This is a genomic window from Sphingomonas sp. BAUL-RG-20F-R05-02, from assembly GCF_022662305.1.
In the GTDB taxonomy this organism is placed as follows: domain Bacteria; phylum Pseudomonadota; class Alphaproteobacteria; order Sphingomonadales; family Sphingomonadaceae; genus Sphingomonas.
Map to the genome: position 1 here is coordinate 517413 of NZ_JAKNQH010000001.1, position 57671 is coordinate 575083.

Annotated in this window: 51 protein-coding genes (2 of these 51 cut by a window edge); 21 read left to right on the plus strand and 30 right to left on the minus strand. The window is 65.2% G+C overall.

Annotation, left to right across the window (positions count from 1 at the left end; genetic code table 11):
• Positions 1–1476: the 3' portion of a hypothetical protein gene (locus L8F97_RS02420; protein WP_242146397.1), read on the plus strand. 606 nt of this gene lie to the left of the window's left edge; 1476 of the gene's 2082 nt are visible here — the last part of the coding sequence; the start codon falls outside the window, past its left edge; the stop codon is at positions 1474–1476.
• Positions 1477–1627: 151 nt separating this feature from the next.
• Positions 1628–2140: a YdcF family protein gene (locus L8F97_RS02425; RefSeq protein ID WP_242146398.1), complete on the plus strand. Its 513-nt coding sequence runs from the start codon at positions 1628–1630 to the stop codon at positions 2138–2140.
• 64 nt (positions 2141–2204) lie between these two features.
• Here the strand turns inward: L8F97_RS02425 and L8F97_RS02430 are convergent, their stop codons facing one another.
• The 3 genes from L8F97_RS02430 to L8F97_RS02440 form a co-directional block, all read right to left on the minus strand.
• Positions 2205–2474 (minus strand): DUF3253 domain-containing protein, encoded by a 270-nt coding sequence (locus tag L8F97_RS02430; RefSeq protein ID WP_313931884.1) that lies wholly within the window; start codon positions 2472–2474, stop codon positions 2205–2207.
• Entirely contained in the window at positions 2471–2761 is a 291-nt protein-coding gene (locus L8F97_RS02435) for a UvrB/UvrC motif-containing protein (RefSeq protein ID WP_409929001.1), read from the minus strand. Before L8F97_RS02435 ends, L8F97_RS02430 begins: the two co-directional genes overlap by 4 nt.
• 73 nt (positions 2762–2834) lie before the next feature.
• Positions 2835–3518: a TIGR02281 family clan AA aspartic protease gene (locus tag L8F97_RS02440; protein WP_242146399.1), complete on the minus strand. Its 684-nt coding sequence runs from the start codon at positions 3516–3518 to the stop codon at positions 2835–2837.
• Between the two features lie 977 nt (positions 3519–4495).
• Between L8F97_RS02440 and L8F97_RS02445 the strand changes: the two genes are divergently transcribed.
• The 6 genes from L8F97_RS02445 to L8F97_RS02470 all read left to right on the plus strand — a co-directional run bounded on the left by L8F97_RS02445 (position 4496) and on the right by L8F97_RS02470 (position 12843).
• Positions 4496–4903 (plus strand): DUF2946 family protein, encoded by a 408-nt coding sequence (locus L8F97_RS02445; protein ID WP_242146400.1) that lies wholly within the window; start codon positions 4496–4498, stop codon positions 4901–4903.
• A 113-nt stretch (positions 4904–5016) separates the two neighbouring features.
• The gene (locus tag L8F97_RS02450; RefSeq protein WP_242146401.1) at positions 5017–7212 is read left to right on the plus strand and encodes a TonB-dependent receptor; all 2196 of its coding nucleotides are present in this window, start codon (positions 5017–5019) and stop codon (positions 7210–7212) included.
• 12 nt (positions 7213–7224) lie between these two features.
• Positions 7225–8613, plus strand: a complete 1389-nt coding sequence (locus L8F97_RS02455; protein ID WP_242146402.1) for a PepSY-associated TM helix domain-containing protein — start codon at positions 7225–7227, stop codon at positions 8611–8613.
• Between the two features lie 2 nt (positions 8614–8615).
• Entirely contained in the window at positions 8616–9290 is a 675-nt protein-coding gene (locus L8F97_RS02460) for an ABC transporter ATP-binding protein (RefSeq protein WP_242146403.1), read from the plus strand.
• Positions 9290–11779, plus strand: a complete 2490-nt coding sequence (locus L8F97_RS02465; protein ID WP_242146404.1) for an FtsX-like permease family protein — start codon at positions 9290–9292, stop codon at positions 11777–11779. The genes L8F97_RS02460 and L8F97_RS02465 overlap by 1 nt, the downstream gene beginning before the upstream one ends.
• Positions 11776–12843 (plus strand): carotenoid 1,2-hydratase, encoded by a 1068-nt coding sequence (locus tag L8F97_RS02470; protein ID WP_242146405.1) that lies wholly within the window; start codon positions 11776–11778, stop codon positions 12841–12843. Before L8F97_RS02465 ends, L8F97_RS02470 begins: the two co-directional genes overlap by 4 nt.
• 3 nt (positions 12844–12846) lie before the next feature.
• Here the strand turns inward: L8F97_RS02470 and L8F97_RS02475 are convergent, their stop codons facing one another.
• The 16 genes from L8F97_RS02475 to L8F97_RS02550 form a co-directional block, all read right to left on the minus strand.
• Positions 12847–13128, minus strand: coding sequence for a cytochrome C oxidase subunit IV family protein (locus tag L8F97_RS02475; RefSeq protein ID WP_242146406.1), 282 nt, complete (start codon positions 13126–13128; stop codon positions 12847–12849).
• The gene (locus tag L8F97_RS02480) at positions 13125–13745 is read right to left on the minus strand and encodes a cytochrome c oxidase subunit 3 (protein WP_242146407.1); all 621 of its coding nucleotides are present in this window, start codon (positions 13743–13745) and stop codon (positions 13125–13127) included. The genes L8F97_RS02475 and L8F97_RS02480 overlap by 4 nt, the downstream gene beginning before the upstream one ends.
• Positions 13742–15412 (minus strand): cytochrome c oxidase subunit I, encoded by a 1671-nt coding sequence (gene ctaD / locus L8F97_RS02485; RefSeq protein ID WP_242146408.1) that lies wholly within the window; start codon positions 15410–15412, stop codon positions 13742–13744. Before ctaD ends, L8F97_RS02480 begins: the two co-directional genes overlap by 4 nt.
• A 49-nt stretch (positions 15413–15461) precedes the next feature.
• On the minus strand, positions 15462–16376 hold the full coding sequence (gene coxB, locus L8F97_RS02490) for a cytochrome c oxidase subunit II (RefSeq protein ID WP_242146409.1): 915 nt from the start codon (positions 16374–16376) through the stop codon (positions 15462–15464).
• Positions 16373–17128 carry an SCO family protein gene (locus L8F97_RS02495; RefSeq protein WP_242146410.1) on the minus strand — a complete coding sequence of 252 codons (756 nt, stop codon included), beginning with the start codon at positions 17126–17128 and terminating at the stop codon, positions 16373–16375. The genes coxB and L8F97_RS02495 overlap by 4 nt, the downstream gene beginning before the upstream one ends.
• Positions 17125–17412 (minus strand): hypothetical protein, encoded by a 288-nt coding sequence (locus tag L8F97_RS02500; RefSeq protein WP_242146411.1) that lies wholly within the window; start codon positions 17410–17412, stop codon positions 17125–17127. Before L8F97_RS02500 ends, L8F97_RS02495 begins: the two co-directional genes overlap by 4 nt.
• Complete coding sequence (locus L8F97_RS02505; RefSeq protein ID WP_242146412.1) at positions 17405–18268, minus strand: hypothetical protein; 864 nt, start codon at positions 18266–18268, stop codon at positions 17405–17407. Before L8F97_RS02505 ends, L8F97_RS02500 begins: the two co-directional genes overlap by 8 nt.
• Positions 18265–18756 carry a c-type cytochrome gene (locus L8F97_RS02510; RefSeq protein WP_242146413.1) on the minus strand — a complete coding sequence of 164 codons (492 nt, stop codon included), beginning with the start codon at positions 18754–18756 and terminating at the stop codon, positions 18265–18267. Before L8F97_RS02510 ends, L8F97_RS02505 begins: the two co-directional genes overlap by 4 nt.
• The gene (locus L8F97_RS02515) at positions 18753–19265 is read right to left on the minus strand and encodes a quinol:electron acceptor oxidoreductase subunit ActD (RefSeq protein ID WP_242146414.1); all 513 of its coding nucleotides are present in this window, start codon (positions 19263–19265) and stop codon (positions 18753–18755) included. Before L8F97_RS02515 ends, L8F97_RS02510 begins: the two co-directional genes overlap by 4 nt.
• Positions 19262–20620, minus strand: a complete 1359-nt coding sequence (gene nrfD / locus L8F97_RS02520) for an NrfD/PsrC family molybdoenzyme membrane anchor subunit (protein ID WP_242146415.1) — start codon at positions 20618–20620, stop codon at positions 19262–19264. The genes L8F97_RS02515 and nrfD overlap by 4 nt, the downstream gene beginning before the upstream one ends.
• On the minus strand, positions 20620–23319 hold the full coding sequence (locus L8F97_RS02525; protein WP_242146416.1) for a molybdopterin dinucleotide binding domain-containing protein: 2700 nt from the start codon (positions 23317–23319) through the stop codon (positions 20620–20622). Before L8F97_RS02525 ends, nrfD begins: the two co-directional genes overlap by 1 nt.
• Entirely contained in the window at positions 23307–23969 is a 663-nt protein-coding gene (locus tag L8F97_RS02530; RefSeq protein WP_242146417.1) for a cytochrome c3 family protein, read from the minus strand. Before L8F97_RS02530 ends, L8F97_RS02525 begins: the two co-directional genes overlap by 13 nt.
• A gap of 70 nt (positions 23970–24039) precedes the next feature.
• Entirely contained in the window at positions 24040–26445 is a 2406-nt protein-coding gene (treY, locus tag L8F97_RS02535; RefSeq protein WP_242146418.1) for a malto-oligosyltrehalose synthase, read from the minus strand.
• Entirely contained in the window at positions 26442–28142 is a 1701-nt protein-coding gene (gene treZ / locus L8F97_RS02540; protein WP_242146419.1) for a malto-oligosyltrehalose trehalohydrolase, read from the minus strand. Before treZ ends, treY begins: the two co-directional genes overlap by 4 nt.
• Positions 28139–28369: a hypothetical protein gene (locus tag L8F97_RS02545; RefSeq protein WP_242146420.1), complete on the minus strand. Its 231-nt coding sequence runs from the start codon at positions 28367–28369 to the stop codon at positions 28139–28141. The genes treZ and L8F97_RS02545 overlap by 4 nt, the downstream gene beginning before the upstream one ends.
• A gap of 244 nt (positions 28370–28613) precedes the next feature.
• Entirely contained in the window at positions 28614–28949 is a 336-nt protein-coding gene (locus L8F97_RS02550; RefSeq protein ID WP_242146421.1) for a DUF2934 domain-containing protein, read from the minus strand.
• Positions 28950–29105: 156 nt separating this feature from the next.
• Between L8F97_RS02550 and L8F97_RS02555 the strand changes: the two genes are divergently transcribed.
• A complete protein-coding gene (locus L8F97_RS02555; protein ID WP_242146422.1) occupies positions 29106–30329 on the plus strand; it encodes a flavin monoamine oxidase family protein in 1224 nt (407 codons plus the stop codon).
• Between the two features lie 6 nt (positions 30330–30335).
• Here L8F97_RS02555 and L8F97_RS02560 read toward each other — a convergent pair whose 3' ends face one another.
• From L8F97_RS02560 to L8F97_RS02585, 6 genes are read right to left on the minus strand one after another with little or no spacing between them, the layout of a single operon-like run.
• Positions 30336–31322 carry a Gfo/Idh/MocA family protein gene (locus tag L8F97_RS02560; RefSeq protein WP_242146423.1) on the minus strand — a complete coding sequence of 329 codons (987 nt, stop codon included), beginning with the start codon at positions 31320–31322 and terminating at the stop codon, positions 30336–30338.
• Positions 31319–32272, minus strand: coding sequence for an MDR/zinc-dependent alcohol dehydrogenase-like family protein (locus L8F97_RS02565; protein ID WP_242146424.1), 954 nt, complete (start codon positions 32270–32272; stop codon positions 31319–31321). Before L8F97_RS02565 ends, L8F97_RS02560 begins: the two co-directional genes overlap by 4 nt.
• The gene (locus L8F97_RS02570) at positions 32272–32529 is read right to left on the minus strand and encodes a hypothetical protein (RefSeq protein ID WP_242146425.1); all 258 of its coding nucleotides are present in this window, start codon (positions 32527–32529) and stop codon (positions 32272–32274) included. Before L8F97_RS02570 ends, L8F97_RS02565 begins: the two co-directional genes overlap by 1 nt.
• On the minus strand, positions 32526–33539 hold the full coding sequence (locus tag L8F97_RS02575) for a glycosyl hydrolase (protein WP_242146426.1): 1014 nt from the start codon (positions 33537–33539) through the stop codon (positions 32526–32528). The genes L8F97_RS02570 and L8F97_RS02575 overlap by 4 nt, the downstream gene beginning before the upstream one ends.
• Positions 33536–34333 carry a TIGR04290 family methyltransferase gene (locus L8F97_RS02580; RefSeq protein WP_242146427.1) on the minus strand — a complete coding sequence of 266 codons (798 nt, stop codon included), beginning with the start codon at positions 34331–34333 and terminating at the stop codon, positions 33536–33538. The genes L8F97_RS02575 and L8F97_RS02580 overlap by 4 nt, the downstream gene beginning before the upstream one ends.
• A complete protein-coding gene (locus L8F97_RS02585) occupies positions 34330–34926 on the minus strand; it encodes a histidine phosphatase family protein (protein WP_242146428.1) in 597 nt (198 codons plus the stop codon). The genes L8F97_RS02580 and L8F97_RS02585 overlap by 4 nt, the downstream gene beginning before the upstream one ends.
• 276 nt (positions 34927–35202) lie before the next feature.
• Here L8F97_RS02585 and L8F97_RS02590 point away from each other — a divergent pair, with 276 nt between their 5' ends.
• The 6 genes from L8F97_RS02590 to L8F97_RS22820 are packed head-to-tail and all read left to right on the plus strand — an operon-like array spanning position 35203 to position 42730.
• Positions 35203–36318, plus strand: a complete 1116-nt coding sequence (locus tag L8F97_RS02590) for an NAD-dependent epimerase/dehydratase family protein (RefSeq protein ID WP_242146429.1) — start codon at positions 35203–35205, stop codon at positions 36316–36318.
• Complete coding sequence (locus L8F97_RS02595; protein ID WP_242146430.1) at positions 36315–37367, plus strand: SDR family NAD(P)-dependent oxidoreductase; 1053 nt, start codon at positions 36315–36317, stop codon at positions 37365–37367. The genes L8F97_RS02590 and L8F97_RS02595 overlap by 4 nt, the downstream gene beginning before the upstream one ends.
• The gene (locus tag L8F97_RS02600; protein ID WP_242146431.1) at positions 37364–38464 is read left to right on the plus strand and encodes a glycosyltransferase family 4 protein; all 1101 of its coding nucleotides are present in this window, start codon (positions 37364–37366) and stop codon (positions 38462–38464) included. Before L8F97_RS02595 ends, L8F97_RS02600 begins: the two co-directional genes overlap by 4 nt.
• Entirely contained in the window at positions 38461–39567 is a 1107-nt protein-coding gene (locus L8F97_RS02605) for a glycosyltransferase (RefSeq protein ID WP_242146432.1), read from the plus strand. Before L8F97_RS02600 ends, L8F97_RS02605 begins: the two co-directional genes overlap by 4 nt.
• The gene (locus L8F97_RS02610; RefSeq protein ID WP_242146433.1) at positions 39564–40652 is read left to right on the plus strand and encodes a glycosyltransferase; all 1089 of its coding nucleotides are present in this window, start codon (positions 39564–39566) and stop codon (positions 40650–40652) included. Before L8F97_RS02605 ends, L8F97_RS02610 begins: the two co-directional genes overlap by 4 nt.
• A complete protein-coding gene (locus L8F97_RS22820; RefSeq protein ID WP_313931886.1) occupies positions 40649–42730 on the plus strand; it encodes a bifunctional glycosyltransferase/UDP-glucuronate decarboxylase in 2082 nt (693 codons plus the stop codon). Before L8F97_RS02610 ends, L8F97_RS22820 begins: the two co-directional genes overlap by 4 nt.
• A gap of 375 nt (positions 42731–43105) precedes the next feature.
• Here the strand turns inward: L8F97_RS22820 and L8F97_RS02625 are convergent, their stop codons facing one another.
• Positions 43106–43297 carry a hypothetical protein gene (locus L8F97_RS02625; RefSeq protein ID WP_242146434.1) on the minus strand — a complete coding sequence of 64 codons (192 nt, stop codon included), beginning with the start codon at positions 43295–43297 and terminating at the stop codon, positions 43106–43108.
• A 219-nt stretch (positions 43298–43516) separates the two neighbouring features.
• Between L8F97_RS02625 and L8F97_RS02630 the strand changes: the two genes are divergently transcribed.
• A complete protein-coding gene (locus L8F97_RS02630; RefSeq protein WP_409928993.1) occupies positions 43517–45676 on the plus strand; it encodes a catalase in 2160 nt (719 codons plus the stop codon).
• A gap of 121 nt (positions 45677–45797) precedes the next feature.
• Here the strand turns inward: L8F97_RS02630 and L8F97_RS02635 are convergent, their stop codons facing one another.
• Positions 45798–48074 carry an FdhF/YdeP family oxidoreductase gene (locus L8F97_RS02635; RefSeq protein ID WP_242146435.1) on the minus strand — a complete coding sequence of 759 codons (2277 nt, stop codon included), beginning with the start codon at positions 48072–48074 and terminating at the stop codon, positions 45798–45800.
• A gap of 414 nt (positions 48075–48488) precedes the next feature.
• On the opposite strand from L8F97_RS02635, the gene L8F97_RS02640 reads away from it, so the two are divergent.
• The 4 genes from L8F97_RS02640 to L8F97_RS02655 are packed head-to-tail and all read left to right on the plus strand — an operon-like array spanning position 48489 to position 52263.
• Complete coding sequence (locus tag L8F97_RS02640) at positions 48489–49076, plus strand: SRPBCC family protein (RefSeq protein WP_242146436.1); 588 nt, start codon at positions 48489–48491, stop codon at positions 49074–49076.
• Entirely contained in the window at positions 49076–50263 is a 1188-nt protein-coding gene (locus L8F97_RS02645) for a zinc-dependent alcohol dehydrogenase (RefSeq protein WP_242146437.1), read from the plus strand. Before L8F97_RS02640 ends, L8F97_RS02645 begins: the two co-directional genes overlap by 1 nt.
• A gap of 12 nt (positions 50264–50275) precedes the next feature.
• The gene (locus tag L8F97_RS02650; protein WP_242146438.1) at positions 50276–51061 is read left to right on the plus strand and encodes an SDR family NAD(P)-dependent oxidoreductase; all 786 of its coding nucleotides are present in this window, start codon (positions 50276–50278) and stop codon (positions 51059–51061) included.
• Positions 51062–51117: 56 nt separating this feature from the next.
• On the plus strand, positions 51118–52263 hold the full coding sequence (locus L8F97_RS02655) for a pyridoxal phosphate-dependent aminotransferase (RefSeq protein ID WP_242146439.1): 1146 nt from the start codon (positions 51118–51120) through the stop codon (positions 52261–52263).
• Here the strand turns inward: L8F97_RS02655 and L8F97_RS02660 are convergent.
• Together L8F97_RS02660 and L8F97_RS02665 are read right to left on the minus strand one after the other, a co-directional pair.
• Positions 52250–52885, minus strand: a complete 636-nt coding sequence (locus L8F97_RS02660; protein ID WP_409928994.1) for a peptidylprolyl isomerase — start codon at positions 52883–52885, stop codon at positions 52250–52252. The two genes, L8F97_RS02655 and L8F97_RS02660, sit on opposite strands and share 14 nt — an antisense overlap.
• Before the next feature lie 114 nt (positions 52886–52999).
• Positions 53000–54643: an inorganic phosphate transporter gene (locus tag L8F97_RS02665; RefSeq protein WP_242146440.1), complete on the minus strand. Its 1644-nt coding sequence runs from the start codon at positions 54641–54643 to the stop codon at positions 53000–53002.
• A gap of 160 nt (positions 54644–54803) precedes the next feature.
• Here L8F97_RS02665 and L8F97_RS02670 point away from each other — a divergent pair, with 160 nt between their 5' ends.
• Complete coding sequence (locus L8F97_RS02670) at positions 54804–57116, plus strand: ATP-dependent helicase (protein ID WP_242146441.1); 2313 nt, start codon at positions 54804–54806, stop codon at positions 57114–57116.
• On the opposite strand, the gene L8F97_RS02675 is transcribed toward L8F97_RS02670, so the two are convergent.
• A protein-coding gene (locus tag L8F97_RS02675; protein ID WP_242146442.1) for a phosphatase PAP2 family protein crosses the window boundary here: on the minus strand, positions 57106–57671 show its 3' portion. The gene runs 148 nt beyond the window's last position; 566 of the gene's 714 nt are visible here — the last part of the coding sequence; the start codon falls outside the window, past its right edge; it ends in the stop codon at positions 57106–57108. The genes L8F97_RS02670 and L8F97_RS02675 overlap by 11 nt on opposite strands.

Sequence of the window (57671 nt, forward strand, 5' to 3'; positions counted from 1 at the left end):
GCGGCACCAGGCCTTGCGGATGGACCGGGCGCATCGGCGGCGTTCGATACACCGACCGGCATCGCACTGGACCGCGAAGGCATGCTGCTGGTCGCGGACAGCGGCAATCACGCAATCCGGCGGGTGACGCCGAACGGCGACGTCCTGACGCTCGCTCGCACCGACGCCGATGATGGTGCCGATCTGCTGAATGGTGTGGTCGGTCTGGCACCCACGTGGGACGGCTTCATCTATGCCGCTTCCTACAAACGGGGGCGGATCGTACAGGTATCGCCGTCGGGTGCACTCCGCGTGCTGACCGGGCCAGGAGCATTGCCCGCCGGCAATGCCGCCGTCCGCTTCGTCGGTCCTGCCGGAGTCGCGATCGACAAGGCAGGCACGCTCTACGTTGCCGACGCTTCGGCGCGCCTGGTTGCAAAGCTAGGCCCGCGACGCACCAATGCGGGGCCCGTCGCCACGGCATTTCCGCTCGTCCCGGCACCGACCCTAATTCATGCGCGGGCGGTTCCATGGCCCGTCGCACCGCAGATGAGCTGGCACGAAGTGGTCGGCGATCTCGGCGAAGTACGCGGCAATTATACGGGTGAGAGCCGTGATCACCTTCACGCCGGCCTCGACGTTAGTGCTCCACCGGGACAAATGGTGCTCGCCGCCGCTGCCGAGACGGTGCGAGATCCGCTGCCGACCTCCGATTTCGATGGCTTGACCGAAAGTCTGCGGATCGACGCGATGACGTACATCCACATGCGTGTCGGCCGCTCCGCGAACGGCGGCCCGCTTGACCCCGCGCATTTCGAACTGCTGCGCGATGCGTCGGGGCGCGTCACTCGCGTCCGGGTCAAGCGTGGTACCCGCTTTGAGGTCGGGGATCCGCTCGGCACGATCAATCGTATGGCGCATGTCCATCTTGAACTCGGCGTGCCTCGCGGCAAGGTCAATGCGCTGCTGCTGCACTTCCCCGGCTTCGCCGACCACGTCGCGCCACATATCGACGGTGTACAACTCTTCGACGGCGCGGGCATGCGCCTGACCGCGCGGCAGGACGGCCGCGTTGTCGTGCCCGCGACCGCTGGTCCGATCAGCATCGTCGCCGACGCCTGGGATCAGGTGGACGGCAACGCGGCGCGTCGCCGCCTCGGACTATATGCCGCAGGCTATCAGATCCTCACTGCCGGTGGGACGCCAATGCCCGGTTTCGAGCAGCCTCGCATCACCATCGAATTTGACCGCATGCCCACCGCGCCGGATGCCGCGAAGATCGCCTATGCCCCCGCTAGTGGAGATACCGTGCACAGCGAGCAACGAACACGCTTTTTATACGTCGTATCCAACGTCATCCGGCACGGCCACGCCGAACGGGTCGGCTGGAACCCCGCGACTTTGCCACATGGTCACTACACCATCCGGATCTATGCCGCCGATCATGCCGGCAATGTCGCTGCGACCGGTCGGGATCTTCCCGTCACGATCCAGTGATGCGGATCGCATTTTGGACGCGGCAACGAAACCCTTAGCCAGTCTCAAAGCGCAGCACTGGCTTCCATCATTTCGTCGTGCCGCATCGTTACGCAACCGCATCGTACCAGAAGCCGTTCTCAGGCACCATCGACGTAGCTGGAAAGTCCTCATGCCAAAACCACCTTCCGGCCAGCGCACGCTAGCAGTCGTATTTGGCGCTGCTGTCCGCCCGGATGGCAGCGCGAGCCCCGCATTGGCGCGTCGCGTCGGCTATGCCGCAGCAGTTGCCCAAGCCGATCCAAATGTGGATCTGTTTCTTTCTGGCGGGACTGGTGCATACCCGCCATCCGAGGCGGCGGTGATGGCGGATCTTCTGGCCGGGGCAGTCTCTGCCGAGCGGCTGATCCTGGACGAGGACAGCGTCGACACGCTGGAGACAGTCCGCGCCGCCGCCGCGCATGCCCGTGCCAATGGTTACGCGATGATCCTGACCTGCACCGACGCCTATCATCAACCACGAGTAGGGATGCTGTTCCGGCTGCTCGGACTCGCCAGCCGGCCGGTTCGTCTTGCCGCGCGCGGGCCGCGACAGTTACGCTTGAAGATGTGGCTCCGCGAAGGGGCAGCAATTCCCTACGATCTCGTCGCCGGGATAGGCGCGGCGTGGCGCGGGCGAGCATAGGGTGCATAGCTGACAATCACCAAGGCTGCTGCTGCCTCCGTCCATCTGGCGGCGGTGGCGCCTGTCAGCGTGTTCGCGTGTCTCGCGCTATTCGGTATGGACCGACCCGCGCTGATAGACGCTTTCCTCTCCAGGAAAGGCGTACAAGCCCTTCCGTCACCAACACATCGACCGCAGCGTGGACGACGGGCATCGCGTCCCGCCACGTGGCAATCACGCCCTGCGTATCTCCTGCCGTGATCGCGCGTGCGACCTCGCTTGGGCAGACCGTCGCTTCGGGCGCACGCGCGGCGAGTAGCGCAAGCGTAGCCGCCCGCGCATCCGCCAAGTTCACGGCCGGCGGGACCGGCCACGCGAAGTCCGGCCGGTTGTCATCAGGTCAGGTTTGGGCGGCGGTTGCCAGCCCTGTGGAGGTACAACGCGTTGCTGGCTGGTTCCGAGCCCCATCGACCCCGGTTGCTGGCGTTCCAAACCCGCACCGATGGCCTGTTCGGCTTCGTTCGCGCTCGCGCCGCCGCGCATCAGGCTGATCCGGTCGCGGCACCGCTTCGCCTCCTCGAAATCCAGTGCCTGGGCCGCAGCATCCATGCGCTGTTGCAGATCCTCGATCGTTTCCATCATGACGGCCAAACGCGCGACCGACATCTTTGGCCGCAATGCTCACGCGCCGCTAAGCCGCGGGCGCTTCAACTGTTCAGCTTCCCTGGCGACCTTGGTGCACTGGCGCGGTTTTCGCCACGGGCACGAGGATCAACGTGCGCCCCTCAACACGCCAGGATGCAAGTTGAGACAGGAAATTCATGCCGAGAATGTCGGTATGCCCGAGCGCTGGCGAGATGACGACCTTCAACCCGCGCGCCCTGATGCCACCGAGGCTGAGATGATCGATCGTGCCTGTCTCGGCGCGGATGATCCCGTTTGCGGTCTGCATCATCACTGGCATCAAGCCCATATTTCGCGCAACCGATGCGAGATCAGCCGTTTCGCTCGACAGAGCAGTCACGGTCGCACCGCTGTCGATCAGCATGCGACGTGGCACTCCATTGATGGCCGCCGCAGCCCAGAAGTGGCCGTCCAGCGCCATGGGAACGCGAACCTCGCGGCCCGCGACTGTCTGGGCATCCAGCCCCAACCGCGAACTGATCCGGGCGAGACCAGGTTCGTATGGGGCCTGCTGCAAAACCATAAACAGGCACAGCGCCAGCAACGTCACGGAAAACAGCGCCCGAAGTATGCGGCCTACGTAAGGAACGCGAAACAACAGCGAGAGCAGTACGGCAGCACCCAGAGCATATAGCGCAAGATGCTGCCACTGCGGGTTAATGACAATGCCTCTGGCGGCGACGTTGGAAATCGTGTCGATCTGGCCGGCCCTCACTATCGCTGCATGCCTAGACGCCGCGAAACTTGCTTTGCATCGCCTCCACGTTACGTCGGCTATGCCTGCACATGGAAATCGAAGCGCTGCCGGTTCTCCGCGCGCACCGTAACGGTTGCCAGACCGATACGCTGCTGTGCCTCACTCCAGGCGGTTCGGTTCCGGTCACCATCCTAGCTTAGGCTGTTAACAGACCGCGTCTTCAGCGGTTCCCAAGGTCGCCTGAACGCCGAACCTGGTTTGCCTGATGAATGGGTCCGCCAAGCTGGCGCATCTCGACGAACCATGCGCGTCTCGCAACCACGCAGCATTCATATTTGTCTGCAGCGTCCTTGATTCTCAGGAACATGGCCACATATCTCCCTCACTGTTCAACAACGGAAAGGAGGTGGTCGAATGTCTCATTGTCTCACGCCGCTCGCGGCACATCTGATGGACGCGACCTCCGCTGCGGGGGATATCCGCGCCTGACGATCCCTCGTGATCGGCTGACAATGGAAGGGCCGTCCTGCAAAGGGCGGCCCTTCGATTATCTGACGACGAGGATTGGCGAAATACCGCTGAGTTCGCGAGGCACATACCTCGTAAAGCGGCGCTGCTGATCCGGTCGCCTGTCAGCAGCCAGCCACTCATCCAATCGCCCGTGTTCGCACAGAGCGGCGCGACATATGTGAGCGCTCCAAGGTAGGTAGCGCGACATCCTAACTGCGGCTGCCGCTTTTGGCGTGGTAGAGCATGACGGGTCGCGTGTCGTTGGTTTCCCAGCCACAAAGCCAGACCTGTAGGCTAAAGTCGGCAGCCACGCAGACGCCGCTCCGCCACACGTTCTCTGGCGGTTGATGACGAACGAGCAAATGTTGGTTAATGCTCCGCCATTGCGCCGGAAGGTTTGTGTTGGCTCCTGCCAGTCTATCTCCTGCTGCAGTTTAAGGTGATTTTGGCGTGACGGCGCCACGGTCGCGCCGTACTGGAGCACGATGACCGGCTACCGCCTCGCACTGCACCAACAGCGCACGCTTGCGCTTGTGCTGGTGGTCGTTGCGCTGCTTGCTCGGATGCTGATTCCGACCGGGTACATGCCGGTCGTTCAGGGCAGTAGCTTCGTGATGGTGCTCTGCCCCGGCCAAGGTGCGATGCCGATGGCGCATGCGACGATGCCCGGTATGGATCATGCCGGCGATCACCACGACCCCAAGCCGATGGCGGATGGGATTTGCGGCTTTGCCGGCGTCGCGATGGCTGCGACATCGGTGACCGATCCGATTGTACTCGCGCTCGCCATCCTGTTCATCGTCGCAACCGTGTTCCGGCGGCCACCACCACCGCTGGTTGCACCGATGCGCTTCGGCTGGCCGCCGCGAACCGGACCACCCCTGCCCGCCTGACCGGCCGCGACATCGCGCCGGACCGAGAGTGATCGACCGTCGCACATGCCGCGACGGTTTTCTTCGGCGCGGCCGGCGGTGTTGCACCGCGGCCCGATCAACAGGGTTATCGCATGTCCTACTCCATACTCGCTGCGGGCGTTTCGCTCATAACGTTCACCGCGCCGGCCTTTGCCGAAGACGTCGCTCCGCAGCGTGACATCATCGTGACGGGCCAACCCGACCTGCCCGATCTTGACCAGCCGACCGATACCGGCAGCCGCCTTGGCCTGTCGGTGCGCGAGACGCCCGCCTCGATTGAGGTGCTGACGCAGCAGGACCTCCAGATTCGCGGGCTTCGCACCTCGAAGGACGCGTTTAACGATATCGTCGGTGCGATCGCCGGCAACGTGCCGGGCAACCCGGCGGTCATCAGCCTGCGCGGATTTTCCGGGTCGGCGGTGTCGATTTTGCAGGACGGCGTGCGGGTCTCAACTTCCACCGTCGTCACGCGCGACATAAACACCTGGCATTACGACCGGATCGAGGTGCTGAAAGGCCCGGCATCCGTCCTGTACGGCGAGGGTGCGCTGGCGGGCGTGGTCAACAAGGTGACGCGCAAGCCGGTGTTCGACGGCACGCATATGGATGGACTGCTCAGCTTCGGCAGTTTCGACACGCTGGAGGCGGCGGCGGGCGTGAACTACACCCTGTCGGACACGCTGGCGGTGCGTGCCGACGCCAGTTACCAGCGCAGCGACAGCCTGTACGACGTGAAGGACAACGACACGCGTTCGACTGGGCTGACCGCTTCCGCCCTGTGGAAGCCGAGCGCGGACCTGTCGGTACTGATCGGCGTCGATCATTTCGCGGATCGCTACGATTCGAGTTATCAGGGTGCGCCGTTGGTCGCGCTCGCCACTGCGCGCGCGCCGAGCGATGCGGTGCGCACCACCAACGGGCTGGTGCTCGACCGGGCGATACGGCGCGAGAACTATAATCCGTACGGCGGCTATTCCGGCGCGAACGAGACGACGCTGCGCTCGCGGATCGAATGGACACTGGGCAGCGGCTGGAAACTCGCCAACGATGCGCAATATTATTGGGCGAAGCGCGATTTCGTGCTGAGTGGCGACCAGAACTACACCGCGCCGACGCCCGCCTTCCCGAACGGCAGCGTGGCGCGATCGGTACAGCGCATCTTCCACGATCAGCGGTTCTGGACGGACAGGCTCGCCATCAGCAACGACAGCGTGATCGGCGGCCTGCGCAACCGTTTTACGCTCGGCGGCGAGTATGACCACACCTGGTTCGTCAACCCGCGCCAACAAAGTCCGGTCGGTGCGGTCGCGCCGGTCGATCCCTATGCGCCGGTGGTGGGCGGCTTCCCGATGAGCGGAGTCTATACCACCACCAACGTGGTCTATCGCTCGCGTCTAGACCAGCAATCGGTGTTCGCGGAGAATGCGCTGAACCTCACTCCGCGCTGGCTGATCGTCGGCGGGGCACGTTACGATCATATCGATCTCGATCGTTACATCACTAACCTCAACGCGGGCGGTGCGCTGACGCAGGCGCATCCGAGCTACAATCCGTTCTCGTGGCGGATCGGCACGACATGGGAGGCGATCAAGGGCGTGACGCTATATGGGCAATATACCACCGCCGTGGTGCCGGTGTCCTCGATCCTGCTCCAGTCGATCGCCAATACCGCCTACCGGCTCACCACCGGCCGCAGCGCGGAGGGCGGCTTCAAGGCGTCGCTGTGGGGCGACCGGATCGGCGTGACGGGCGCGGGCTACTGGATCGAGCAGCGCAACATCCTCACCCGTGATCCGAACGACCCCAGCCAGAGCATCCAGGGCGGGCGGCAGTCGTCGCGGGGGGCGGAGCTGACGATCAGCGGCAATGTCACGCCGCAGTTCCAGCTTACGGGCGGCGCATCGTACGTGAAGGCGAAGTACGACGAACTGATCGAGGTGATCGGCACCACCCGCTTCGACCGCGCCGGCGACCGGCCGATCAACGTGCCCTCGACTACACTGAACGCGAGTGCGCTCTACACGATCAAGCCGCTGCCGGTGACGCTCGGCGCGTTCGTGCGGCATGCCTCGGGGTTCTACACCGACACGGCCAACACGATCCTGGTGCGCGGGCATACCACACTGGACGCATCGATCAGCTACCGCGTCGCGCCACAGGCTACGCTGACGGTGCGGGGCCGGAACCTCACCCAGGCGTTCTACGGAGAATATTCCGGCTATCCCGCCACCAACGTCTACATCGCCGCGCCGCGCAGTTTCGACGTCGCGCTCGCCACGCACTTCTGAGAAGGAACCGCCATGGCGACCCTACCCCCTTCGCGGCTGTACCGGACGATCTGGCGCTGGCATTTCTATGCCGGGCTGATCGTCGCGCCGTTCCTGCTGATCCTCGCGGTGACGGGTTCGATTTACCTGTTCAACGACGAGATCAACGACCGGATCTATCCCGAACAGCGCTTCGTCGCACCGCACGCCGCCAGCGTGGCCGTCTCGACGATGCTGCGCGCCGCGCTCGCCGCGCATCCCGGCGGCGCGACGCGAATCGACATGCCGACCGCGCCGAACCGATCCGCAGTGGTGTTCGTGACGCCGACCCAAGGCGCGCCGCTCCGCGTCTCGGTCGATCCCGGCAGCGGGCGGGTGCTGGGCAGCATCGTGTACGAACGCACGCTGGTCGGCTTTGCCGATACGATGCACGGTTCGCTCACCATCGGCACGGTCGGCGACCGTATCGTCGAGCTGGCGGCGTGCTGGGCCCTGCTGCTGATCGCGTCGGGGGTGTATCTGTGGTGGCCGCGCGGGCGCTCCGTCGCCGCGTTCCGGCTGCGACCGCGCACTAACGGGCGGACATTCTGGCGCGATCTGCACGGAGTGGTCGGCATCTGGACCGTTGCGTTCATCGCCTTCATGCTCGTCACCGGCCTGCCCTGGGCGGGGATCGAGGGTGACCTGATCCAGCGGGTCAGCGCGGCGGCGGGGGTCGGCTATCCACCGTCGCACTCCACCCATAATCCGCCCAAAAGCGTGCCGATGAAGCAGGCGCTCGGCGCGGCGCCGTGGACGCTGGAAACGATGCCGATGCCGATCTCCGGCGAACATGCCGGCCACGCCGGGCATGCGATGGGCGCGGGCGCGTCCGACGCTGCGACGATCACCGGAGCCAACCGCGCCGCCGCCGTGTTCCGCGCGCATCACCTCAGCGGCTACCGGCTGTTCCTCCCCGCTGGGCCGACTGGCGTCTACACCGCCTACACCTACCCAGACCAGCCGGAGGGGCAGCGCACGCTCTACGTCGATCGGTGGAGCGGCAGGCTGATCCGCGAGGTCGATTTCGCGGAATACGGCATCGTCGGCCGCGCGGTGGAGCTTGGCGTGCAGCTGCACATGGGCAACTACTTCGGCCTCGCCAACCAGATCGTGATGCTGATCCCCTGCCTCGCCGTCATCACCTTGGTGGTGAGCGGCTTCGCGATGTGGTGGAAACGGCGCCCGGCCGGTCGCCTCGCCGCGCCGCCGCGCGTGGCCAACGCGCCGGTGGCCGGGCTGATCGCGATCATCGTGGTGGCAGGCGTGGTGATGCCGTTGCTCGGCGCATCGTTGATCGTGGTGGTGCTGATCGATCGCGCGGTCGTGCTGTTCGGGCGGAGACGCGCGTTGACCGGCGGCGTGGTTCGGCTAGGCAGGTGACGATGCCGCCCCCGCCCCTCCTCCGCGTGTCAGGTGTCGCCAAGTCGGTGCCGGGTGGCAGGCGGCTGTTCGAGGGGCTCAACCTCGATATCGCGGCCGGCGAGCTGGTCGCGATCCTCGGTGATTCGGGGGTAGGCAAATCGACCTTGCTCAACATGCTCGCCGGGCTGGACGGTGTGGATACGGGCGAGATTGCCGTCGAGGGCACGGTCCTCGGCACGCTCGACGCAGCGGCGCTCACCCGGCTGCGGCGTGAGCGGATCGGCTTCGTGTTCCAGGCCTTTCACATCCTGCCCTATCTCAGCCTGCGCCAAAACATCGCGCTGCCGCTCGCGCTCGTCTCGGCCGATCGCAAGGCGGTGGCGGAACGCGCGCAGGCGATGCTGGAACGGGTTGGCCTGGGTGCGCGCGGAGACAGCTATGCGCGCGATCTGTCCGGCGGCGAGTTGCAGCGCGTGGCGATCGCGCGCGCGCTGATCCATCGCCCGGCGCTGATCCTCGCCGACGAACCGACCGGCAATCTTGACGCCGAGACGGCGACGCGCATCCTCGCGCTGTTTGCAGACAGTGTACGCGCGGGCGGCGCGGCGGCAATCCTCGTCACCCATTCGCACGCCGCCGCCGCCATCGCGGACCGCACGCTCGTCCTCACCCCAGCCGGCCTGATGCCGGCCTGATGCGGGCGGATACCGGCTTCCTGCGGGCGCGGCTCGCGCTCGGCTGGATGATCCTTGGCGAATGGCGTGCCCACCCGGCGCGCTGGCTGCTGACGGCGGTGGCGATCGCGATCGGCGTGGCGCTCGGCTTCGCGGTGCATCTCGTCAACGGCTCGGCGCTGGCCTCGTTCGAGGGCGCGCTCAACAGCGTCAACGGCGCGGCGGACCTACAGGTCAATGCGCGTACCCCGCTCGGCTTCGATGAACGTCTGTATCCGCGGCTGCTCGCTGCGCGCGGCATCGCCGATGCCAGTCCGGTGGTGAAGCTTGATGCGCGCGTGGGCGCGGTGCGGCTGACGCTCCTCGGACTCGATGCGATCCGCGCCGCGCAGGTGACGAAATCGCTGATCGGTATCGGCGCCAGCCCCGGTGACGCGTTCGCGGAGGATGCGCTGTTCCTCTCCGAAACCGCGCGGCGGGCGTTGGGCGTGAAGACCGGAGCGCGCGTGACGATCACCGCCAATGGCCACGCCGTGCCGCTGCGTGTGGCGGGAACGCTGCCCGGTGTGGCGGATGGGCAGAGCATTGCGGTGATCGACATCGCGGCTGCGCAGTGGCGGTTCGGGCGGCTTGGGCGGCTCGACCGCATCGACCTGAAGCGCGCGGACGGAGCGGACGATACGGGTCTCGCCGCGCGCCTGCCCGCCGACGCGGTACTCGGCACCGCGCGTAGCGATGGCAGCCGCACCGATGCGCTGTCGCGTGCGTACCGCGTCAACCTAGACATGCTGGCGCTCGTCGCGCTGCTGACCGGCGGGTTCCTGGTTTTTTCCGCGCAATCGCTATCGGTCGCGCGGCGGCTGCGCGCGTTCGCGCTGGTGCGGACCCTCGGCTTGCCGCGCGCCGGCATCGTCGCGACCGTCGCGGCGGAAGGGCTGGTGATCGGGCTGATCGGCGCGAGCGTGGGGCTGGCGATCGGCTACGCGCTGGCGTGGGCCGCGTTGTCGATGCTCGGTGGCGATCTTGGCGCGGGGTATTTCGCCGGCGGCGGCGCGCATCTGGTGTTCGCGCCATGGGCGGCGGCGGGGTTCTTCGCGCTTGGGCTGGTCGCGGCGATCGGCGGCAGCGTCGTGCCCGCGCGAATCGCCGCGCGCGCCGCTCCGGCGGCGGCGCTGCGCAATACGGGCGACATGATCGATCCGCGCGCGCGGATCGCGTGGGCGCCTGCGCTGGTGCTGATCGTCTGCGGCGGCGTGGCGGCGTTGCTGCCGGCAGTGGGCGGGCTGCCGCTGTTCGGCTTCGCCGCGATGGCGCTGATCCTCGCCGGAGGGATTGCCGGCATGCCGTGGCTCGCGCGGGCGCTGCTCGCGCCGCTCGCGCGGGCGGACGGCCGCAACGTGCCGCTCGGCCTTGCGCTACGCCATCTCCACGGCGCGCCGGGGCAGGCCGCGACCGCGCTGTGCGGGATCGTCGCCAGTACCGCGCTGATGATCGCGATGGCGATGATGGTGTTCAGCTTTCGCGGCGCGGTCGATACATGGCTCGGGCAGGTTCTCTCCGCCGATCTGTACCTCCGCACCGAAGGCGGCGCGCTCGACCCTCAGGCACAGGCGAAGCTTGCGCGGATCCCCGGCATCGCCCGCGTCGCCTTCAGCCGCCAGATCCCGCTGTCGCTCGCCGCCGATCGTCCGCCGGTAGTGCTGATCGCACGGCCCGTTGCGACCGGGGAAGCGGACCCGAGCCTTGTGTTGATCGCCGGCTCCACCACGGCTCAGCCGGGCGCGGTGCCGGTGTGGGTGTCGGAACCAGCGGCGCGGCTATACCGGAGGCAAGTCGGTGATATGGTCGCACTGCCGTTCCACGCGCGCTTTCGCGTCTCGGGCGTGTGGCGTGACTACGCGCGGCAACAAGGCGCGATCGTGATGCGCGACGGCGACTACACGCGACTGACCGGCGACGCGAGCCGTGACGAGGCCGCGATCATGCTGCGACCGGGTACGCGTGGCGACACCGTCACCGCTGCCTTGCGCGCCGCCGCGCCGGGCGTGGCAATCACCGAGCCTGCGACGTTGCGGCGCTTCGCGCTGCAACTGTTCGATCGCAGCTTCGCCGTGACCTATCTGCTGGAGGCGATCGCAATCCTCGTCGGCCTGGCTGGGGTGGCGGCGACCATGTCGGCGCAGACGATCGCCCGCACCCGCGAATTCGGGATGTTGCGCCACATCGGCGTCTCGCGGCGGCAGGTCACCGCGATGCTGGCGAGCGAAGGCGCGCTGCTCGGCGCGATCGGCGGGATCGCCGGGATTGGTCTTGGCGCGGTGCTGGCGCAGGTGCTGATCCAGGTCATCAATCCGCAATCGTTCAATTGGACGATGGCGACGCTGGTGCCGTGGGGGACGATCGGCTGCGTGGCGCTGGCGCTGGTGATCGCGGCATCGGTGACGGCGATCCTTGCCGGTCGGCGTGCCACGGCGATCGATGCGGTTCGCGCCGTGCGGGAGGATTGGTGATCCGCGCCGCCGCCCTGCTGCTCGCCGCCGCCGCGATGGTCGCGGCCAGTCCAGCTGCCGCGCCATACCCGGTGGTGCGCCCCGGCCGGGCCTTCGCCTTTCCGACCGATCACGGCGCGCATCCGGCGTTTCGCACCGAATGGTGGTACGTCACAGGTTGGCTCCGCACCAAGACAGGCAAGAATCTCGGATTTCAGGTGACGTTCTTCCGCACCCGCCCCGGTGCTGGCGAGACGAACCCGAGCCGCTTCGCGCCGCGTCAGATCCTTTTCGCGCACGCCGCGCTATCCGATCCCGCCACCGGCCATCTGCTCCACGGCGAGCGCGCCGCGCGCGCCGGCTTCGGCGTGGCGCAGGCGCGGATCGGCGATACCGACGTGAGCCTGCGCGACTGGCGGATCGTGCGGCGGCCGGACGGGCATTTCGCGACTAAAGTTGCCACGCCCGACTTCACGCTGACCCTCGATCTTGCCCCGCGTCAGGGCGTAATGTTGCAAGGGCAGAACGGTTACAGCCAGAAGGGGCCGAAGCCGGAGCAGGCGAGCTACTATTACTCGCTGCCGCATCTGGCCGCGGCAGGGCGGCTGACCCGCGACGCCCGGGCCGAGCCGGTCACGGGCGAGGCGTGGCTCGATCGGGAATGGTCGTCCGACTATCTCGGCGGCACGGCGACCGGCTGGGACTGGACCGGGCTGAACCTCGATAATGGCGGTGCGCTGATGGCGTTCCGCATCCGGCGCGCAGACAGCGGGACATTGTGGGCGGGCGGATCGCTGCGCCGCAAGGATGGCACCCTCACCCGCTTCGCGCGCGGCGACATCCGGTTCGATCCCGTTGCACGCTGGCGTTCGCCGCGGACCGGCGCGGTTTACCCAGTTGCGCAACGTTTGACGGTGAAACTGCCGGAAGGGGCGCGCAGCTTCACGTTGCGGCCGCTGTTCGCCGATCAGGAACTCGATGCGCGACGCAGCGGCATGCCGGTGTATTGGGAGGGCGCGGTGCGGACCGAGGGCGGGCGCGGCTACCTCGAACTGACCGGCTATGCCGATCGGCTGCGGATGTAGCCGTCAGCGCGTGAGCAGATCGGCGAACGTCAGTACGTAAAGGAAGCTAGCCCATACCAAACCGGCCAAGGCAGCGATCCGCACAATCCCGCTGGCACCCTTCAACTGCATGAACAACAGTGCGATCAGCAGCGCCTTGGCGAGCGCGATGGCCAGCCCCGTCTCGGTCTTGAACGGCAGTCCCGGCACGAACGCATAGACGATCGTCAGCGTCAGCAGCGCCATGAGCGCCGCCCAGATGCGCAGCGGCTTGACAAGGACGTGGTGGCGGTCCTCTCGCGTCATCGCCCAGCCAGATACAACAAAGGGTAGAGGAATACCCACACCACATCGACGAGGTGCCAATACAGCGCGGTACCCTCGGCAGTGGTCCAGCGCGCGGCCAATTGGTCGCGCGGGATCAGCAACATACGCGCCACGATGCCGAGGCCGATGGTCAGATGGATGGCGTGGACGACGGTGACGGTCCAGTAGAACGCCCAGAATTCGCTCGCGCCGGTCTGCGCTATCGGAAAGTCGCGACCGGGCAGCAGATGCTCGCTGACGTCCTGCCAATATTCGAAGCCCTTTACCGTGACGAAGCAGAGACCGAGCGCAATGGTCGCGACATACATCGCGCGCGCCAGCGACACCGCGCCGACACGCACCGCCCGCTCCGCTATCGCCATCGTCAGGCTGCTGGTGAGCAGCACGACCGTGTTGATGCTGCCGAACCACACATCGGTATGGCGCGCGCCGGCGATGAAGCCAATGGGATGTTCGACACGAGAGACGGTGTAGAACAGGAAAATGCCGCCGAAGAACAACGTCTCGGTCGCCAGGAACATCCATACGCCGAACTGCGTCGCGACGCGCTGGCGCTCGGCATCCGCCCACGGTTTTTGCAGCGCGGTGTCGGTCACGGCGTTTGCGCCTGGTCGGTCGGCGCGGCGGAGTGCGGCGCGAACCCTTCCGGGTGATAGCCGTACGGCTTCTCGGTCACGATAGGAGGGCTGGCAAAGTTCTCCGTCGGCGGCGGCGAGCTGGTCTGCCATTCGAGACCGGTCGCATCATGCGGATTGTCGTCGGCGCGTGGCCCTTTGACGAGGCTCCACGTCAGGTAGAACAGCGGCCAGAGATAGGCGAACGCCAGCACCACCGCTCCGGTCGAGCTCATCACCTGCCACGGCTGAAACTCGGGTGGGTATTCGTGATAGCGGCGCGGCATTCCCATGTAGCCGAGGATGAATTGCGGGAAGAACGTGAAGTTGAACCCGAAGAACATGCTCACCGCCGCGAACTTGCCCATCGTTTCCGAATACATCCGTCCGGTGATCTTCGGCCACCAGAAGTGCAGCCCGGCGAAGAACGCCGATACCGATCCGCCGACCATGATGTAATGGAAATGCGCGGTGACGAAATAGGTGTCGGTCAGCTCGACATCGACCGGCAGACTGGCGAGGAACAGCCCGGTCAGCCCGCCCAGCGTGAACAGCCCGACGAAGCCCAACGCGTACAGCATCGGTGTCGAGAACCGGATCTGCCCGCGGTACAAGGTGCCGGTCCAGTTGAACACCTTGATCGCACTCGGCACCGCGATGACGAAGCTCAAAGCGGAGAAGACGAGGCTCGCGAACGGCGACTGCCCGCTGACAAACATGTGGTGGCCCCACACCATGAAACCGATCAGCGCGATCATCAGCATTGCGTAGACCATGAATTCATAGCCGAACACGCGACGCCGCGCCTCGCAGGCGATCACCTCGCTCACCACGCCCATCGCCGGCAAAACCATAATGTAGACGGCGGGGTGGCTGTAGAACCAGAACAGATGCTGGAACAGGATCGGGTCGCCGCCCGATCGCGGATCGAAGATCGGCATGCCGAATGCACGCTCCGCGAACACCAGCAGCAACGCCATCGCCAGCACTGGCGTCGCCAACACCATGACGAGACTGGTGGTGTACATCGACCACGCGAACAGCGGCAGGCGCATCCACGTCATGCCCTTGGCGCGCAGCAGGTGGATGGTGGCGAGGAAATTGATGCCGGTCGCGATCGAAGAAAAGCCCGCCACAAACACCCCCGCCGCCGCCAGCAGAACATGGCTGTTCGAATACAGGGTGGAGAATGGCGTGTAGAAGGTCCAACCGGTATCCACCCCTCCGGCAAGCAACGCGAACAAGGTCAGCAGACCGCCCGACAGCCACAGATACCAGCTGAACAGGTTGAGCCTGGGATAGGCCACTTCGTCCGCGCCAATCATCAGCGGCAGCAGGAAATTGCCGAGCGTGGTCGGTATCGACGGCACCAGGAAGAACCACACCATGATGACGCCGTGCAGCGTGAACACGCGGTTGTAGGTATCCGCGCTGAGCAGATCACCCTTGGGGGTGACGAGTTCGGCCCGGATCAGCGTCGCCGCCGCGCCGCCGAGGAAAAAGAAGAAGGTGATGCCCGCCGCATACAGCAAAGCGATACGCTTGTGATCGGTGGTGAGCAGCCACGAGCGCACAGTGGTACCATTGGTAAGGTAATTGCGCTCACCAGGTTCGCGAGCGAGCAGGCCGACTTCCGGCGTTTCGGTCATGCGACCCGCTCCGGCCGTTCGGCACAGCGGGAGGGCGAAAACAGGTCCATCACTTCACCTTGCCCGACTTCAGATACGCTACCAGCTTGACCACGTCGTCCTCGCTCGCCGTGCCCTCGTAGGCTGGCATGATCGGCGCATAGCCTGCCACGACCTGCTTCTGCGGCATCAGGATCGAGTCGCGTAGGTACCCCTCGTCCGCAGTCACGAAGCCACCGCCCGTGATCGGCACCGGCTTGCCGTACAGTCCGGCGAGGCTCGGCGCACGCACCACCGCCGACCCGCCGTGGCACCCCGAGCACCCCATCTGCACGAACAGCTTGGCACCCTGGTCTGCAAGGCTGTCACCCTGCGGCTGCGCGCTCGACCAGCGCGCGTAGTCGGCGGCGCTTTGCACGATGATGCCGCCGATCATCCGGCTGTGATCGGTCCCACAGTATTCGGTGCAGAACAGATGATAGGTGCCGACCTTCGACGCCTGAAACCACGCTTCGACATAGCGGCCCGGAAGCACGTCCTGCTTGATGCGGAAGGCGGGCACGAAGAAGCTGTGGATCACGTCCTGGCTGGTCATCACCAACCGCACCGGCACGCCCACCGGCGCATGCAGCGCGTTGATCTCCCGCGCGCCATTCGGATGTTCTAGCTTCCACATCCATTGCTTTGCGACGACGTGTATCTCCATCGCGTGCTTGGGCACCTTGAACTGTTCGGTATCAAGAGCAGCGGCGAACCAGAACAGGAAGATGAACACGAACAACGTCGCCGCCGTCCAGCCGATCTCGATCTCCCCAGACAGTCGCTCGGGAACCGGCCCGCGCGGGACGTTGGTGCCGCGCCGGTAGCGGAAGCTGAACAGCAGCACGAGGGTGCCGACGAGCAGCATGATCGCGATCGAAATGCCCGTCAGCATCCAGAAGATGCGGTCCACCTGTGGTGCGAGCGTGGAGGCCTGCTCCATCATATCGGCCGCCTCCGCCTAAACAGGAATATGGCGAGTGCCGCCAGCAGAAGTACGGACAGCGCCTGCATACCGACCACGATCGCCCGCCCGTATGGTCCGTGCGCGGAGGCAAAGCCGTAGCAGAGGTGCGCCACCCGTTCGGTAAAGCTTGGAGCCGTGGTACCAACAAGTGCGGCCTTCATCGTGGCGGCGGTGAGCGCCATTTCGGGCAAGAGCGCGCGTAGCCGGCCGTCCGCGCCAAACACATACACGGACGCGTCGTGCGCGAACTGATCGTTGTCCGCATCATAGACATATCCGTAGCCAAGCGCTTTAGCCGCAGCCGGCGTGGCATCCGCATCGCCGAGCAGCAAGGTGGTGGCGCGGGTGACGCGTGCGTCCACGCTCATCTTCTCACCCATCGCGCGTGCCTGCGCGGCACCGTCCTTCGGATCGAGGCCGACCACCGCGACGCGGTAATCGGTGCCAGCCTGTAGGCCGGTCTGGGAAAGCGCATTCTGCGTCAGCCGCAGCCCCGGCGCGCAAATGTGGGCACAGGTATAATCCGCGAAGATCAGTACGAGCGGATGCCCCGCCGCGACCGCGCCGAGCGTGACCTGCCGGCCCGCCAAATCGGCAAAGCGCAGGTCCACCGGCAGCGCTGCCTTAATCCCCGGTCGCGCCACTGCGCGGGCGAGTTGATCCGGCGTCAGCGCGGCCGACGCCGGTGCGGCGGCGAGCAGCATCACGATGGTCAGCAGCCAAGCGATCATCGTGGCCATCCTGCGGCGACAACAGCTTGTTTGGCGGCATCGACCTGCGCGTCGGTCCGCCGCGGTGGCGCAGGGCGAACGGGGTCCATCGCGCCGTCATGCACATAGCTTTCCACGCCGGGGGCGGGGAACGGCGTGACCGGGTGATGGCGAACCGCGAAATCCCGTTCGTAAAGCCAGCCCGCCGCTGCGACCAGCGCGAGCAACGTCACCGGGATCGCGACCGCAGCGATCATCGCGCGACGCTGCGGCACTTGCCAGCCCTCCGGAGCATCATCAGCCATGCGCACGGCTCCACCATCCGACCCCGGCAGCGATCAACGCGAGCCCGGCCGCAGCCGAGAGCCACACCGCGACCCCACCGCCGACCCACCAGCCGTTAGTGACGAACAGCGCGATCAGCACCGCCACGCCGGCAGCCCGCTCGCCGCTACGCCCCGGCCGCAGCCTCAGCAAGGCGACCGGCGTTGCCAGGCCCGCAATCAGCGCCATCCATACCGCGACCGCACCCCACGGCGAACTGCGCACGACGTAGAAGCCCACCCGCGACGGGAGGTTGCCGAACCAGAGGATCAGATAATCCATGAAGATCAGATAGCCGAGACCGAGCGCGGCCGCGACCATCAGCTTCGCCATGTCCGCGCGAAACCGCGCGTCACCACGCCCCAGCACGAGAACGAGCGCACAGGCGCCCGCGATCTGCTCGACAAACAGCATCATCCCCGCCGACGACACGGTATGGCCCGGCACCTCACCCAGCAGCCAGTCCATCGCCACGGGGGTGACGAACGCCGCATACAGCGCCAGCATCACTGCCGCGAACGTCACCGAGGCCCCGCCCGCCAGCCGCACGCCGGCAAAGGCGAGCATTCCGCACGCGATCACCGCGCGTACGCCGACCAGTCCGGGGTTCATCCACAATGCGAGATGCGGCGGCAGCGGTGTCGCCATCTGCGCGAAGCCAAGTACCGCCGCGCCGACGATCACCAGCCGTGTCGCTGCGGGCGGCGCCAGCGCATCCGTCCACCGCGCGCCTGTCACCCGGCCGATCGCGGCAAGCAGCACGCCACCGATCAGCGGCGCACTCGCGGTCAGGAACAGCACGCGCCACGCGGCGGCAAGGACGGGGGCGATGCTCATTGCGCCCGTTCCGGCAGGCGTTGCAAAGCCTTCACGTAAGCCGCGACCGCCCAACGATCGCGCGGATCAACCCGGTCGGCATAGGAATACATCACGCCGTGGCCATGTGTGATGACGTCAACGATATAGGCCGGCGGCGCGGCGATCAGTCGCGCGGTGTGGAAGGACGGCGGCTGCGGGAAGCCGCGCCGCACGATCATGCCGTCGCCCCTGCCCTTCGCGCCGTGACATTCCGTGCAAAAGATTTCGTAGCGCTCCTGTCCACGGTCCATCAGCGCGGCGGTGAGCGGCGGCGGCGTAGCGAGCGCCGCATCTCGCGCGGCCTGATCCGTCGCTATCGTACCTTCGGGAGGGGCGGCGCGCGGCGGCCCGCCCGGCCACAATGCCTCGCTCGATTGCGGACTGCCTTTCTCCTGCTTCTGCATCGACAGATCACAGGCGCCAAGCAAAGGCAGCACCAGCACGAGGATGAGCATCGCCGCCCTCATGACGTCACCAGCCTGCTGTGCGTGGCGCCGGCTTGCGCCATGATCCCCAATACGGTGGTCGCGTCCTGCGCATCGCAGGCGATGGCGAGCACGAACGCGCCCTGGCTGGCGCGCAGCATCTCGTCGATGTCGAAGGCGTGGTGATGGAGTTTGGTCAGCCCCGCGTTACGGAACAGCATAGCCACGCCGCCAATCGCGCCCGCCAGAGCGCCGACCTCGACCGGTGCGACTAGGAAGGCGGGCCAACTGAACAGCGGCCGGCCGCCTTCATTGAACGGGTAAGCCCAAACGGCGCTCCAAACCTCGAGCGCGAACAGCGCGATCGCGCCAGCCAGGCCCACCCAGATCACCGCCGCCCGCACCCCGGCGCGACCGACGCCCTCGCCGAGCGACTCCGCAGCATATGGCAACCACTCGCCAACCACGCGGCGCCCGTCCGCGACCAGTCGCACGCGTGCGCGCAAATATGGCCCTTCATCTTCGAAACACGCGAGCGCGAGCGCGGTCATGCCCGCTCCTCCGCCACCAGTTTGCGCATCTCGTGCATGGACACGACCGGCAATATGCGCGCGAACATCAGCAACAGCATCACGAACGCAGCCACCGTGCCGCCAAGGATCAGGAAATCGACCAGGGTGGGCGCATAGGTCCGCCAGAAGCTTGGTTCATAGCCGATCGACAACGTGTTGAGGATGATGAGGATACGCTCCAGCCACATCCCGATCAGCACCGCCACCGAAACGCCGACCAGCATCGGCACCGACGTCCGCAGCCGCTTCACCCAGAACAGCTGGGGCGCAAGCACGTTGCCGGCCAGCATCGCCGCGTAATATGGCCAGTAATCGCCCGTGAATTCGTAGCGCACCACGCGCACGTCCGCAGCCTCGCCGCCCCATAGCGCGCCGAACCACTCTGCGGCATAGCTCGCCCCCATCACGATCCCGGCGGCAAGGATGACCCGCGCCATGGCATCGAAATGGGCGGGGACGATCATCGCCTCCAGCCCCATCGCACGGCGAAGCACCAGCGCGATCAAGACTACCATTGCGAAGCCGGAGAACAGCGCGCCGACCACGAAGTACGGCGGAAACACGCTCTCGTTCCAACCCGGCATCAAGCTGGCCGCGAAGTCGAGGCCGACGATCGAATGGACCGAGCACACTAGCGGCACGGCGACCGCAGCCATCGTGCGGTGCAGCCGCTCCTGCGCGCGCCACTGGGCGGGGCTGCCCTGCCACCCCATCGCGAGCAGTCCGTAGAACCGCCGCCAGCCGCGCCGGCCGGGCCGATCACGCAACGTCGCCAGATCCGGTACGAGCCCAACGTAGAAGAACATTACCGAGAACAGCAGGTAGCTGAGGATCGCCCAGAAATCCCACACCAGCGCGGACCGCCATTGCGGCCACAGCGCCATGGTGTTGGGGTAAGGCGCGAGCCAATAGAAATACATCGGCCGGCCCAGGTGGAGGATCGGGAACAACCCGGCCATCGCCACCGCGAACAGCGTCATCGCCTCGGCGAAGCGGTTGATCGAACCGCGCCACTTTTGCCGTGTCAGCAGCAGCAGGGAGGAGATCAGCGTACCGGCGTTGCCGATGCCGATCCACCACACGTAGTTCGCGATCGGGAAGCCCCACACCACAGCGGTGTTGTTGCCCCACAGGCCTGGCCCGTAGACGAAGCTGAAGCCCACCGCGAGCGCACCAACGCCGGTTCCGAGCGCACACACCGCCATGGCAATCCACCAGTAGCGACCGGGCGTACGGTCCATCAGCGGCGCGGCGACCGTCTCGGTCACGTCCTCCAGCGTCCGCAGCGACGGCAGCGTCCAGCGTCGGCCGGAAGGACGCGTATGCGCCTCCATCAGACGTTCTTCCGTTTGGCGAGATAGGTGGTGCGCGGTCGCGTGCCGAGTTCCTCCAGCAGCGCGTAGTGGCGCGGGTCGGCGCGCGCGGTCTGGATGCTCGCGTCGGCAAGCGTGCCAAAGGTGATCGCGCTTGTTGGGCAGGCAGCCTGACAGGCGGTGACCGGCGCGGCGGGTGTACCACCGGCATCTGCCTCATGCGTGGCGGTGGCGATACGCTGCACGCAATAGGTGCATTTCTCCATCACCCCGCGCGCGCGGACGGTCACATCTGGGTTACGCTGCGCCGTCACCGACGCATCCTCGGCATCGCCCCACAGCGACGCGCCGGCGTAATCTAGGAAGTTGAAGCGGCGCACCTTGTACGGGCAGTTCGCCTCGCACGTGCGCGTGCCGACGCAGCGGTTGTAAACCTGCACGTTCAACCCCTGCGCATCATGGACCGATGCCTCGACCGGACAGACCGGCTCGCATGGCGCCGCCTCGCACTGCATGCACGGCACCGGCTGGAAGCCCTCGCCTTCCCCCGTCTGGTAACGGTCCACGCGTAGCCAGTGCATGTCGCGGCCGACGCTCATCTCGTGCGGGCCGATCGCCGGCACGTTGTTCTCGGCCTGACAGGCCACCACGCAGGCGTTGCAGCCGATGCAAACATCCGTATCGATCGCCATCGCCCATTGCGGCGGTGCATTGTCCTTCGCGGGCGGGTTCGGCAGCAGCGAGGGGTGCTTGTCCGGCACCGGCATCGCCGCGCCGGGGGCGAGGACGGGAAACAGCTTTTCGAGTTCACCGGCCAGCGCGAACTGATGTTGCGTGGTGACGACTGCGATGCGGCCTTCCGCCCTGGTGATCTTGAGCGGCGCATGCGCGTCGAGCACGAACGCGTTGGCGCCGATCCCGTCCGCCACAGCACCAGTGCCGTCGCGGCCATAGCCCGCCAGCAGCGTCGTCACGCCGCGGGCCTGCCCGGGGACCGCACGTACCGGCAGCGTGATAACGCCGCCACGCTCGATCCGCACCATGTCGCCATCGATCACACCCAGCGCAGCCATGTCGTCGGGGTGCATACGCGCGCTCGCCCCCCACACTTCCTTGGTGAGCGGTTCCGGGCATTCCTGCGCCCATGCGTTGGCCGAGAGGCGACCGTCATACAGCGTCGGCGAGGGTACGATCGAAAGGCTCGCGGCGGCGGTTGGGATCACCGGCAGCACCAACCTTGCCGCACCCGGTACAACTGGCGCGGCGGCGGTGTCCGGCACGACCCCCGCCGCCACGACCTTGCGCCAACCGTCCGCGCCAAGGCTCGCCCAAGTCTCACGAACACGCGCATAGCTTTTCGGTGCGGCCGCGGGATCGAGGATCAGGTCGACCACATCGCTCGGGCAGCGCGTATCCCACATCGGGCGGATCAGCGGCTGCGCGATGCTGGCGGTACCGTCTGCGGCACGCCAGTCGTGCCAGCCTTCGAGCGGATGCGACAGGGGCACCTGCCATGTCGCGCGCGCGCTGGTCTCATCCGGAATGCGCACCGCCGCGACAGTGAGCGGCACCTTCGCCATCGCGTCGGCGAAGCGCAGCCCGGGCGGCGCGGCGTAGCAGGGGTTGGCGTCGATGATGACGAGCGTGTCGATCCGCCCGGCGTGCATGTCGCGCGCGAGCCCGGCCAACGCCGCGCGGTGCGGCGTCGCATCGGTGTCGACCGGTGCGAGGTAATCGACCGGTGCGCCGACCTGCGCGTTGAGCCACGCGGCGAAGGCATGGACCTCGGCCGGCTGGTGATCCCCCGCCAGCACCAGCGGCTTGCCACCGGCGCGCAGCATCGCGGTGGCGGCGATCAGCGCGCGGGCAAGGTCGGACGGCACCGGCGGGCGCGGCGCATCGGTCAGCGCGGCATGGAGATAGTGACAGGCCAGCGCGATCGCCTGCGGGCCGGCGGGCACGCGCAGGTCCGCCATCGCGCCGCTGATGCTCGGCGATCCCTCAAACGCGATCATGCGCGGCATCGGCGCGGTCCGCCGCCGCTGCGACCATGCGCGGGCGAGCGCGACCTGCTCCGGCCCCGGTCCGAGCGGATCGGCATCGAGCAGCAGGATCGCGTCCGCCTCGGCCAAGCGGGGGCGCGCGGTCAGCCGCCGCCCGAACGTAGCTTGCGTGCCGGCGAGCGCGGCATCGTCATCAAACGGCTCCCACCGCACGTGGCGCGTGCCCGGCAGCGCCGCCTTAAGCGCCGCAATCCGCGCGAGCATCGTCGGCGAGGTCACGCGCCCGGTGAGCAGCGCCAACCCCGAACCGCGACGGTGCGCGACACGGCCATAGAGTGCGCGCGCCGCTGCCGGCCAGTTGGATGGACCAGACGGCCCGTTGACTGCCTGCAGTCGCTGCGGGTCGTAGAGGTCGAGGATTGCGCTTTCGGTGAACACGTCGGTCGCGCCGAGGCTCGCCGGATGCGCGGCAAGCCCCTCCAACTTCACTGGCCGCTCGTTGACGACCAGCCCTGTCACGCCGCGCGCATAGCCGGCAAGCGGCAGCGCACTTGCATAGCGACGCACCTGTCCCGGCAGCGTGCCGTCCGGCTGATCGACGAGCGGGTGGATCGTCTCGTCGGGCTTACTGCATGCCGCCACGCTGGCCGCCGCACCCGCCGCGAGCAGTTTGAGCAGCGCGCGCCGCCCGATCGCATCACCGCCTACCGGTGACATGTCGAACAATCGGTGAGGTTGCGCCCCGAATGGACGATCCGCAGCATCGTCTGACGGGCGGCGCTGCGATCGGCGTCGGTGCGCTTGTCGTAGGGGGCGGACTGGAAGCGGCGATCAGATGCGACGATCCTGTCCTCGGGCGCGCGATGGCAGTCGAGGCACCATTCCATCGTCATTGGCGCGGCCTTCCGGGTGAGCGGCATGCGGCGCAGATCGCCGTGGCACGCCGCACACGGCACGCCATTGTTCACATGCGCGTGATGATCGAAGTAGACGTAGTCCGGCACCTTGTTGACACGCGCCCAGGCGAGCGGCTTGCCGCTGGCGAGGCTCTCGCGCACCGGCGCAAGCAGGGCGGCGTTGGTCCAGAGTTGCGAGTGGCAGGTCATGCAGGTGTGCGTCGGCGGCACGCCGGCGTTCGGGCCTTTTTCAACGCCGGTGTGGCAATACCGACAATCGATGCCGAGTTCCCCTGCATGGTGCTGATGGCTGAACGGCACCGGCTGTTCAACAAACGCGCCCTCGTTCGTGCCCGCATCTGTCCGCGCCACCACCGCTCCAACCAGAAGCAGCAACGCCGGCACGATCATGATCGCGGCAATCGCAATCCGTGCCAGCGTGTTCGCTCCGGGTTGGAACAGCTGCGGCATTATTCCCCTTGTTCATCCAACCCGTCGGCGAAACGACACGCCAGCATTTAAATTGATCCTTTAGCGTGGCTTATAGGCCACCTGCCACTGTAAAATGATACGGCGCGGCGAAAAACAGATCGGCAGCGCGAACCGGTTGCTCGAACTGCACTGTTGTGTCGCCCCACCACTCTGCGTCCGGAGTCGTGCGGCCGGCCTCGACAAGGACACCGGCTGCCTTGACCAGTACCGCGCATTCGAGCCGCGAACTCGCGAACCTTCGGGAGAAGGCGAGGACATGCTCGGCACGCTTGCCGACCACGGGAATGGGCCGGTAATCGCCCTCTGCAAATAGCGCCGGTGTGTCCCGACGCGCGCCCAGCAGGCGGGCAATGAGTTGCAGCTTGGACAGTGGGTCTTCCGCCCCGTCAAGCACCGCCGCGCACTTGGCATAATCGACCGGCCGCCGATTGTCCGGATCGACGAGACTGAGGTCCTCCAATTCCGAGCCTTGGTAGCAATCCGGAATACCGGGCACCGTGTTGCGCAGCATCGCGATAGCGAGGCTGTTGGCGGTCGCGGCTGGCGCGGTCAGCCGCACGAACGCCGACATGTCATCAACAAAGCTCGCATTCCCTAGCAAGGCATCCACCAGCCCGGTACACTGCCCCTCGTAAGCCTCGTCGGGCGCCTCCCACGAAGATCGCAACTTTGCTTCGCGTAGCGCCTTGATCTGCCACGCCTTGATGCGGTCCGCGAAATCATCGCCGACCCCCGACGCGGGCCACGCTCCGAACAGGGTCTGGAACATTACGTACCGGTCGCCCGCGTCGACACCGGGCGCGAGCGGTTCTGCCAATGCGGTCCAGCGCTCGACATGCTCCTTCCACAGGGTGGGGATGCCGCTGATCGCCGCGAGCCGGGCCCGGACATCTTCACCGCGCTTGTGGTCGTGCGTGGCAGTTGCCAGCATGGCATGCGGAAAGTGGGAATGGCGGTCTGCCATCGCGGCATGGAACGCCTCGATGTCGAGCGCGAAGTGCTCCGGAGCAAAACCGACATCGTTGGTGGAAAGCAGCACGCCGTGACGATAAAAGGCGGTGTCCTCCACAGCCTTGGCTGCGATCGGTGCGGAAAGCTGCTGGAAACGACGGACCGCTTCGGCGGCAAGCGAAGCGTCGCCGGGGCCACGTCCCGCCAACCACTCGACGATGTAGCGCGCGATCTCCGCTTCGCCCGGCGGGCAGAACGCCTCGCTGTCGGCAAGCGCGCGATCGAGTACAACGCCGTCGCTGGCGGGGCCGTGTTCACCAAGCCCGTAGCTACGATACACCGGGAACACCCATAGCAATCGCTCAATCGCGCGGCGCAGCATTCCGGAGGTCACCGCCTCGAACGCGGTGTCGGACTGTGCGGCCGAGTTCGCCAACGCCGCGAAGGCCGCCACACACGCATCCGCCTGCGCGGTGAAGCTCCAGCCAAGCAACTGCTGGCGAGCGGTCAACGCTTCCTGCGTAAAATCCGCCGGCCGACCGCTGATCTGCTGCCACAATGTACCGAGCGGCGCCTCGCCTTCCGGTGCATGGAGGACGCCGGTAACCTCCCGCATGAAGTCGTAGCCGCTGGTTCCATCGGTCTGCCAGTCGGTCGCCAACGGCTCGTCTCCGGCGAGGATCTTCTCGATGACGATGTAGCAGCGCCGATCGGCGCCGCCGATCGCGTCGAAGCGTTCGCGCAGACTGCGGCAGTAACCGGCGGGATCGGCGAGCCCGTCGACATGGTCGACACGGACGCCGTCGATCAGACCCTGTTCGTAGAGCGTGAAATACAGCGCATGGGTGGCGTCGAAAACCTCCGGCTCTTCGACGCGGACGCCAGCGAGGTCATTGACGGTAAAGAAGCGGCGCCAGTTAAGTTCGTCGTTGGCGGTACGCCAGGAGGCGAGCCGATAATGCTGCGCTTCGACCAGCGCGCGCAGATCGCCTTCCGCGGCGACGTCTGGGCGCAGCGGTGGTCCCTCGCTGCCGTAGAGTTCGAGGCGTCCGTCGACCAACCGAAGGTCGCCCGCATCGATCACCTCACCCAGCGTGGCGCCGAGGATTGGCAATAGCAGCGGCTGATCCCAATCGACATCGAACCAGCGCGCGTAACGGCTACCGGCACCGTTACGCAGAACGTCGTTCCAATAACCGTTCTCACCGCCAGCAACGCCCATGTGATTGGGAACGATATCGATGATAACGCCCATGCCGCGTGCGTGCAGCGCCTCGACAAGACTGCGGAAGCCATCCTCGCCGCCAAGTTCGGGATTGATCCGGGTAGGATCAATGACGTCATAGCCGTGCGGCGATCCCGACACAGCCGTGGTGATTGGCGATGCGTAGACGTGGCTGATGCCGAGCCGATGAAGATACGGCACGATCGCTTCCGCCGCCGCGAACGTGAAATCGCGGTTGAATTGTATGCGGTACGTCGCGCGGGGTGGGAAAGCAGTCATACGTTTGGCTCCAGCCATGCAGCGAAGCTCGCCGGGGCACCCGGCGTGCCGAGTGAGTACCACGGCGCGGCGGCTCGGACGTCGACCGCCGCGTCGCCGATGTTCAGGGCGACAGTCAGGACGGCACCGTCGCCGAGCGTCCATGCGGCCTCGACGGCCCCCTGCCCCAGCACGCGCGCACCCTGCGCGGTGCTGCCACGCAACCGTGGCACGATCTCGGCGTGGCGAAGCGCCAGCAGGTCACGGTAGAGGCCGCGCCAGTCTTCGGAGTCTTCGCCGGGCACGGGCCGGGAGTTTTCCAGCGTCGTCTCGGCATTGGGGTCTGGGATCTGGGCGCGTGCATCTTCGGACGCGAACGCCGCGAAATGCGCGAACTCCTTGCGCCGCCCTTCCCGCACGATATCGGCGAGTTCATCGTGAAAATCGGTAAAGAAAAAGAACGGCGTGCGTGAGCCGGTTTCGTCGCCCATGAACAACAACGGAATTTGCGGTGAGAGCAGCAACAGCGCGGTTGCCGCGCGTAGCCGCTCCGGCGCGACCAGCGTCGTCAGTCGCTCGCCGAGCGCGCGGTTGCCGATCTGATCATGATTTTGCAGGAACGAGACGAACGCAGTCGGCGGCAGATGCCCGCTCGGCTTACCACGCGGCCGCCCCTCCTGATGCGGCATGCCCTCACCCTGGTAGATGAAACCTTCGCCAAGACAGCGCGCCAGCTTGCCCGTCGAATCCTCCGAGAAAGCAGCGTAATACCCCTCATTCTCGCCGGTGAGCAGGACATGCAGCACATTGTGGAAATCATCGTTCCACTGAGCGTCGTACCTGCCACTGGACAGGCGGTCAGCGTCATTTTCCTCGTTTTCGAGGATCAGATGCACCGGGCGGTCGGGAACGGCGGCGCGGATGTCCGCGGCTAGGGCATCGAGGAACTTGGGATTGTCGATCGCGTGCACCGCGTCAAAGCGCAAGCCGTCGAAGCCGTAGTCTTGGATCCACATCAGCGCATTCTCACGGAAGTACGCCGCCACCTCAGGCCAGTCGACCGCGACCGCGCCGCCCCATGGCGTATCGCGCGCATGGAAGAAGCCGCTGGCATAGGCGCCGAGGAAGTTTCCGTCCGGACCGAAGTGATTGTACACGACGTCGAGCAGGATCATCATGCCGAATTCATGGGCGCGCTTTACCAAAGCGCGCAGTTCCTGCGGCGACCCGTAAGCCTCGGCCGGCGCGAACGGCAGCACGCCGTCATAACCCCAGTTGCGCGTGCCGGCGAAAGCGCCGATCGGCATCAATTCGACGGCGGTGATGCCGAGTTCGGCCATCGCCGGCAATGCGTCCGCCACGCCGGTGAAGCCGCCGAGCGCACCGACATGAACCTCCTGGATCACCGCCTCTTCCCACGGACGACCCCGCCACTCATCAGCCGAACCGGAAAGCGGCGGAGCAACGACGCTCCAGCCATGCACGCCCCCCGCCTGCAAGCGCGACGCGGGATCAGGCACGGCGAGGTCCGCATCGAGCCTGAAGCGATAGCGTGTTCCCGCCGAAGCCGCCGCATGCACGGTGAACCAGCCGCCGGCTTCGGTCATCGCCAGCGTTTCGCCGCCGTCGATTTCCAGCGTCACAGATTTGCGATCGGGTGCCCACAGGCGAAACAGCGTTCTCCCGTCGGTTCCGACTTCAGGGCCCCACATCGTCATTCTCCAATCTGCTCGGTGATCCAGCGGATCAAGACCGCCGCGTGCGGTTGCACCTCGTAATTGTCCCCGACCGCGACCAGTTCGAGATCAGGCTGCGCGCTGTCGATCAACACCTGCCGGTCCGCGGAAGGTGCCGGCAACGTGAAGGTGATCGCGTCGTCGCTCGCGTTCATCAGCATGGTGATCGCCTCGTTCCGGCCATCGTCGAGCCCGATCGCACGACGCATCGCGGGCGCGCGACGATCATCGGCGTACCGAGCGAGGCCATCAAACTGGCCTCGAACACACACAATTCGATCATCTCGGCATGGGCGGAGAAGATCGCGGAATTTACGCCCAAGCCGTCAAAGCTTGTACCCAGAGGATAAGGGGAACCGCCTTTTAAGCGGTCGGAGTATAGGCGCAAAATATACTCCCTAAGAAAACGGGATCAAGATAGACTAAATGATACCCGCAACACGGCGGGCAAGCTTAGCGAACGGGCGTGACCGGCTTTACCTTGCGGCGGGGCTGCTTTTTAGCAGCCGACGGCGCGCGGGCCGTAGCGGGATCGGTAATCGCCTCGACATCAGGTGGCACCGGAGCGGGATCCGGGTTCTGGAACTCAGGCTCGGTTCCAACGGCCGGCGCGGCGGTTTCCGGCTCGGCTGTTTCACTCGCGGGTGCGGGCGCAGCGTTCGAGGCGTCTGCCTCGATTTCCGACTGAGCACGATCCCAGTGAGCCTCGGACTGCCCTTCGGGCATTCCTTCTTCGAGCCAGATCGCGTGCGCGCGTTGGCGGACCTGCGATTCTCGATCCTGTTGCATGTCGCTTCCCCTTACTCAGCTAAAGCGGTTTGATCGTAGCAATGCTTTAGGGCGCATAAGGATGCGTGCCCTAACCTGTGCAAAGCGGATTTTCTCCGATTGCCATAACGCCCATCCCCTTAGATAGAAACGCCTTTACTGCGGGCGGATGAAGCAATGGAATACGACGTTGCAATTGTCGGGGCCGGCGCTGCGGGCATCGCGGCGGCGCGAACGTTGGTTGCGCAGCACAGGTCCGTCATCTTGCTGGAGGCAAGCAGCCGCCTTGGCGGACGCGGCTGCACAATCGGGCTCGCCGGAATGCCTATCGATTTCGGATGCGGTTGGCTGCACTCGGCCGATCGCAATCCACTTGTCGGTATTGGCGAGCAAGCCGGCTTCACGATCGTGCGCGGCACCTCCGCCTGGACAGAGCAATGGCGTGGTCTTGGCTTCGATGCGGAGGAGAAGGCCGCCGCCGGCGACGCCTGGGCCGCTCTCGAGCAGCGGCTGCACGATAGCCCACCCGCCAGCGATCGCGCATCCGATGCGTTGGCGCCCGCCGGTGAATGGAACGCCTTCTGCCGTGCGCTGAGCGGCTACATGAACGGCGCGGATCTAGACCGGCTCTCGGTTGCTGACTTCCTCGCCTATGATGACGCAGCAACCGAGTACAACTGGCGGGTGCGCGAGGGCTACGGCACGTTGCTTTCCGCGAGCCTGCCACAGCTCGACCTCCGCCTCGGCACACCTGTGCGCGGCATTGCGAATGACGGTCGCGGCGTACGGCTAGATACCGGCCGTGGCACCGTCGAGGCGAGAGCCGCGATCGTCACCATCTCCACCAACCTGCTCGCCAGCGGCGCGATCGCGTTGGGTGCATCCGCAAACGAGCATCTTCACGCCGCCACGCAGCTTCCTCTCGGCCTCGCGGACAAGGTGTTTCTGGAGATCCTTGCCCCCGAAGCATTCGAGACAGAAACGCACCTGATCGGCAACCCACGCGACCCCAACACCGGCAGCTACTATATTCGCCCATTCGGCATGCCGGTGATCGAGGCATTTTACGGCGGTCCGGGTGCGGACATGCTAGAGCGCGTCGGGGTTTCCGAGGCGGCACGCTTCGCGATCGATGAACTTGCCGCCTTGCTTGGCAGCGAGGTCCGCGCGAAGCTAAGGCCGCTCGGCGGATCGCAATGGTGCCGAACCGACTGGATTAATGGCTCCTATAGTCACGCTCTACCCGGCCACGCTGGCGCGCGCGCGATCCTCGCGCGACCTATCGAGGAACGCATCTTTTTCGCTGGCGAGGCGACGCATCCGACAGACTTCTCGACCGCGCACGGTGCGTGGCAAAGTGGCATTCGTGCTGCCAACGAGGTGATCGATAGCCGACCGTAACCGGCTTCAGCCTTGCGACAGACCTGCGGCATAGATCGCATCCAGAACGCGTGCGCTGGCCGCAAACGTCTCAGCCGCAGGATCGAACGTGTTTGAGCGCTCCAACGCTTCGACCCATGCGACTGCCGCGCGACCGCCCCAAACGTCTCCCGCCTCTGACAACACAGTACACCCGGTGCCGTCGAAACGCTCGGCGGTGAGGTCATAGAACGATCCATCGACGTTGCGCAGCGCAGCGCCGCCGGCCGTCCCATAGAACGCTGCCTCGATTACAGCGTCCCGCCCGGCATGAAGTCGCCACGAGCATCCGAGGCGTACCGAGACGCCGCCCGCGACGAACGACGCCACCGCATAATCCTCAACCAGCCCGCTTTTCAGGGGGGCGGCGGCGGACAGCAACGTCGCGCTGACATCGGTCACATCGGGAAAGCCAAGTGCCCACAAGGCAAGATCGACCAGATGCACGCCCAGGTCTACGACGCAACCGCCACCCGACTGCGCCGGATCGTAGAACCAGGGTTTGTCCGGGCCATAGGCATTGTGAAACGTGAGATCGACCGCGAACACCTTACCCAGATCGCCGCCTGCCACTAGCGGTGCGATCGCGCGCATAGCGTCCGTATGGCGGTAGGACAGGTCAACGCCCAGAAGCCGATCCGCCTTGCGCGCCGCGTCGATCACGCCTTGCGTTTCAGCCAAGTCGCGACCGAGCGGCTTTTGACAGAACACTGCCACGCCGGCTTCAAGCACCTGCACCGATTGAACGGCATGCAGCGCGCTCGGAGTCGCGATCACGATCCCGTCCAGATCGAGCGCGAGCATCTCGTCGAGCGAGCGCACCCGCACCGCATCCGGGGCGAGCACCGCAGCATCCGCCAGGCAATCAGCCGATGGGTCGCAAATCGCGACTGCGGTGCAGAGCCCAGTGTCCAGCATCGCCGCCATGCGGTGGCGCCCAATCCAGCCGGTACCAAGGAAACCGAGCCTTTTCATAGCAGCACCAGCGCCTTTACGAAGCCTTCCGGCTTGTCGCGGGTTGCATCCAGCGCCTCACCGAGCCGTTCGAGCGGGTAGGTGTGTGAATAGAGCGGGGCCGGATCGAGCCGCCCGTTCGATATGGCATCAACCGCTTCCTCCACGCCACGCCGCTGTACCGCCGGATCGCGCTCGTGCGCGTTGATGACGTCGATGCCCTTCCAGTTCCACATCTGCATGCTGACCTGACGCGGCCCATCCTGATGATAGCCTGCGATCACGAGCCGTCCGCCGAACCCGACCAGTTCGCCCGCCAGGTCGAGCGGCCATTGCTTACCAACGCACTCGATCACGCGTTCGCAACCCTGGCCGTTGGTCAGCGCCTGAACCTGTTCGATGATGCGGTAGTGATCGTCCATGACGATCGTCTCCGCCGCACCATAATGCCGCGCCAGATCAAGCGATTCCGTGCGGCGAGAGATCGCGATGACCCGTGCGCCCGCTTCGCTTACCAGCCGCGTCAGCACCGCCCCAAGAAAACCAACGCCGACGATTGCGACCGTATCGCCCGGGCGAATGTCGCTGCGGCGGAAGATGTTGAACGCGCAACCGAGCGGTTCACCCGGAAACGGCTTACCGGCGAGGCTTTCAGGTAGCTTCACCACCATTTCCGCGCTGGCGATATCGCTCTCCGCAAAGCTGCGGTACGACAATGCGGCAACGCGGTCGCCGGACGCCAAGCCAACGACACCCGGACCCACCGCCTCGACAATGCCCCAGCCCTCGTGGCCGAGGCCACCAGGCTCGCCGGGGTATTGCGTCCACGGGTTGCCGCCCCAGGGCTCAAGGTTCGAAGCGCAAACGCCGCAGCCTTCGATCCGCACACGCACTTCGCCCGCAGCGGGTTCGGGAACCGCAACGTCTTCCACCTGGATCTCGCCCGGTGCCGCCAAAATCGCCGCGCGCATCAGTTTACCACCTCGGTATGCGGCATCGATGCCTTGCCTTTTTGCCCGCCGCCGATCGACGCGATCACGCCGTCGCTCCACGCCGACAAGACGCAGGACGTGTTCGTTTCGCACTTACCGAGGTAGAGGTTCATCCGTCTGCTTGTGTAACTGGATCGCATGCTGTGACTTTCTAGCCCGTGCGCCAGTGGGTCGGAATGGTTGCGCATCTGAGGGGTGAATCGATCAACGCCGCGCTGTTGCGGAGAAAGCGTCATGCGATGCTCCGTTCGGCAGCCAGGCGCTCGTCGCGGTTGAAGTTCAAAGGGGAGAGTTCGGGCCGCTCTAGCGCATGTTCTGCGACGGGCTGCGGCGCGGCTACGGCGGGCGAAGCACTGGCACCTGGGGCATAACGGTCGATCATCCACGCACAGAAATCGGCAAACGCCTGCGGATCCTGCGCGGGACTGGTGTGATGCGGCGCGAGGCCGAGATGCTCGGGCGTGAAGCAGAAGGTCACGGTCACGTCGAAGTCGGCGAGCGCCTCCATCTGCCGGTCGAACCACCCGACCGCATCCGGGCGGAAGCTGTCTGCCCACGACAGGCCAGTACGGATACGCCGCGTGCCGAGCCGCTTCATCCACGCGACCGCCTCGTCGAGCCGGGGGTCGTTGTAATGAAACCACTGCATCAGCCCGATCTCGGCCGCGTGCTTGGCGTAAATGTCGAGCGCCGGTTTGGGCGACCCATCCTCGCGGATCAGCCCAAGGTAGAAATGTCGGTAGTAGGACGAGCCTTCCGCCTCACGGTGGCGTGTTTCCGCGCCCCAGCTGCGTGGCAGGTCGAACAGCGAATACCAGAATACACGCGGCGCGCGGCCTTCCAGGAGTTGCACGGTGCGCTCCAGTCCGAACGCCTGTACTTCTTCCGCACCAAAAGAACTTACGCCGACTTCCGTCACCCACACCGGCTTGTCGGTGACGGCGCGAATCTCGTCGATCTTGTCGGGCCACGCGCTGAGCGGCCACAGATTCCAGTCGAGCGGAAAGCCGTGCACCGCCACCGCATCGACGGCGTCAAGCGCGCCGTATCCCGCGATCCGTCCGAGCCAGTGTGGATCGATGGGCGACATGCCGCCCAGTACGCGCGTGACGGCGGGATTGATCGCTTGGATCGCGTTGCCGGCACGTGAGACATGATCGGCAAAGCGCGACCAATCGGGGTCAAGCGACGGGTCCCAGTGCGATTTGTTGTTGGGCTCGTTCCAGAGCATAGCGGCTTCGATCATGCGGGCTTCCTCGCGGGATATGCCGCCATCGGACCATTCTGCCATTCCTGGAATGGCACCGGCGCGACGCGGCAGATATAGACTTCGGATTCGGGCTGCGCCTCGATCGCGAAACCTGCGGCGCGGAGCATTGCCTGGCTGCATGCGGCGTTGGCCGCCCACCAGTTGGTCCAGTCGCCGGCATATTGACGCTCGATGAAGTGCATTTTGGGATAGCCCGGATCCGTGAAGTAGGCAGGCGCATCGAACGTACCCGGCACGTGGAACGGGTGATCTTCCGGCACGTCATACACCGCATCGCCGCCCTGCTGCATCGTCTGGAACAGCAGAAGGTCGCCCGCGACATGTTCGCGGATCAGGTCAAGCGCGAGCAGCGGGTGGCGGAGGTGGTAGAGCACCCCCATGAAGATCACGAGGTCGAAGCGCTCACCAAGTTCGGCGACGCGGTAGACGTCCAGTTCACGGAACTCGATACCGTTGATGCCTACGGCATCGGCGGCAAGCTGCGCCTGCGCTAGGTAGCGCGGATCACTGTCGATACCGACCACTCGCGACGCCCCGCGCCGTGCCATTTCGATCGCATAGAAGCCAGCGTTGCAACCGATGTCGAGAACGGTCTTGCCGGTCAGATCGGCGGGCAGCGCCGAGGCGAATCGATCAAATTTGAAGCGCGGATAATTGCCGAGGAAATGGTCGGGCGCGGTCCACAGGCCGCCGCCGAGATCCATGTTGTGGAACCACGGCGCAAGCGCCTCTACCCGATCGCGCAAACCCGTATCATCACGCGCGCTCATGCAAACACCTCATTAATGGAAAGAACCCGAGCGCCCCAGTCGCCCACCGCGACGCGGCTGACCGAAGCGGGATCGACATCGAAGTTGAGCGCATTGCCGAGTGGCAGGCCCAACCAGCCGGCGAGTGCCGCGCGGATCACGTCGCAGTGGCTGACCAGCGCCACCGCCTCACCCGGATGCGCGAGCGCGACCTTGCGCGCAAACGTCACCACGCGCATCTGCACCGCCGACATGCTCTCGCCGGCCGGCGTCAGCGCCTCACCGCGCGCACTGTTCCATATGGCCCATTGGCCGTCAACGGCGAGTGTATCGAATGTCTTGCCCGTCCAGTCACCAAAATCAATCTCGTCTAGGGCGTTGTCGACCTGCACGCTCAGCCCCCGCCCGGTCACGATCTCCTGTGCCGTTTCGCGCGCACGCTGAACCGGGCTTGACCATATGCTGGCGAAGCGGCGCGCACTGAGCGCCGCCGAAAGCCGTCGCGCCTGGCGACGTCCGTCGTCGCTGAGCGGGATGCCAGGCGTGCGCCCAGACAGAATAAGGCCGAGGTGATCGTGCGACGCGTGCCGGATCAAGTACAGAGTGGCAGTCACGCAAGCTCCCGCAGGCGCCTACGGATTGCAGGCTGGGTCGTTACGAAGGCGAAACCCATCCCCAGCTTCTAAGTTCCTCATTCGTGTTGTATTTGTGGCAGAAAGATGGAACTTAGAAGAAGAAGAAGCATTATCGTTGTCGTATCGAAACACCTGCGTCTTTGGAGAGCAGCATATGCATGGCAAATCGGATCGAGACCAATATCCTGCTTTGTTGATCTCGATCAATTCTGCCCCTGCTGACGTTTCTGATGTGATTGCCGATGGAGTCCCCGCATGAGCGAGACTGTTCTTGTTACCGGCGGGGCCGGGTTCATTGGTCGCTTTGTTTGCGATGAGCTGCTACGGCGCGGTAACACGGTGCGCGTACTTGATGCATTGATTCCACAGGTTCATGGCGACGGCGGTCGTCCCGAGCAACTCGCCGAAGACGTCGAGCTGATCCACGCCGATGTGCGTGATGGCGACGCGGTGGCGCGTGCGCTGAGCGGCGTCGATAGCGTAATTCATCTCGCCGCCGAAGTCGGCGTCGGTCAGTCGATGTACGAGGTCGAACGCTATACCAGCGTCAACGATGTCGGCACCGCCGTACTGTTCGAGCGGCTGATCGACAATCCCGTGCGCCGCGTTGTCACCGCCTCCTCCATGTCGATCTACGGCGAAGGCCTGTATCGCGATGCGGACGGTGCGATCGTAGAGAATGCCGAGCGCGGCATCGTCCGGGACGGGCAGGCGAACTGGGAGCCGGTCGATGCGCAGGGCCGACCGCTCACGCCCATGGCGACGCCCGAGTGGAAACGCCCCAGCCTCGCCTCGATCTACGCACTCAACAAATATGTGCAGGAGCGTACCACCCACATCATGGGCGCGCCTTACGGGATCGAGAGCGTGTGCCTGCGGTTGTTCAACGTCTACGGACCCGGTCAGGCGCTGTCGAACCCGTACACCGGGGTGCTGGCGATCTTCGCGGCGCGGCTGCTTAACGGCCAGCGCCCGATGATCTTTGAGGATGGCGAGCAGCGTCGCGATTTCGTCCACGTCACCGACGTGGCGCGCGCTTTTGCCGACGCGCTGGTCGATGGTAAGGCGGTCGGCAAGACCTTCAACATCGGCTCGGGCAACGATCGTTCGGTGACGCAAGTGGCCGAGGCGCTGGCGCGCGCGATGGGCAAGAACGATACCGCGCCCGAGATCGTCGGCAAGGCACGGATCGGCGATATCCGCCACTGTTTCTGCGACACCACCCTGGCGGCCGAGGCGCTCGGCTTCACCGCCCAGCAGGACTTCATCGAAGGTCTCGCCGAACTTGCCGAATGGGTTGGCAGGCAAACGGCGCAAGATAACGTCGCGCACGCTCGCGCCGAACTCGAAAAGCGCGGGTTGGTGGCATGAACGACGCGCCGATCCTCGTCACCGGTGGCGCGGGCTTCATCGGATCGAACCTCGCCGACGCGCTTGCCGCTGACGGCCACGCCGTGTTGCTGTACGATGCGCTCAGCCGCCCCGGCGTCGAGCGTAATGCGGCGTGGTTGCAGGAGCGGCATGGCGACCGCGTGACGCTCATCAAGGCTGACATCCGAGACGACGCCGAATTGCGGCGGGCGGTGGCGGAAGCGCAAGCCGTGTTCCACTTTGCCGCGCAGGTCGCGGTAACCACCAGCCTCGACGATCCGCGTGACGATTTCGAGATCAATCTGCTCGGCACGTTCAACCTGCTCGAAGCCGTAAGGGCGAAGCGCGACGCGACGCCGGTGATCTTCGCCTCGACCAACAAGGTCTATGGTGACCTGCTAGACCTCGACTTCGCGCTGGGTGCGGGCGGCTATGCGCCGACCGAGCCACGCATCCGCGATCATGGTATCGGCGAGGATCGCCCGCTTGATTTTCATACACCTTATGGCGTGTCGAAGGGCGCTGCCGACCAGTACATGCTAGACTATGCGCGCAGCTATGGCGTGCCCGCAACGGTGTTGCGGATGAGCTGCATCTACGGCCAGCGCCAGATGGGCACCGAAGATCAGGGCTGGGTCGCGCACTTCCTGATCCGCGCGCTGAAGGGCGAAGCGATCACCTTGTACGGCGACGGCCATCAGGTGCGCGACATTTGCGATGTGTCGGATGCGATCGCGGCATATCTCGCCGCGTGGCGTGCGATCGAGCGGGTGCAAGGCCGCGCCTTCAATCTCGGCGGGGGGACCGCAAACGCGGTGAGCCTGCGCGTGCTGCTCGATTACATCGGCACGCTGATCGGTCGCGAGCCGGACGTGAGCTTCTCCGACTGGCGTGCGGGCGACCAGCGTTATTTCGTTGCCGACACGCGGTTGCTCGACACGACGCTTGGCCTGGCGCAGCGGGTCGGCTGGCGCGACGGCGTGGCCAAGCTCGCCAAGTGGCTAACCGAGCAGCATGCGCCCTCACCGGCCCTGGAACGCGTTTCATGAAGCCATTGCGGTTGCTGATGACCGCGGACGCGATCGGGGGCGTCTGGCAATATGCGACCGACCTTGCCGGGGCGCTCGCGCCGCTCGGGGTGGACACGGTGATCGCGCTGCTCGGGCCCGCGCCGAGTGCCGATCAACGCAGAGCGGCGGATGCGACACCCGGCGTGACGTTGGTCGACACCGGGCTGCCGGTCGACTGGTTGTGCGAAGATGCAGTACCCGTGCGGGCGGCAGGCGCCGCGATCGCCGATCTGGCGCGGGAACACGCGGTCGATCTGATCCAATATAATATGCCCACGCTTGCTGCCGCACCGGCGGGACTACCAACGATCGCGGTCACGCATGGCTGCGTTTCGACGTGGTGGGCGGCTGCCAAGCGATCTCAACTCGACCAATCTTACCTTTGGCACCGCTCCCTCATGCTGGAGGGTCTGCGCGCCGTGGATCGCGTCGTCGCGCCGACACGCGCCTATGGCGAGAGCGTCGCCGCACTTTACGGACTGCCGCTTGCGCCTGTCGCGGTTCACAACGGCCGTACCGCGCCGGCCGAAATCAAGCCGGGTCCGCTCAGCGATGAGGCGATTACGGTCGGGCGGATGTGGGACAGCGTGAAGAACGCATCGTTGCTCGATCGCGTCGCCGCGCGGCTGGCCGTGCCGTTCTATGCGGCGGGCGCCCTGGTCGGTCCACTCAATGAGCGGGTCACGCTCAACCATCTTCAAACGCTGGGCGAAATCGATGACGATGCGGTGCGGCAGCGGCTTGCCCGCCGGCCAGTGTTCGTTTCCGCCGCCAGTTTCGAGCCGTTCGGCCTGGCGGTGTTGGAGGCCGCACAAGCGGGATGTGCGTTGGTGCTCTCCGACATCGCAACGTTCCGCGAATTGTGGGACGGCGCAGCTGTATTCGTCTCGGGCGATGACGCACAGACGTGGACCGCGGCGGTCGAGGCATTGATCGCTGACCCAGTACGCCGGCACACGCTCGGCGAGGCAGCGCGCGTGCGTGCGGCGCGCTACACGCCGGCGGCGGCCGCGCGGGCGATGGCAACGCACTATCGCGCGTTGCTCTCCGGAGACGTCACGAGGGTTGCGGCATGAAAATCACGTACTTCACGCACAGCCTCACGTCATGCTGGAACCACGGCAACGCCCATTTCCTGCGCGGTGTACTGAGCGAATTAATCGCGCGCGGACATGACGTCACCGTGTGGGAGCCGGAAGGCGCATGGAGCCTCGCCAATCTGCTTGGCGATCATGGCGAGGATGGTCTTGCCGCCTACCGGGCTGCTTATCCCGACCTCGCGTCACGCTCCTATAGTGCGGAGATGGAGGCGGCGGCGATGACCGAAGGCGCCGATCTCGTGTTGATGCACGAATGGAACGAACCAGCGCTGGTCAAAGCCGTGGGTGACCTGCGCAAACATGGTGCAGGTTTCACCCTGTTGTTCCACGACACGCACCACCGCGCGGTGAGCGCGCCGGAGGAGATGCGCGCATATGACCTGTCCGGTTATGACGGCGTGCTGGCGTTCGGCGAGACGCTTGCCGAGGTCTATCGCGGCTGGGGTTGGCAGGGCCGCGTATGGACGTGGCACGAAGCCGCCGACACGCGCCGCTTCCATCCACCCCTGACCGAAGGCGAGCGCAGCGGCCTCGTCTGGATCGGCAACTGGGGGGACGGAGAGCGCACCGATGAGCTCGAACGGTTCCTGTTCGCGCCCGCCGCTGCCGCTGGCCTGCCGCTCGACATCTATGGCGTGCGCTACCCGACGGAAGCGCGTGCGATGCTGGCGCGGCACGGCGCAGCTTATCATGGCTGGGCACCCAATGCCGGCGCTCCGGCGATCTTCGCGCGGGCGCTCGCCACCGTGCACGTGCCACGCCGCTATTACGCGACGATTTTGCCCGGCATTCCGACGATCCGCGTGTTCGAGGCGCTCGCGTGCGGCATCCCGCTGGTGTCGGCGCCTTGGGACGATGCCGAGCACCTGTTCCGGCCCGGCACCGACTATCTCGTCGCAGCAGACGGCGCCGAGATGACCCGCCACCTAACCACGCTTCGCGACGATGCGGCGTTGCGCGAGAGCCTCGTCGCGCATGGTCTGGAAACGATCCGTGCTCGCCACACCTGCGCGCACCGCGTCGACGAACTGCTCGCGATCGCCGCATCGCTCGGCGTTACCCAGAAAGAACTCGCATGAAGATCGCCTTTTACGGATCCAGCTTGCTGTCCTCCTACTGGAACGGCGCGGCGACTTACTATCGCGGCGTGCTGAAGGCGCTGGCGAGCCATGGCTACGACATCACCTTCTACGAACCCGACGCGTTCGAGCGGCAGCAGCACCGCGACATCGACCCGCCAGAGTGGGTACGATCGGTCGTATATCCCGCCACGGACGAGGGCCTGCGCAGCGTGTTGGCCGAGGCGGGTGACGCGGACATCGTCGTCAAGGCGAACGGAGTCGGCGTGTATGATGCCGAACTGCTCGACGGCATCATCGCGCGGGCGCGGCCGGATGCGCTCAAGATCTTCTGGGACGTCGATGCCGCCGCCACACTCGATGAGATGCGGGCTGACCTGTCGCATCCAGTCCGCCGCGCCCTGCCCGATATCGATCTGGTGCTGACCTATGGCGGCGGTCCGCCCGTGATCCAAGCCTATCGGGGCTTCGGCGCGGCAGCGTGCGAGCCGATCTACAACGCGCTTGACCCCGAGACGCACTTTCCGGTCGAGCCCGATCCGCGTTTTGCGAGCGATCTCGCCTTCCTCGGCAATCGTCTGCCCGACCGAGAGGCGCGCGTGGAGGAGTTCTTCCTCAAGGCCGCCGCCGCCCTGCCCGACCGCGCGTTCCTGATCGGCGGTAACGGCTGGGACAGCAAGCACATGCCCGGCAACGTGCGCCATCTTGGCCACGTCTACACGCATCAGCACAACGCGTTCAACTGCACGCCGCGCGCAGTGTTGAACGTCGCGCGCGACAGCATGGCGGAGGTCGGCTTCTCGCCCGCGACGCGCGTGTTCGAGGCAGCCGGCGCCGCTGCCTGTCTCATCACCGATGCGTGGGAGGGAATCGAGCAGTTCCTCATACCCGACAAGGAAGTGCTGGTCGCTAGGGACGGGCAGGACGTCGCCGATCATCTCGCCGCGCTCACGCCCGAGCGGGCGAAGGAGATCGGCCAGGCGGCACTCGCCCGCGTGCTGGCGGAACACACCTATGCATTGCGCGGTGCGCAGGTCGACGCGCTGTTTCGCACACAGCGCGCGAACACGACGGTGGCGGCATGAAGCTCGTCGTTCTCGGCCTCAGCCTCGGCTCATCTTGGGGCAACGGTCACGCTACCACGTTTCGCGCGCTGCTGAAGGCGTTCGCGGCGCGCGGGCATGACGTGCTGTTTCTCGAACGGGAAGTGCCGTGGTACGCCGGTGCGCACCGTGATCTGCCCAACCCGTATTTTTGCCGCCTCGAATATTATGCCGACCTGCCCGCGTTGGAGGAATGGCGCGCGGAGATCGCGGAGGCCGATGCGGTCATCGTCGGCTCTTACGTGCCGGACGGCGTCGCGGTCGCGCGGTTCGTCCAGAATCATGCCCGTAGATGCGCGTTCTACGACATCGATACGCCTGTCACCCTGGCCAAGCTGGCGCGTGGGGACTTCGAGTATCTCTCACCAGACGTCATCCCGGGCTACGACGTGTACCTGTCGTTCACCGGCGGGCCGACGCTCGACCGCCTCGAAAGCGACTACGGCGCACAGGCGGCACGCGCGTTATACTGCTCGGTTGACCCGGATAAGTACTACCAGACCGATGTGGCGAAGCGGTGGGACCTGTCGTACCTCGGCACCTACAGCCCCGATCGCCAGCCGACGCTCGAGCGGCTGCTGCTGGCGGTTGCCCGCGCTTGCCCGGACCGGCGTTTTGCCGTGGCGGGCCCGCAATATCCCGCGGATATCGACTGGCCAGCCAACGTCGAGCGGATCGACCACCTGCCGCCCGCAGACCATGCCGCCTTCTACTCGGCGTCGCGCTTCACCCTGAACGTGACGCGCGCCGACATGATCGCGTCGGGCTGGTCGCCGTCGGTGCGGCTGTTCGAGGCAGGCGCGTGCGGTACGCCGATCATCTCGGACCGGTGGGAGGGAATCGATACGCTGTTCATGCCCGGCCACGAGATCCTGCTCGCCGATACGACCGAGGACGTGATCGCCGCGATCGCGCGCGATGCCGATGCGCTCGGCGCTGCCGCGCGGAGCCGCGTACTGGCGCGCCACACGGCAGCGCACCGCGCCGCGGAACTCGAAACCTACCTAAACGCGGTCGCGTCACGCCGAGCGGACGCAAACAGGAGACAGGCCATGCCACCCCAGATCACCCTCGTTGCAGGCGGGGCCGGGTTCATCGGCTCACATCTGTGCGCCGCCCTTCTCGCGCGCGGCGAAACCGTGGTGTGCCTAGACAACCTGCAGACGTCGCGGGAATCAAACCTGCGCGCGCTGATCGATCATCCGCGTTTCGAGTTCGTCGAAGGGGATATCGTCAATCCGCTGCCCGCCAGCATCACCGCGGGCGCCGCCCGGATCAAGCGCATCTACAACCTCGCCTGCGCGGCCTCGCCGCCGCAGTATCAGCTTGATCCCGAACATACGATGTTGACCAACGTCACGGGCACCAACCACCTGTTGCGGCTGGCGGAGACAGCAGGTGCTCGGTTCCTGCTTACATCCACCAGCGAGGTCTATGGCGATCCCGAGATGCACCCGCAGCGCGAGGATTACCGTGGCTTCGTAAGCTGCACCGGCCCGCGCGCCTGCTATGACGAGGGCAAACGCGCTGCCGAGGCGATGACCTTCGATTTCCAGCGCATGCAACGTGCAGAGGTGCGCGTCGCCCGCATCTTCAATACTTATGGACCGCAGATGCACCCGGATGACGGACGGGTCGTGTCCAATCTAATCTGTCAGGCGCTGTCGGGCACCAATATCACCATCTACGGCGATGGCTCGCAGACGCGCAGCTTCTGCTATGTGTCGGATCTGGTCGACGGGCTGATGCGACTGATGGAAAGCGACATCAACGGGCTGGAGCCGATCAACCTCGGCAATCCGAACGAACTGACCATCAACGATCTGTTGGACCGGGTGATCGCGATGACGGGAACGGAGGCCACGGTGACACGCCTGCCGCTGCCGATCGACGACCCCCGCCGGCGCAAGCCCGACATCGGCCGTGCCAAGGCACTGCTTGGTTGGGAACCACGCGTCGATCTCGCTACCGGGCTGGAACGCACCTGTGCGTGGTTTGCGGAGGAAATCGGTTCGGCAGGTATCTCGCCGAAAACGCCGGTATTGGCGGCCGCCGAGTAAATCCGCACGAACTTACGACCAAGCGCGCGTCGCAGCACTCTTGGTCGTCAGACGGCAGACGGACGACAGATAATCCGTGTCGTTTGAGGAAAACTGTACGGTGAGAGCCCTGCCCGAGCGTTCTCGTCGACCACGGTGTCGATCAGGGCTCGGAGAGAACGTTACTGGTTTGGCGGTCGTCAACGTAGATTCCGGCACCTCCGCTGCATCAGGCACCGCGCGCACCCGTACGAGAGGGTGAGCCAACGCAAAAAAATGGCGCCGAGCAAAAACCTCGGCGCCCTAAACGTCTAACGGGTCGATCACGGTGATCAGCAACAATGCAGCATGGCCGGCTGCCGGGGTCACTTTTCGAACACATTCCCCAGCGCTACGTCATTCTTCTTCGTCGACCGTGAGTTCCTCCTCCTCGTCGGCGTTCAACTGCGTGTCGATTTCCTCGGCGATGAGATCGAGTTGATCATATGTGAGGAGAAACTCGGTTTCGTCGCCATCGTCGGAATGCAACGTCAGCAGGTAATGCCCTTCGCTCTGCGCGAGGGTAAAGCTCTTGAGCGTATCAGCCACGTCGTCCTCCTAGGTCTTGCCCGGCAACATCGCTTCAGCCGCCGGTCGGTTCCGCGTCGTGAACACCGCGCTCGGGCAATCGCGCAAACGAACACCAACAATCGTATTGATCGAAATTAATCATGGTTTTCCAGAGCAACTTGATCCCCCGTTGGTGGTTGAGTGCGTGACCGGTGCTGCCCCCCTGCGCCCGGCCGATCAGCATACCGGGAGTTTCGGATGGCCAAGACCACACGCGCGAAAGCATCGACCACCACCAAGGATGCGAAGGCGGGCACACCGACCGCAGAGATCTCGATGAGCTTTGCGGAGCCGGTCGGTAATGGCGGCGAGACGCACCAGATCGCTGGTGGCGATGTTGCGGTGATGACCACTGCACAGGGCATCCCGGTCGCCGACGACCAGAACAGCCTCAAGCAGGGTGCGCGCGGCGCGACCTTGCTGTCGGACTTTCATTTTCGCGAGAAGATGTTCCACTTCGATCACGAGCGGATCCCGGAGCGCGTCGTCCACGCGCGCGGCTATGGTGCGCACGGCTATTTTGAGCTGACCGACAGCCTTGCCGATGTCACCCGTGCGGATCTGTTCCAGCGTGTCGGAGAGAAGACCGAGGCGTTCGTGCGCTTCTCGACGGTCGCCGGCTCGAAGGGATCTGCCGATCTGGCGCGTGACGTACGTGGCTTTGCGGTGAAGCTCTACACGCAGGAAGGCAATTGGGATCTCGTCGGCAACAACATCCCAGTGTTCTTCATCCAGGATGCGATCAAGTTCCCCGATCTGATCCATGCCGCCAAACCGGAGCCGGACCGCGCCTTCCCGCAGGCGCAGACCGCGCACGACAACTTCTGGGACTTCATCAGCCTCAGCCCCGAAAGCATGCACATGATCATGTGGATCATGTCCGATCGCACCATACCGCGCTCGTTCCGCTTCATGGAGGGCTTTGGCGTCCACACGTTCCGACTGGTCGATGCCGAGGGCAAGTCGACCTACGTCAAGTTCCACTGGAAGCCGAAGATGGGCCTTCAGTCGGTCGTCTGGAACGAGGCGGTCAAGGTCAATGGCGCCGATCCCGACTTCCACCGCCGCGACCTGTGGAATGCGATCGAGAGCGGTGACTTCCCCGAGTGGGAGCTCGGCGTTCAGTTGTTCGATCAGGAATTCGCCGACAGCTTCGACTTCGACGTGCTTGACGCAACCAAGCTCATCCCGGAAGAGCAGGTACCGGTTCGTATCGTCGGTCGGCTCGTGCTCGACCGGTTGGTCGATAATTTCTTCGCCGAGACCGAGCAGGTCGCGTTCTGCACACAGAATGTGGTGCCGGGAATCGACTTCACCAACGATCCCCTGCTTCAGGGGCGTAACTTCTCCTATCTCGACACGCAGTTGAAGCGGCTCGGTTCGCCAAACTTCACGCACCTGCCGATCAATGCGCCGCGGTGCCCGTTCGCGCATTTCCAGCAGGACGGTCACATGGCCATGCGCAATCCGGTTGGCCGCGCCAATTACGAGCCGAACAGCTGGGGCGCACAAGGCGGCCCGCGCGAAGATCCGAAGCGTGGTTACGTCAGTTTCCCTGAACCCCCGCAGGGTGACGCGCTGCGTGTTCGACCGGAGAGCTTTGCCGATCATTACAGCCAGGCTCGGCAGTTCTACATGAGCCAGACGGCGATCGAACAGAAGCATATGGGCGATGCGCTGGTGTTCGAACTTTCCAAGGTGGAGCGCCCGGACATTCGGTCGCGCATGGTGTCGCACCTCCTCAACATCGATGCCGATCTTGCGAAGACCGTCGCGAACGGTCTCGCCCTGCCGTTGCCCGAGGCCGCCAAGGCCGCAAAGCCGACGATCATGGATCTGGCTCCATCCGACAAGCTCAGCATCCAGAAGAACGGACCGCAAAGTTTCGCGGGCCGCAAGCTTGGCTTGCTGGTCACGGACGGCGCGGATGCGGCGCTGGTCAATGCGGTGATCGACACGTTTGCGGCGGCGGAAGCCATGGTCGAGATCGTGGCTCCGAAGGTGGGCGGCGCGACCTTGTCCGACGGCACGCTGCTCGTCGCCAAGCAGAAGATCGATGGCGGGCCGTCCGTGTTGTACGATGCGGTCGCCGTGATTGCATCCGACGCAGGCGCCAAGCTGCTGGCAATGGACGCTGCGGCAAAGGATTTCCTGACGGACGCCTTCGCGCACTGCAAGTTCATCGGCCTGTCGGAGGAAACCGCACCGCTGGTGGAGAAGGCAGGCCTTGCGACCGATCTCGACGATGGATGTCTGCCACTCAAGACCAAGGCGGATGCCAAGGCGTTCCTGAGCGCGCTTGCGCCGCTGCGGTATTGGCCGCGCGAAGCGCAGGTCGATCTCGACGCGGTAGCGTAATCGACAGCAGCGCGCGGCCCGATGGTCGCGCGCTGCCCTGCCCCCTCAACGGCGTAAGAAGAAAGGCGGGATCACTCAGGTGATCCCGCCTTTCGCTTTTCCGTCGCTGCGCGGATCCGGCCTAGGCGACGATACGCACCGGCACCCCCTTGCTGGCCGGCGTCTTCGATTCTTCATCATGATACCATAACGGCACCAGTGGGTTCATCTCGGGATAGTAACCACCGATGCACCCGCGCGGCAGCAGGAACGGCGTTACCGTCAGCCCGCCGACATGCCGGTCGACATTGTCCTCCGCATCCGAGGCGAGTCCGACCACCTGCCCGACCGTCAACCCGGCCGCCGCAATGTCTTCCGGGTTCATCAGCAGCACATCGCGCGTGCCTTCGATACCGCGCAGCCGGTCCGAATAGCCGTAGATGGTCGTGTTAAACTGGTCGTTCGACCGCATTGTCATCAACCGGTAGCGGCCCGGCGCATCGCCGACACCCATCGCCGACAAGGATGTCGCCACGGTAAAGTTCGCCTTCCCGCTCTCTGTCTTCCACACCCGCTCGCGCGCGGAGTTACCGCGGTAAAAGCCACCCGGCGTGAACACCCGCTTGTTGAAGTCGTGGAACTGCTCAGGGTAGGTTGCTTCGATCAAGTCACGGATCAAGTCGTAATTGCCGACCCACTCGTCCCAGCGCACCTTGGGGTTTTCCGGCAGTGTGGCCTTTGCCAGCCCAGCGACGATCGCAGGCTCTGACAGCAGATCCTTGCTGGCCGGCGTGTTCTTGCCGAACGAGCCGTGGATGCAGGACAGCGAGTCCTCCATCGTCACCTTCTGCGCGCCGCTCGCCTGCCTGTCCTCCTCCGAGCGGCCAAGGCACGGCAGCAGATACGTCACTTCGCCGTGGACGAGGTGGCTGCGGTTCAGCTTGGTGGCGATCTGTACGGTCAGCCGCAACCGCGACCATGCGTCCTCCATCTTCTCACGCTCGGGAATCGCGCGGATAAAATTGCCGCCGAGGCCAATGAACGCACGGACTTCGCCAGAGATGATGTTCTCGCATGCCTTGACGGTGTTCATCCCCTCCTCTCGCGGCGGCTCGAACCCGAATTGCTCGGCAAGTTTGTCGAGCGGCACCAATTCGGGCTTTTCGGAGATGCCGACGGTGCGCTGGCCCTGAACGTTGGAGTGGCCACGCACCGGTGAAATGCCGGCACCTTCGCGTCCGATATTGCCCTTGAGCAGCCAAAGGTTGGTCAGCGTGGCGAGATTGTGGAAGCCATGGACATGCTGGGTCAGTCCCATGCCGTACATGCAGATCGATCGCTTCGCCTGGGCGTAAATCTCCGCCGCCGCCTCGATGTCGGCGCGCGCGAGACCGCTTTCGCGCTCGATCTCGTCCCAGCTTGTCGCGTCGGCCTGCGCCTTCATCTCGTCGAAGCCGGCGGTGTGCTGCGCAATAAAGTCCACGTCCAGAACGTGCAGCTGCTCCTCCGCCCACGTCTTCTCCTCGGCGGCGAGAACGTATTTGATGAGGCCTATGATCGCGGCGATGTCACCGCCGGTCTTCACCTGGAGGTACAACGTCGAAATCTGCGTCGCCTTGGGGGTGAGCATTTCGAGCGGGCTCTGCGGGTTCTTGAACGACTCCAGCCCCTTTTCCCGCACCGGATTGAAGGTGACGATCTTGCACCCCCGCTTCACCGCTTCCTGCAAGGGGTGCAGCAGGCGCGGCGAATTGGTGCCCGGGTTCTGCCCGAAGAAAAAGATCGCGTCGCACGTCTCGAAATCATCAAGCACGCAGGTGCCCACCGGAGAACCTATCACCTTCTTGAGCGCAACCGAGGTGGTTTCGTGACACATGTTCGAACTGTCGGGCAGGTTATTGTGGCCGTACAGCCGCGCGAACAGAGCATAGAGGTAACTGGTTTCAAGGCTGGCGCGACCGGAGGCGTAGAAGACCGCCGACCCCGGATCGAGCGCCTTCAGCTCCGCTCCGATCGCGCTGAATGCCTCGTCCCAGCCGCAGGGAACATACTTGTCCGTCGCCGCATCGTAGCGCATCGGGTGGGTCAGCCGACCCTGCTGTTCTAGGTCGTAATCCTTCCACGTGCGCAGTTCCGTCAGCGTGTGCCTGCCGAAGAAATCTGGCGTGCAGCGCAAGCTGGTGAGTTCCCACAGGGTCGCCTTGGCGCCGTTCTCGCAGAACTCAAAAGCGTGCGGCTTGGCAGGCTTCCCCCATGCGCACGACACGCACATGAAGCCGCCAGCCTTGTTCTGCCGCCGCAGCGTATCGAGCGCGCCGGGCGAGGTGCGCTCGCGCAGAGCCGTCTCGACGATTCCGCGAACAGAACCCCAGCCGCCTTCGGAGCCCTCGTAATGGACGGTGTCCTTCTCAGCAGTCATCGTCGTCTCCTCTGGCAGAGAGTGTACCCCGGATCCTCGCTAGGCCACGCTAATCCATGATGGGTCAACACTGAGCAGCGACGCACCGGTCGCAAGGAGATGTCGTTTCGTGGCAAATGCCGATCGGCACACCACTGCGGATCGTAAAATCGCGTCAGGCGTGAGACATACCACTGCCCCGCCGCCAACATCAGCCAATGGCCGCTCCATGCGATCAAGATGTTGGAGGATGCGTCGGATTGAAGCGCAACAGTGTGGCTCATGTTGGGGTTAATCACTGCAATGATGATCAAGGTTAAAGCCGCCGTCATAATAAGACCGCCAGTCGATCATATTCTGCGTCAGCCCGAAAACGCCGTTGGAACAGAGCACGTTAGGTGACGGTTATGCCTGTAACCAACACAGGAGGTGGCGATGACCATTAGCCAAGATGACGCCCCGCTCACCACGATGAAGAAAGGTGATACAGAAGAGGCGGTGACACACGTCGGAGTGGAGCCGAAGGGCGATACGCTATTTGCGCGCTCGGTCACGATCAACCGGCCGCATGATGAACTGTTCGCTTACTGGCGAGAGTTCACCAACCTGCCAAACTTCATGGACAACGTCGAACGTATCGACGTGCTGGATGATCGTCGCACGCACTGGGTGGTGAAAGCGCCGGCTGGTCGCACTGTCGAGTGGGACGCGATCATCACCGATGAGACTCCGGGCGAGATGATCGCCTGGGCATCCGCCGAAGGGGCCGAGGTCGCCAATAGCGGCCGGATCGAATTTCGCGATGCAGGCACGCGCGGAACGGTCGTCACCGCGACCATCAACTACGATCCGCCCGGCGGAACGATCGGGAGGATCATCGCCAAGATGTTCCAGCGCGAACCCGCAGTGCAGGCGCGCCGCGACCTGCGCCGGTTCAAGCAGCTGATGGAAACCGGCGAGATCGCCACCTCATCCTGGACGCTCGCGCAACGCGACGCCGAATCCGATCGGGAGCATAACTGATGCGCGCACTCACCTGGCACGGCAAGCATGACGTCCGCGTCGATACGGTCGACGATCCCGAAATCCTCAACCCGCGCGATGCGATCATCAAGATCACTTCGACGGCGATCTGCGGGTCAGACCTCCACCTGTATGACGGCTATATCCCTACCATGAAGGCGGGCGACATCCTGGGCCATGAATTCATGGGTGAGGTCGTCGAGATCGGCTCCGGCTCGACGTTGAAGAAAGGCCAACGCGTGGTGGTGCCGTTCACCATTGCCTGCGGCAGCTGCTACCACTGCGGCAAGCAGCAATTCTCCGCATGCGACAACGGCAACCCGGCGGACAATCAGGATATTGCGCAGGAGGTGTACGGCCACCCGATGGCGGGTCTGTTCGGCTACAGCCACATGACCGGCGGCTATGCCGGTGGTCAGGCGGAATATGTCCGTGTTCCGTTCTCGGACGTCGGCCCGATCGTCATTCCGGATGGCATTGACGATGACAAGGTGCTGTTCCTCTCCGACATCTTGCCGACCGGATGGCAGGCGGCGGAGTTCGCGCAGATCGAACCCGGCGACACCGTCGCGGTATGGGGTTGCGGCCCCGTCGGCCTGTTCGCGGTACAGTCGGCATTCCTGATGGGTGCCGAACGCGTCATCGCCATCGACCACTTCCCGCATCGCCTCGAACTCGCGCGCAAATTCGGTGCGGAGACGATCAATTTCGAGGAATCGCAAACCTACGAAGCGTTGATGGAGATGACCGGCGGCATTGGGCCGGACGCCTGCATCGACTCGGTCGGGCTCGAAGCGCACGGCATGTTCTTCGACAACATCGTCGACCAGATCAAGGCGTCGACCTTCCTCGGCACCGACCGCACCCACTCGATCCGTCAGGCGATCATTGCGTGTCGCAAGGGCGGGCGCGTGTCGATGCCGGCGGTATACGGCGGATTCGTCGACAAATTCCCGCTCGGCGCATTCATGGAAAAGGGTCTGACGCTCAAGACTGGCCAGACGCACGTTCAGCGCTACCTGCCCGGCCTGCTCAACGCGATCATGGAAGACAAGATCGACACCACTTTCCTGATCTCGCACCGCATGGGCCTCGAAGATGCGCCCAAGGGGTATGAGATGTTCAAGAACCACCAGAACGAAGTCACCAAGGTCGTGCTGAAGCCCGGCCAGACTTTCGCCGCATAAGGAGAGAATGACATGAGCAAGGGTTTTGCAATCATCACCGGTGCCTCTACCGGCATCGGCTTCGAGCTTGCCCACCGTGCGGCGGAAAACGGCTATGACATCCTCGTTGTTGCCGACGAGTCGCTGATCGAGGCATCCGCCACCGATTTCGAGCGGCATGGCACGCAGGTCTCCTCGATCGAAGCCGACCTGTCCACGATCGACGGCGTGGATAAACTGCTGGCTGCAGCGGAGGGCCGCACGATCGACCTGCTGTTCGCCAACGCCGGCATCGGCACCGGTGGTCCGTTCCTCGATCAGGACGTGACGATGTGGCGGCATTCGGTCGATACCAACATCACTGGGACCGTCTATCTGCTGCAGAAGGTGCTCAAGCAGATGGTCGCGCGTGGCGAAGGCAAGGTGCTGGTGACGGGATCGATTGCCGGTTATATTCCCGGCGCCTTCAACGCGGTCTACAATGCGACCAAGGCATTCGTGGACAACTTCACCGAGGCGCTTCGCAACGAGATCAAGGAACACGAAGGCGTTACCATCACCACGTTGATGCCCGGTCCGGTTGAGACCGAGTTCTTCGCGCGCGCGGGTCTGCTCGATACGCAGGTGGGTCAGGACGACAGCAAGTCCGATCCCGCCAAGGTAGCAACGGATGGATGGAACGCGCTGATGGCCGGCAAGGGGCACATCGTGTCCGGCGTTAGCAACAAGCTGCAAGTCGCGGCTTCGGGCGTGCTGCCGCAATCGTTCCTTGCCGAACAGCACCGCAAGATGGCCGAGCCCGGCAGCGCGGACTCGTAAACCTAGGTTACTCGCGCGGTGGTTGTGTCCGCCGCGCGGGTCGCTAAGCAGGCGGCATGTCCGCAAAGATCGATCCGTTTCACGCCATTGCCATCAGCCGCGCGGCGTACCGCCTCGCTGCGGAGGGCCGATCCGTGATCCACATGGAATTCGGCCAGCCCTCGACCGGCGCGCCTGCCGCTGCGATCGCCGAAGCGCATCTCGTGCTCGACCGCGACGGTCTCGGCTATTGGGAAAGCGTTCCGCTGAAAGCACGGATCGCCCGCCAATACATCGAGCATTATTCCGTCACCATCGACCCGGAGCAGGTGATCCTGACCTGCGGTGCATCGCCTGCGCTGGTGCTCGCGCTCTCCTGCCTGTTCGCGCCCGGTGACCGCGTCGCTTTTGCCCGGCCGGGCTATGTCGCATATCGCAACACGGTGAAGGCGCTGTATCTAGAACCGGTGGAGATTGGCTGCGGCGAGGCGGAGGGCTTCCAGATCACAGCGGCCGCGATCGAAGCGCTCGATCCTGCGCCAAGCGGGCTGATCCTCGCCAGTCCCGCCAATCCCACCGGTACCATCATCGCGCCGGAAGAATTGTCTGCGATCGTGGCGGTGTGCCGCCGACGCGGCATCCGCATCGTTTCGGACGAGATCTACCATGGCCTCAGCTACACCGGCCCGGCGCGGTCGGTCTTGCAGGATGAGCCGGACGCGCTGATCGTCAACAGCTTTTCGAAATATTTCAGCATGGCGGGGTGGCGGCTCGGCTGGCTGGTGGTGCCGCCCGACCTGATCGATGCGGCGCGGGCACGCATGGGCAATCTGTTCCTCACGCCCCCGTCGCTTGCCCAACATGCCGGGTTGATCGCGTTCGATTGCCACGAAGAACTCGAAGGGCATATCCGTACCTACGCCGCCAACCGTGCAATGCTGCTCGATGCGCTGCCCGCGCTCGGCCTGCGGCGGATCGCGCCGCCGGACGGCGCCTTCTACATCTACGCCGATATCGGCCACCTGACGCAGGACAGCATGGCGTTCTGCATGGAGCTGCTGCTGGATACCGGCGTAGCGACCGCGCCGGGGATCGACTTCGATCCCGTCGACGGCCACCGGTACATGCGGTTCAGCTTCGCGGTCTCCACCAACCGGATCGAAGAGGCGCTGCGCCGGATCACGCCGTGGTTCGCCGCACGCGAACCGCTTACAGGTTCTTGAACATGATCCACACCTTGGGACGTCCGGTCGGCTTCGGCGTCCCGTCCAGACGCACCGCGTGCACGATCGTAACCGGATGGACCAGCATCTGACCCTTCATCTCCTCGTCCCCGCCAGGTGAGGTCGGCATCGCCAGCATCCGCTTCACCACGTCCATCCCGCTCGCGACATGCCCGAACACGGCGTACCCAGGCGAGCCGGGCTTCGCGTCGAGATTGGGGCTTGGCCCCACCAGCAACGAGAAGTTCGCCGAACCAGACGACGGATCGGCATAGCGCGCCATCGAGATCGCACCGCTCACATGGCGCAGCCCGGTTTTGCTGGTCGGCTCAAGTGGCAGCAAGTCGAGCTTGCGGCGTGCGTCGGTGCCGATGCCGCCTTGCACGAAGCCCAAGTCCGGATGCCCAGCCTTGCGCGAGGCGCGGTAGAAATCGGTACCGTCCAGCCGCCCGTCATCGACATAGCGCAGAAAATTGGCCGCTGTCTTGGGCGCATGGCGATAGTCGATCGCCAAGGTGATCGGCCCGGCCGAGGTATCCAGCCGTACCCGCACGATCGGCGGCTCGGCAGGCGCTGCCCCGACGAGCGCCACCGCAGCCAACGCAACACCCAAAACCCGCAACGACCATCTCCAACTGCCAGACCATCGCCCGATGCTGTCGCGCGGGCAACGGTTCTACGCAATCCCCGGCGTTCGGTTGCGCGAATGCCCGCGCGCACCGGTGTTCTACCCGGATCAGCCGGCGCTGAACTTCACCACGCCGAGCAGCAGCCAGTACAGACCGCCTGACAGCAGCATCGCCGCCGGCAGCGTCATCACCCACGCCAGCACCATGTTGATGATGGTGCGCGCCTGCAAACCGCTGCCGTTCGCCACGGAGGCACCGGCCACACCGCTCGACAGAATATGCGTCGTGGAAACCGGCGCGGCGAACAGATCGGCGGTCATGATCGTGAAGGCGGCGACGATCTCGGCCGAGGCGCCCATGCCGTAGGTGAGGTGCGACTTGCCGATCTTCTCGCCGACCGTCACCACGATCCGTTTCCAGCCGACCATCGTGCCGAGCCCGAGCGCGACCGCGACGATGATCTTCACCCACACCGGAATGAAGCGCGTGCCCTGCTCCAGCATCTTCTGATACGCGCCGATCGCCTTCAACTGATCGGGCGAGAAGGTCTTCTCCGAAGCCTTGTCCTTGGTCACCACCTGCGAGATGCCTTGCAGCAGATACATGTCGTTGCGCAGGTTCGGCGTGGCGGCGGCGGGCACCTTGTCGAGCGAGCCGTAGCTGCTGATCCGCAGACTGACATCGTGCGCCAGCGTCTCGATCGCGCCGTATGCCGGCGTGGCGATCGGCTTCTTCGTCTCCAGCGCGCGGGTGAGCACCGCGCGCGCTGCCGCGACATTGCCCCCGGGTTGCCCGCCATGCGCGCGGAACGCAGCGGCGGCGGCGTTAGCGGTGGTGATGAACGCAGGCGTCTGGCTCGCCGGCATGGTGCGATTGAGCGCATAGGCGGTCGGCGCGCAGCCGATCAGGATCAGCATGATGAGGCCCATGCCCTTCTGCCCGTCGTTGCTGCCGTGGAAGAACGAGACGGCGGTGCACGTCGCGATCAACGTCGCGCGGATGCCGCGGGGTGGCGGCGCATCGCTCGCCGGTTGCTTGTAGAAGGTCGGGTTGGGCAGCAGGCGCTTCATCACCAGCAGCAGCACCAGCGAGCCGACGAACCCGACCAGCGGGCTGAACAGCAAGGCCGACAGCACCTTTTGCGCCTGCCCCCAGTCCACGCCCGACGATCCGTCGCCGCCGTGCAGCAGCTGGTTGGCGAGGCCGACGCCGAGCACCGAGCCGATCAGCGCATGGCTGGACGAATTGGGCAGGCCGACGAACCACGTCGCTAGATTCCACATCACCGCCGCCAGCAGCAGCGCGAAGATCATCGCGAACCCCGCGCTCGATCCAACGTGCAGGATGAGATCGACCGGCAGCAACGTCACGATCGCATAGGCGACCGCGCCGCTCGAACACATCACGCCGAGGAAATTGAAGAAGCCGGACCACAGCACCGCGATCGGCGCCGGCAGAGAGTGGGTATAGATCACGGTCGCGACGGCGTTGGCGGTATCATGAAAGCCGTTGACGAACTCGAACCCCAAAGCGATCAGCAGCGCGAGGCCGAGGAACGCGAAGGTCGCCATCGCCATCCCCTCGCCGACCTCGCGCGTGTCGAACAGGATGCTCCCCCCGGCATAGCCGAGCGCGCCGATCAGCACGCCGAGGAAGACCCAGCGCGCGACCGGATGAAGCGGCCGATCGAGATGCGGTCCGCTGGCGGGACGTTCGCTCGCCGGGAGCGAGACGGTTGTGGCTGTGTCCATGGCGGTGCGCGTGGGCTGCTTGTGTTACCATGTGATGACAATCGCGGCAGTGTGAGGCCCGCACCTGCCCATGACGAGCGAACGCTACCGGCCGATCCCCGCCAAGCCGCGCGCGCATCAACGATTGCCCTTCGCGCCCGCGTTCCCTACCTGTTCACGGATGAGTCTCCCCGTCACAAATTCCGCCGAACCGTCCTACATCACCGGCCTCAACGCGCCGCAGCGTGACGCCGTGCTCACCACCGAAGGCCCGGTGTTGGTGCTCGCCGGCGCCGGCACCGGCAAGACCGCAGCGCTGACCGCGCGGCTCGGCCACCTGCTCGCCACCAAGCGCGCGTGGCCGGGCGAGATCCTTTCGGTCACCTTCACCAACAAGGCCGCGCGCGAGATGCGGGAACGCGTCGGCCGGCTGGTCGGCGATGTGGTGGAGGGGATGCCGTGGCTCGGCACGTTTCACGCGATCGGCGCGAAGATGCTGCGCCGCCATGCCGAGCTGGTCGGGCTGCATTCGAACTTCACGATCCTCGATACCGACGATCAGTTGCGGCTGTTGAAACAGCTCGTGATCGCTGCCGACATCGACGAGAAGCGCTTCCCCGCACGCAGCCTCGCCGGGCTGATTGACGAGTGGAAGAACAAGGGGCTGGTGCCCGCCGACATCGACGCGGGCGAAAGCGAGCGCTACGCCAACGGGCGCGGCGGCGAGCTGTACCAGCAGTACCAGACCCGGCTCGCCGCGCTGAACGCGTGCGATTTCGGCGATCTGCTGCTCCACATGCTCACCATTCTCAAGCAGAACCGCGAGGTACTGGCCGACTACCAGCGCCGCTTCAAATACATCATGGTGGACGAGTATCAGGACACCAACAGCGTCCAGTATCTCTGGCTCCGCCTGCTCGCGCAGGAGCGCAAGAACATCTGCTGCGTCGGCGACGACGATCAGTCGATCTATTCGTGGCGCGGCGCGCAAGTCGAGAACATCCTCAAGTTCGAGAAGGACTTTCCCGGCGCGAAGGTGATCCGGCTCGAACAGAATTACCGTTCCACCCCGCACATCCTCGCCGCCGCATCCGGCGTGATCGCCAACAACAGCGGCCGGCTCGGTAAGACGCTGTGGACCGACGAGCCGGACGGCGACAAGGTGAAGGTATTCGGCGTGTGGGACGGCCCGGAGGAGGCCCGCCGCGTCGGTGAGGAGATCGAGGCGGCGCAGCGGGGCGGCCAGTCGCTCGACCGCATCGCCATCCTGGTCCGCGCCCAGCACCAGACCCGCGAGTTCGAGGATCGCTTCATCGCGATCGGCATGAACTACCGCATCATCGGCGGTTTCCGCTTCTACGAACGCGCCGAAATCCGTGATGCGCTCGCCTATCTGCGCGTCGTCAACCAGCCTGCCGACGATCTCGCCTTCGAACGCATCGTCAACGTGCCCAAGCGTGGCCTCGGCGACAAGGCGGTGCAGAAGCTGCACATGCTCGCCCGCGCCGAACGCATTCCGTTGAGTACGGCGGCGGCGCGCATCCTCGATACCGACGAACTGACCGGCGCGGCGCGCAAGTCGCTCGGCAATTTCGTGATCGACATGGCGCGCTGGCGCAAGATGGCGGGCGAACTGCCCCACGCCGAACTCGCCCGTCAGATCCTCGACGAAAGCGGCTATACCGGTGCGCTTCAGGTCGAGAAGTCGGTCGAGGCAGCGGGGCGGCTCGAGAACCTCACCGAACTGGTCCGCGCGATGGAGGAATATGACAGCCTCGGCGCATTCCTCGAACATGTCAGCCTCGTCATGGATAACGAGGCGCAAGCCGACGAGGCCAAGGTGACGATCATGACGATCCACGCCGCCAAGGGGCTCGAATACGAGACCGTGTTCCTGGTCGGCTGGGAGGAAGGCCTGTTCCCATCACAACGCGCGATCGACGAGGGCGGCAACGCGAGCCTCGAGGAAGAACGCCGCCTCGCCTATGTCGCGATCACGCGCGCGCGGCGCAAAGCGGTGATCCTCCACGCCGCGAACCGCCGCATCTACGGCCAGTGGACGTCGAGCATCCCCAGTCGCTTCGTCGCAGAACTGCCCGCCGCGCATATCGAATCCGAAAACAGCATGTCGGGCGGCGAAAGCCTGTGGCGCGCCAACTGGTCGGAACGCGCCGACCCGTTCGCCGATGTCGCGCGCGGCACCGGGCGCGGCCCCGGATGGCAGCGCGCGGCAGGCGTGCAGAACACCGTGCGTGATGGCGGCAGCTTCACCACCCGCACCTTCTCCCGCGAACCCTCCCGCGTGATCGAGGCGAAGGCCAGCGCGGTCAGCCTTGGCAACAAGGGGCGCGGCGACCTGGAGGTCGGGCAGCGCGTGTTCCACCAGAAGTTCGGCTACGGCGCGATCGCGCTGATCGAAGGCAACAAGCTCGAGATCGATTTCGAGGAGGCCGGCCGCAAGCGCGTGATCGATACGTTCGTGACTATGGGGTGATCCGCACCTTCGCTCGCAGCCGCCGGTTCACCCAGAACACAGCGATCGCCCAAACCGTGCCGAAACACCAGCCGGCCACCACGTCGCTCGGCCAGTGCACGCCGAGGTATACCCGGCTGCACCCGATCAGCACCACCACCCCGCTGAAGAACGCGACGATCGCCGAGCGCGCCGCGCGGCGGCGCACTAGCCCGGCGAGCATCAGCGCAATCGTCAGATAGGTGGCGGCGGAGATCAATGCGTGGCCGCTCGGGAAACTGGCGTTGTCCACCCATACGAGGTGCGGCACCAGCGCCGGGCGCGGGCGGTGGATAATGTCCTTCAACCCGGTCGAGATCAATGAGGCGCCGACCAGTGACGCCGCGACCCACGCCGCTTCGGCCCGGCGTCGCAGCATCACCAGCGCGGCGATGCCCGACCCGCCGAACAGCCACATCAACGTGAAGCCGCCCAACGCCGAGATATCGATCGCCGATTGACGCAGCCACACCGGCCCGATCGGCACGTCGAGGTGGCCGGGCACGCGCAGTGCGAGCAGGATCGGCGCGTCGAAGC

Bases quoted from the DNA above. Each gene is read 5' to 3' on its own strand.
- L8F97_RS02425 (WP_242146398.1), top strand. From the start codon at position 1,628: ATGCCAAAACCACCTTCCGGCCAGCGCACGCTAGCAGTCGTATTTGGC.
- L8F97_RS02435 (WP_409929001.1), bottom strand. From the start codon at position 2,761: ATGATGGAAACGATCGAGGATCTGCAACAGCGCATGGATGCTGCGGCC.
- L8F97_RS02445 (WP_242146400.1), top strand. From the start codon at position 4,496: ATGACCGGCTACCGCCTCGCACTGCACCAACAGCGCACGCTTGCGCTT.
- L8F97_RS02450 (WP_242146401.1), top strand. From the start codon at position 5,017: ATGTCCTACTCCATACTCGCTGCGGGCGTTTCGCTCATAACGTTCACC.
- L8F97_RS02455 (WP_242146402.1), top strand. From the start codon at position 7,225: ATGGCGACCCTACCCCCTTCGCGGCTGTACCGGACGATCTGGCGCTGG.
- L8F97_RS02460 (WP_242146403.1), top strand. From the start codon at position 8,616: ATGCCGCCCCCGCCCCTCCTCCGCGTGTCAGGTGTCGCCAAGTCGGTG.
- L8F97_RS02465 (WP_242146404.1), top strand. From the start codon at position 9,290: ATGCGGGCGGATACCGGCTTCCTGCGGGCGCGGCTCGCGCTCGGCTGG.
- L8F97_RS02475 (WP_242146406.1), bottom strand. From the start codon at position 13,128: ATGACGCGAGAGGACCGCCACCACGTCCTTGTCAAGCCGCTGCGCATC.
- ctaD (WP_242146408.1), bottom strand. From the start codon at position 15,412: ATGACCGAAACGCCGGAAGTCGGCCTGCTCGCTCGCGAACCTGGTGAG.
- coxB (WP_242146409.1), bottom strand. From the start codon at position 16,376: ATGATGGAGCAGGCCTCCACGCTCGCACCACAGGTGGACCGCATCTTC.
- L8F97_RS02495 (WP_242146410.1), bottom strand. From the start codon at position 17,128: ATGATCGCTTGGCTGCTGACCATCGTGATGCTGCTCGCCGCCGCACCG.
- L8F97_RS02500 (WP_242146411.1), bottom strand. From the start codon at position 17,412: ATGGCTGATGATGCTCCGGAGGGCTGGCAAGTGCCGCAGCGTCGCGCG.
- L8F97_RS02505 (WP_242146412.1), bottom strand. From the start codon at position 18,268: ATGAGCATCGCCCCCGTCCTTGCCGCCGCGTGGCGCGTGCTGTTCCTG.
- L8F97_RS02510 (WP_242146413.1), bottom strand. From the start codon at position 18,756: ATGAGGGCGGCGATGCTCATCCTCGTGCTGGTGCTGCCTTTGCTTGGC.
- L8F97_RS02515 (WP_242146414.1), bottom strand. From the start codon at position 19,265: ATGACCGCGCTCGCGCTCGCGTGTTTCGAAGATGAAGGGCCATATTTG.
- nrfD (WP_242146415.1), bottom strand. From the start codon at position 20,620: ATGGAGGCGCATACGCGTCCTTCCGGCCGACGCTGGACGCTGCCGTCG.
- L8F97_RS02525 (WP_242146416.1), bottom strand. From the start codon at position 23,319: ATGTCACCGGTAGGCGGTGATGCGATCGGGCGGCGCGCGCTGCTCAAA.
- L8F97_RS02530 (WP_242146417.1), bottom strand. From the start codon at position 23,969: ATGCCGCAGCTGTTCCAACCCGGAGCGAACACGCTGGCACGGATTGCG.
- treY (WP_242146418.1), bottom strand. From the start codon at position 26,445: ATGACTGCTTTCCCACCCCGCGCGACGTACCGCATACAATTCAACCGC.
- treZ (WP_242146419.1), bottom strand. From the start codon at position 28,142: ATGACGATGTGGGGCCCTGAAGTCGGAACCGACGGGAGAACGCTGTTT.
- L8F97_RS02545 (WP_242146420.1), bottom strand. From the start codon at position 28,369: ATGCGTCGTGCGATCGGGCTCGACGATGGCCGGAACGAGGCGATCACC.
- L8F97_RS02550 (WP_242146421.1), bottom strand. From the start codon at position 28,949: ATGCAACAGGATCGAGAATCGCAGGTCCGCCAACGCGCGCACGCGATC.
- L8F97_RS02555 (WP_242146422.1), top strand. From the start codon at position 29,106: ATGGAATACGACGTTGCAATTGTCGGGGCCGGCGCTGCGGGCATCGCG.
- L8F97_RS02560 (WP_242146423.1), bottom strand. From the start codon at position 31,322: ATGAAAAGGCTCGGTTTCCTTGGTACCGGCTGGATTGGGCGCCACCGC.
- L8F97_RS02565 (WP_242146424.1), bottom strand. From the start codon at position 32,272: ATGCGCGCGGCGATTTTGGCGGCACCGGGCGAGATCCAGGTGGAAGAC.
- L8F97_RS02570 (WP_242146425.1), bottom strand. From the start codon at position 32,529: ATGACGCTTTCTCCGCAACAGCGCGGCGTTGATCGATTCACCCCTCAG.
- L8F97_RS02575 (WP_242146426.1), bottom strand. From the start codon at position 33,539: ATGATCGAAGCCGCTATGCTCTGGAACGAGCCCAACAACAAATCGCAC.
- L8F97_RS02580 (WP_242146427.1), bottom strand. From the start codon at position 34,333: ATGAGCGCGCGTGATGATACGGGTTTGCGCGATCGGGTAGAGGCGCTT.
- L8F97_RS02590 (WP_242146429.1), top strand. From the start codon at position 35,203: ATGAGCGAGACTGTTCTTGTTACCGGCGGGGCCGGGTTCATTGGTCGC.
- L8F97_RS02595 (WP_242146430.1), top strand. From the start codon at position 36,315: ATGAACGACGCGCCGATCCTCGTCACCGGTGGCGCGGGCTTCATCGGA.
- L8F97_RS02600 (WP_242146431.1), top strand. From the start codon at position 37,364: ATGAAGCCATTGCGGTTGCTGATGACCGCGGACGCGATCGGGGGCGTC.
- L8F97_RS02605 (WP_242146432.1), top strand. From the start codon at position 38,461: ATGAAAATCACGTACTTCACGCACAGCCTCACGTCATGCTGGAACCAC.
- L8F97_RS02610 (WP_242146433.1), top strand. From the start codon at position 39,564: ATGAAGATCGCCTTTTACGGATCCAGCTTGCTGTCCTCCTACTGGAAC.
- L8F97_RS22820 (WP_313931886.1), top strand. From the start codon at position 40,649: ATGAAGCTCGTCGTTCTCGGCCTCAGCCTCGGCTCATCTTGGGGCAAC.
- L8F97_RS02630 (WP_409928993.1), top strand. From the start codon at position 43,517: ATGGCCAAGACCACACGCGCGAAAGCATCGACCACCACCAAGGATGCG.
- L8F97_RS02635 (WP_242146435.1), bottom strand. From the start codon at position 48,074: ATGACTGCTGAGAAGGACACCGTCCATTACGAGGGCTCCGAAGGCGGC.
- L8F97_RS02640 (WP_242146436.1), top strand. From the start codon at position 48,489: ATGACCATTAGCCAAGATGACGCCCCGCTCACCACGATGAAGAAAGGT.
- L8F97_RS02645 (WP_242146437.1), top strand. From the start codon at position 49,076: ATGCGCGCACTCACCTGGCACGGCAAGCATGACGTCCGCGTCGATACG.
- L8F97_RS02650 (WP_242146438.1), top strand. From the start codon at position 50,276: ATGAGCAAGGGTTTTGCAATCATCACCGGTGCCTCTACCGGCATCGGC.
- L8F97_RS02655 (WP_242146439.1), top strand. From the start codon at position 51,118: ATGTCCGCAAAGATCGATCCGTTTCACGCCATTGCCATCAGCCGCGCG.
- L8F97_RS02665 (WP_242146440.1), bottom strand. From the start codon at position 54,643: ATGGACACAGCCACAACCGTCTCGCTCCCGGCGAGCGAACGTCCCGCC.
- L8F97_RS02670 (WP_242146441.1), top strand. From the start codon at position 54,804: ATGAGTCTCCCCGTCACAAATTCCGCCGAACCGTCCTACATCACCGGC.